This is a genomic window from Paraburkholderia fynbosensis, assembly GCF_902859935.1.
Taxonomy (GTDB): domain Bacteria; phylum Pseudomonadota; class Gammaproteobacteria; order Burkholderiales; family Burkholderiaceae; genus Paraburkholderia; species Paraburkholderia fynbosensis.
Window position 1 is genome coordinate 110,534 of record NZ_CADIKI010000019.1, and the last position, 55,987, is coordinate 166,520.

General features: G+C 63.8%; 54 protein-coding genes. 18 read left to right on the forward strand and 36 right to left on the reverse strand.

Annotation, left to right across the window (positions count from 1 at the left end; all coding sequences use genetic code 11):
* Positions 1-437 precede the first annotated feature (437 nt).
* The gene (locus tag HV770_RS27605) at positions 438-866 is read left to right on the forward strand and encodes a hypothetical protein (protein ID WP_175164731.1); all 429 of its coding nucleotides are present in this window, start codon (positions 438-440) and stop codon (positions 864-866) included.
* On the forward strand, positions 863-1,987 hold the full coding sequence (locus HV770_RS27610; protein ID WP_175164732.1) for a methyltransferase: 1,125 nt from the start codon (positions 863-865) through the stop codon (positions 1,985-1,987). Before HV770_RS27605 ends, HV770_RS27610 begins: the two co-directional genes overlap by 4 nt.
* 359 nt (positions 1,988-2,346) lie before the next feature.
* On the opposite strand, the gene HV770_RS27615 is transcribed toward HV770_RS27610, so the two are convergent.
* The gene (locus HV770_RS27615) at positions 2,347-3,627 is read right to left on the reverse strand and encodes a TIGR03862 family flavoprotein (RefSeq protein WP_175164733.1); all 1,281 of its coding nucleotides are present in this window, start codon (positions 3,625-3,627) and stop codon (positions 2,347-2,349) included.
* A gap of 427 nt (positions 3,628-4,054) precedes the next feature.
* Between HV770_RS27615 and HV770_RS27620 the strand changes: the two genes are divergently transcribed.
* The gene (locus tag HV770_RS27620; RefSeq protein ID WP_175164734.1) at positions 4,055-4,264 is read left to right on the forward strand and encodes a DUF1059 domain-containing protein; all 210 of its coding nucleotides are present in this window, start codon (positions 4,055-4,057) and stop codon (positions 4,262-4,264) included.
* Between the two features lie 108 nt (positions 4,265-4,372).
* Here HV770_RS27620 and HV770_RS27625 read toward each other — a convergent pair whose 3' ends face one another.
* Positions 4,373-4,693 carry a type II toxin-antitoxin system HicA family toxin gene (locus HV770_RS27625; protein WP_012434486.1) on the reverse strand — a complete coding sequence of 107 codons (321 nt, stop codon included), beginning with the start codon at positions 4,691-4,693 and terminating at the stop codon, positions 4,373-4,375.
* 383 nt (positions 4,694-5,076) lie between these two features.
* Here HV770_RS27625 and HV770_RS27630 point away from each other — a divergent pair, with 383 nt between their 5' ends.
* Complete coding sequence (locus HV770_RS27630) at positions 5,077-5,919, forward strand: class I SAM-dependent methyltransferase (protein WP_175164735.1); 843 nt, start codon at positions 5,077-5,079, stop codon at positions 5,917-5,919.
* Between the two features lie 117 nt (positions 5,920-6,036).
* Here HV770_RS27630 and HV770_RS27635 read toward each other — a convergent pair whose 3' ends face one another.
* Together HV770_RS27635 and HV770_RS27640 are read right to left on the reverse strand one after the other, a co-directional pair.
* Positions 6,037-6,591, reverse strand: a complete 555-nt coding sequence (locus HV770_RS27635) for a DUF1415 domain-containing protein (RefSeq protein ID WP_175164736.1) — start codon at positions 6,589-6,591, stop codon at positions 6,037-6,039.
* Positions 6,592-6,733: 142 nt separating this feature from the next.
* Positions 6,734-7,375: a TetR/AcrR family transcriptional regulator gene (locus tag HV770_RS27640; RefSeq protein ID WP_175164737.1), complete on the reverse strand. Its 642-nt coding sequence runs from the start codon at positions 7,373-7,375 to the stop codon at positions 6,734-6,736.
* 160 nt (positions 7,376-7,535) lie between these two features.
* Between HV770_RS27640 and HV770_RS27645 the strand changes: the two genes are divergently transcribed.
* Positions 7,536-8,819: an MFS transporter gene (locus HV770_RS27645; RefSeq protein ID WP_175164738.1), complete on the forward strand. Its 1,284-nt coding sequence runs from the start codon at positions 7,536-7,538 to the stop codon at positions 8,817-8,819.
* Between the two features lie 189 nt (positions 8,820-9,008).
* Positions 9,009-9,602: a nitroreductase family protein gene (locus HV770_RS27650; protein WP_175164739.1), complete on the forward strand. Its 594-nt coding sequence runs from the start codon at positions 9,009-9,011 to the stop codon at positions 9,600-9,602.
* Positions 9,603-9,655: 53 nt separating this feature from the next.
* Here HV770_RS27650 and HV770_RS27655 read toward each other — a convergent pair whose 3' ends face one another.
* Positions 9,656-11,131, reverse strand: a complete 1,476-nt coding sequence (locus HV770_RS27655; RefSeq protein WP_175164740.1) for an MFS transporter — start codon at positions 11,129-11,131, stop codon at positions 9,656-9,658.
* A 186-nt stretch (positions 11,132-11,317) separates the two neighbouring features.
* Here HV770_RS27655 and HV770_RS27660 point away from each other — a divergent pair, with 186 nt between their 5' ends.
* Entirely contained in the window at positions 11,318-12,568 is a 1,251-nt protein-coding gene (locus HV770_RS27660) for an Hsp70 family protein (RefSeq protein WP_175164778.1), read from the forward strand.
* Between the two features lie 113 nt (positions 12,569-12,681).
* Here HV770_RS27660 and HV770_RS27665 read toward each other — a convergent pair whose 3' ends face one another.
* A complete protein-coding gene (locus HV770_RS27665; RefSeq protein WP_007180251.1) occupies positions 12,682-12,885 on the reverse strand; it encodes a cold-shock protein in 204 nt (67 codons plus the stop codon).
* A 431-nt stretch (positions 12,886-13,316) separates the two neighbouring features.
* Between HV770_RS27665 and HV770_RS27670 the strand changes: the two genes are divergently transcribed.
* Positions 13,317-14,912: an APC family permease gene (locus HV770_RS27670; protein ID WP_175164741.1), complete on the forward strand. Its 1,596-nt coding sequence runs from the start codon at positions 13,317-13,319 to the stop codon at positions 14,910-14,912.
* A gap of 128 nt (positions 14,913-15,040) precedes the next feature.
* On the opposite strand, the gene HV770_RS27675 is transcribed toward HV770_RS27670, so the two are convergent.
* The 7 genes from HV770_RS27675 to HV770_RS27705 form a co-directional block, all read right to left on the reverse strand.
* Positions 15,041-15,826 (reverse strand): DODA-type extradiol aromatic ring-opening family dioxygenase, encoded by a 786-nt coding sequence (locus HV770_RS27675; RefSeq protein ID WP_175164742.1) that lies wholly within the window; start codon positions 15,824-15,826, stop codon positions 15,041-15,043.
* Between the two features lie 162 nt (positions 15,827-15,988).
* On the reverse strand, positions 15,989-16,588 hold the full coding sequence (locus HV770_RS27680) for a UbiX family flavin prenyltransferase (protein WP_175164743.1): 600 nt from the start codon (positions 16,586-16,588) through the stop codon (positions 15,989-15,991).
* A 44-nt stretch (positions 16,589-16,632) separates the two neighbouring features.
* Positions 16,633-16,944 carry a Grx4 family monothiol glutaredoxin gene (gene grxD, locus HV770_RS27685; RefSeq protein WP_175164744.1) on the reverse strand — a complete coding sequence of 104 codons (312 nt, stop codon included), beginning with the start codon at positions 16,942-16,944 and terminating at the stop codon, positions 16,633-16,635.
* Between the two features lie 92 nt (positions 16,945-17,036).
* Positions 17,037-17,966 (reverse strand): peptide chain release factor N(5)-glutamine methyltransferase, encoded by a 930-nt coding sequence (prmC, locus tag HV770_RS27690; RefSeq protein WP_246291215.1) that lies wholly within the window; start codon positions 17,964-17,966, stop codon positions 17,037-17,039.
* A gap of 7 nt (positions 17,967-17,973) precedes the next feature.
* Positions 17,974-19,056: a peptide chain release factor 1 gene (gene prfA, locus HV770_RS27695; RefSeq protein ID WP_175164745.1), complete on the reverse strand. Its 1,083-nt coding sequence runs from the start codon at positions 19,054-19,056 to the stop codon at positions 17,974-17,976.
* Positions 19,057-19,178: 122 nt separating this feature from the next.
* Positions 19,179-20,465, reverse strand: a complete 1,287-nt coding sequence (hemA, locus tag HV770_RS27700) for a glutamyl-tRNA reductase (RefSeq protein WP_175164746.1) — start codon at positions 20,463-20,465, stop codon at positions 19,179-19,181.
* A 74-nt stretch (positions 20,466-20,539) separates the two neighbouring features.
* Positions 20,540-21,250 (reverse strand): response regulator transcription factor, encoded by a 711-nt coding sequence (locus HV770_RS27705; RefSeq protein ID WP_175164747.1) that lies wholly within the window; start codon positions 21,248-21,250, stop codon positions 20,540-20,542.
* Positions 21,251-21,454: 204 nt separating this feature from the next.
* Here HV770_RS27705 and HV770_RS27710 point away from each other — a divergent pair, with 204 nt between their 5' ends.
* Genes HV770_RS27710 through HV770_RS27720 form a run of 3 tightly spaced genes read left to right on the forward strand, consistent with a single transcriptional unit; the run spans position 21,455 to position 24,200 of the window.
* Complete coding sequence (locus tag HV770_RS27710; RefSeq protein WP_175164748.1) at positions 21,455-21,709, forward strand: hypothetical protein; 255 nt, start codon at positions 21,455-21,457, stop codon at positions 21,707-21,709.
* Between the two features lie 19 nt (positions 21,710-21,728).
* Positions 21,729-23,543, forward strand: coding sequence for an aminopeptidase P family protein (locus HV770_RS27715; protein WP_175164749.1), 1,815 nt, complete (start codon positions 21,729-21,731; stop codon positions 23,541-23,543).
* Positions 23,544-23,576: 33 nt separating this feature from the next.
* Complete coding sequence (locus HV770_RS27720; RefSeq protein WP_175164750.1) at positions 23,577-24,200, forward strand: HAD family hydrolase; 624 nt, start codon at positions 23,577-23,579, stop codon at positions 24,198-24,200.
* A 168-nt stretch (positions 24,201-24,368) separates the two neighbouring features.
* Here the strand turns inward: HV770_RS27720 and HV770_RS27725 are convergent, their stop codons facing one another.
* The 8 genes from HV770_RS27725 to ychF all read right to left on the reverse strand — a co-directional run bounded on the left by HV770_RS27725 (position 24,369) and on the right by ychF (position 33,958).
* The gene (locus HV770_RS27725) at positions 24,369-25,490 is read right to left on the reverse strand and encodes a DUF748 domain-containing protein (protein ID WP_175164780.1); all 1,122 of its coding nucleotides are present in this window, start codon (positions 25,488-25,490) and stop codon (positions 24,369-24,371) included.
* 377 nt (positions 25,491-25,867) lie between these two features.
* Positions 25,868-27,535: an energy-dependent translational throttle protein EttA gene (gene ettA / locus HV770_RS27730; protein ID WP_175164751.1), complete on the reverse strand. Its 1,668-nt coding sequence runs from the start codon at positions 27,533-27,535 to the stop codon at positions 25,868-25,870.
* Positions 27,536-27,804: 269 nt separating this feature from the next.
* Positions 27,805-28,110 carry a DUF3761 domain-containing protein gene (locus HV770_RS27735; RefSeq protein ID WP_175164781.1) on the reverse strand — a complete coding sequence of 102 codons (306 nt, stop codon included), beginning with the start codon at positions 28,108-28,110 and terminating at the stop codon, positions 27,805-27,807.
* A 60-nt stretch (positions 28,111-28,170) separates the two neighbouring features.
* The gene (locus HV770_RS27740; protein ID WP_175164752.1) at positions 28,171-29,259 is read right to left on the reverse strand and encodes a sn-glycerol-3-phosphate import ATP-binding protein UgpC; all 1,089 of its coding nucleotides are present in this window, start codon (positions 29,257-29,259) and stop codon (positions 28,171-28,173) included.
* 96 nt (positions 29,260-29,355) lie between these two features.
* On the reverse strand, positions 29,356-30,201 hold the full coding sequence (gene ugpE, locus HV770_RS27745) for a sn-glycerol-3-phosphate ABC transporter permease UgpE (protein ID WP_175164753.1): 846 nt from the start codon (positions 30,199-30,201) through the stop codon (positions 29,356-29,358).
* Entirely contained in the window at positions 30,198-31,082 is an 885-nt protein-coding gene (gene ugpA / locus HV770_RS27750; RefSeq protein WP_175164754.1) for a sn-glycerol-3-phosphate ABC transporter permease UgpA, read from the reverse strand. The genes ugpE and ugpA overlap by 4 nt, the downstream gene beginning before the upstream one ends.
* An 82-nt stretch (positions 31,083-31,164) precedes the next feature.
* Complete coding sequence (ugpB, locus tag HV770_RS27755) at positions 31,165-32,490, reverse strand: sn-glycerol-3-phosphate ABC transporter substrate-binding protein UgpB (RefSeq protein WP_175164755.1); 1,326 nt, start codon at positions 32,488-32,490, stop codon at positions 31,165-31,167.
* A 373-nt stretch (positions 32,491-32,863) separates the two neighbouring features.
* Positions 32,864-33,958, reverse strand: coding sequence for a redox-regulated ATPase YchF (gene ychF, locus HV770_RS27760; protein ID WP_175164756.1), 1,095 nt, complete (start codon positions 33,956-33,958; stop codon positions 32,864-32,866).
* A 679-nt stretch (positions 33,959-34,637) separates the two neighbouring features.
* On the opposite strand from ychF, the gene HV770_RS27765 reads away from it, so the two are divergent.
* The 4 genes from HV770_RS27765 to HV770_RS27780 all read left to right on the forward strand — a co-directional run bounded on the left by HV770_RS27765 (position 34,638) and on the right by HV770_RS27780 (position 39,354).
* Positions 34,638-35,810 carry a UbiH/UbiF family hydroxylase gene (locus HV770_RS27765; protein ID WP_175164757.1) on the forward strand — a complete coding sequence of 391 codons (1,173 nt, stop codon included), beginning with the start codon at positions 34,638-34,640 and terminating at the stop codon, positions 35,808-35,810.
* A gap of 118 nt (positions 35,811-35,928) precedes the next feature.
* Positions 35,929-36,654, forward strand: coding sequence for a DsbC family protein (locus tag HV770_RS27770; RefSeq protein WP_175164758.1), 726 nt, complete (start codon positions 35,929-35,931; stop codon positions 36,652-36,654).
* Positions 36,655-36,812: 158 nt separating this feature from the next.
* The gene (locus HV770_RS27775; RefSeq protein ID WP_175164759.1) at positions 36,813-38,603 is read left to right on the forward strand and encodes a M61 family metallopeptidase; all 1,791 of its coding nucleotides are present in this window, start codon (positions 36,813-36,815) and stop codon (positions 38,601-38,603) included.
* A 154-nt stretch (positions 38,604-38,757) separates the two neighbouring features.
* Positions 38,758-39,354: an FMN-dependent NADH-azoreductase gene (locus tag HV770_RS27780; protein WP_175164760.1), complete on the forward strand. Its 597-nt coding sequence runs from the start codon at positions 38,758-38,760 to the stop codon at positions 39,352-39,354.
* 121 nt (positions 39,355-39,475) lie between these two features.
* Here the strand turns inward: HV770_RS27780 and HV770_RS27785 are convergent, their stop codons facing one another.
* The 8 genes from HV770_RS27785 to rpe all read right to left on the reverse strand — a co-directional run bounded on the left by HV770_RS27785 (position 39,476) and on the right by rpe (position 46,797).
* On the reverse strand, positions 39,476-40,306 hold the full coding sequence (locus tag HV770_RS27785) for a uracil-DNA glycosylase (protein WP_121315799.1): 831 nt from the start codon (positions 40,304-40,306) through the stop codon (positions 39,476-39,478).
* Positions 40,307-40,380: 74 nt separating this feature from the next.
* The gene (locus tag HV770_RS27790; RefSeq protein WP_175164761.1) at positions 40,381-41,007 is read right to left on the reverse strand and encodes a CYTH domain-containing protein; all 627 of its coding nucleotides are present in this window, start codon (positions 41,005-41,007) and stop codon (positions 40,381-40,383) included.
* Between the two features lie 32 nt (positions 41,008-41,039).
* Entirely contained in the window at positions 41,040-41,825 is a 786-nt protein-coding gene (trpC, locus tag HV770_RS27795) for an indole-3-glycerol phosphate synthase TrpC (RefSeq protein WP_175164762.1), read from the reverse strand.
* A 30-nt stretch (positions 41,826-41,855) separates the two neighbouring features.
* Positions 41,856-42,887, reverse strand: coding sequence for an anthranilate phosphoribosyltransferase (trpD, locus tag HV770_RS27800; RefSeq protein ID WP_121319094.1), 1,032 nt, complete (start codon positions 42,885-42,887; stop codon positions 41,856-41,858).
* A 17-nt stretch (positions 42,888-42,904) separates the two neighbouring features.
* A complete protein-coding gene (locus HV770_RS27805; RefSeq protein ID WP_175164763.1) occupies positions 42,905-43,492 on the reverse strand; it encodes an aminodeoxychorismate/anthranilate synthase component II in 588 nt (195 codons plus the stop codon).
* A 13-nt stretch (positions 43,493-43,505) separates the two neighbouring features.
* Entirely contained in the window at positions 43,506-44,999 is a 1,494-nt protein-coding gene (gene trpE, locus HV770_RS27810; protein ID WP_175164764.1) for an anthranilate synthase component I, read from the reverse strand.
* A 370-nt stretch (positions 45,000-45,369) separates the two neighbouring features.
* Positions 45,370-46,086: a phosphoglycolate phosphatase gene (locus tag HV770_RS27815; RefSeq protein WP_175164765.1), complete on the reverse strand. Its 717-nt coding sequence runs from the start codon at positions 46,084-46,086 to the stop codon at positions 45,370-45,372.
* Positions 46,087-46,113: 27 nt separating this feature from the next.
* Positions 46,114-46,797: a ribulose-phosphate 3-epimerase gene (gene rpe, locus HV770_RS27820; RefSeq protein WP_175164766.1), complete on the reverse strand. Its 684-nt coding sequence runs from the start codon at positions 46,795-46,797 to the stop codon at positions 46,114-46,116.
* Between the two features lie 280 nt (positions 46,798-47,077).
* On the opposite strand from rpe, the gene apaG reads away from it, so the two are divergent.
* On the forward strand, positions 47,078-47,452 hold the full coding sequence (gene apaG, locus HV770_RS27825) for a Co2+/Mg2+ efflux protein ApaG (RefSeq protein WP_094778239.1): 375 nt from the start codon (positions 47,078-47,080) through the stop codon (positions 47,450-47,452).
* A 72-nt stretch (positions 47,453-47,524) separates the two neighbouring features.
* Here apaG and HV770_RS27830 read toward each other — a convergent pair whose 3' ends face one another.
* Positions 47,525-47,686 (reverse strand): hypothetical protein, encoded by a 162-nt coding sequence (locus tag HV770_RS27830; protein WP_168662161.1) that lies wholly within the window; start codon positions 47,684-47,686, stop codon positions 47,525-47,527.
* A gap of 28 nt (positions 47,687-47,714) precedes the next feature.
* Between HV770_RS27830 and mltA the strand changes: the two genes are divergently transcribed.
* Entirely contained in the window at positions 47,715-48,839 is a 1,125-nt protein-coding gene (gene mltA / locus HV770_RS27835) for a murein transglycosylase A (RefSeq protein ID WP_246291217.1), read from the forward strand.
* A gap of 195 nt (positions 48,840-49,034) precedes the next feature.
* On the opposite strand, the gene paaK is transcribed toward mltA, so the two are convergent.
* The 5 genes from paaK to paaN all read right to left on the reverse strand — a co-directional run bounded on the left by paaK (position 49,035) and on the right by paaN (position 54,874).
* Positions 49,035-50,339 (reverse strand): phenylacetate--CoA ligase PaaK, encoded by a 1,305-nt coding sequence (gene paaK / locus HV770_RS27840; protein WP_175164768.1) that lies wholly within the window; start codon positions 50,337-50,339, stop codon positions 49,035-49,037.
* Positions 50,340-50,520: 181 nt separating this feature from the next.
* Complete coding sequence (paaI, locus tag HV770_RS27845; RefSeq protein WP_175164769.1) at positions 50,521-50,982, reverse strand: hydroxyphenylacetyl-CoA thioesterase PaaI; 462 nt, start codon at positions 50,980-50,982, stop codon at positions 50,521-50,523.
* A 1-nt stretch (position 50,983) separates the two neighbouring features.
* Entirely contained in the window at positions 50,984-51,775 is a 792-nt protein-coding gene (gene paaG / locus HV770_RS27850) for a 2-(1,2-epoxy-1,2-dihydrophenyl)acetyl-CoA isomerase PaaG (protein ID WP_175164770.1), read from the reverse strand.
* A gap of 50 nt (positions 51,776-51,825) precedes the next feature.
* Positions 51,826-53,028 carry a 3-oxoadipyl-CoA thiolase gene (gene pcaF / locus HV770_RS27855; protein ID WP_175164771.1) on the reverse strand — a complete coding sequence of 401 codons (1,203 nt, stop codon included), beginning with the start codon at positions 53,026-53,028 and terminating at the stop codon, positions 51,826-51,828.
* A gap of 145 nt (positions 53,029-53,173) precedes the next feature.
* A complete protein-coding gene (paaN, locus tag HV770_RS27860; protein WP_175164772.1) occupies positions 53,174-54,874 on the reverse strand; it encodes a phenylacetic acid degradation protein PaaN in 1,701 nt (566 codons plus the stop codon).
* 134 nt (positions 54,875-55,008) lie between these two features.
* Here paaN and HV770_RS27865 point away from each other — a divergent pair, with 134 nt between their 5' ends.
* Positions 55,009-55,785: an enoyl-CoA hydratase gene (locus HV770_RS27865; protein ID WP_175164773.1), complete on the forward strand. Its 777-nt coding sequence runs from the start codon at positions 55,009-55,011 to the stop codon at positions 55,783-55,785.
* Here HV770_RS27865 and HV770_RS38255 read toward each other — a convergent pair.
* On the reverse strand, positions 55,772-55,987 hold a 216-nt coding region (locus tag HV770_RS38255), incomplete at its 5' end, for a hypothetical protein (RefSeq protein ID WP_217468652.1). The genes HV770_RS27865 and HV770_RS38255 overlap by 14 nt on opposite strands.

Consider the following 55,987-nt stretch of genomic DNA (forward strand, 5'->3'; position numbering starts at 1 on the left):
TCAGAAACCCCGTTTTTTTATTTGCGGGTCCGCAATTCAAATTCATTGGGCGTGCGATTAACCTGGTCATGCCGGGATGCATAAATGGTCGTATTGCGGATGGAAACGAGCTTGAATGCGTTGAACGCCAAAAGATGACTAATGGCCATTAAACGTTAAAAAGACAAGTTGCGGACCGCGACGGGTCCGCAACTGAAGGACGCCCTATTTGTCTGACTGCGGACGCTAGGCGATTACCACGCCACGCCACTTTTTGATCTCTCAGGTTCTTTTTTTCAGCCATATGGCTACTAGTGAGAACTATACCGAGAGGATAGGCGTCTGTCTATTTTGCTCATTGAAATCGATGTTAAAACCTCACGCTACGCAATAGGCCGTCGATTCTCTATTTATGCATTTTGCATATTTTCGGCATTAAAGCCTTTCTGTCCCACCAAATGAATATTGGATCGGCGTCGAGAAAACAACGTGTATCGCAATTGTCGTTGCAGGCCGGCTTGGTGATTGAAGTGCCTTTGCCGTGCGATGGTGCCGACAGCACGCTGGGATCGCTCATGCCTTTCGCCATCAAGGCCGCCGGCTGGACCTATCGAGCCTTTGCGTACAGCATCGGTGAGACCGGCAACGGCTCAAAATCACCATATCTCTTTCACCTTGTCGATTGTGGATTTTGTTGTCCACATTTCCTGCGCCGACGCCCGCTCCAATTCCGTCCGTCCGCGAATAGCGCACCGCGAAACCGCGCGACAGCGGTACTATTCGGGCGTCAGTCGGCATCGCTAACAAGTACTCCGGCGGGCAGCGCCCCCAACGACGCAACGTTTTCCGCACGTCCCTTCCGCAACACCGATCCCACCTCACCATGACCAGCCCCGCAACCATTACCTGGCCCGAAGCCGACGGCCCCCGCACCGCACGCTGGCGTTCCGAAGCCGCCGTGCCGCCGCCCAAACGTGTCATCGTCGCTGACGACCGTACCACCGCCGATTCGGCCTACCGCCTCGCCTGCGAAGGCACCGCGCTGCTGTGGAACGGCGACTTCCAGAACGCTCGTCAGTTGCTCCAGGCGGTCACGCGCCGGCTCGAGCGCAAACCGCGCAAGCAGGGCGAAACGCCGGTCGACGCGTTCAACCTGCATCGTCAGGCGCAGTCGCAACGCGCGCGCACGCTCGGCATGATCCTGATTCCGCTCGACGCCGCTTACGGCATTCCACTGCGCCGCGCACCCGACGTGCAGCAGGCCTGTACGGAAACCTACGGCCCGCCCAACGACGAGGCGTCGGTCGTGTCGCTGCGCGAACTGCTCGGTCTGATTGGCGCGTTCGAGTGGCGCAAGAAGGGTGTCGAGATTCCCGCGCTCGGCGAGCGCATCCATCCCCACTACGGCGTGTTTTCGCCGGTGCGTGGTGAGTACGTCGAGCTCGTCGCGCGCACGCCGCTGCCGTCGCTGAACAAGGCGTTCGACATCGGCACCGGGACCGGTGTGTTGGCCGCGCTGCTCGCCAAACGCGGCGTGAAGAAAATCGTCGCGACCGATCAGGACCCGCGAGCGCTCGCCTGTGCGCGCGAGAACCTCACGCGCCTCGGCTGCGACCAGCAGGTCGAGGTCGTGCAGGCGGATCTGTTTCCCGAAGGCCGGGCGCCGCTCGTCGTGTGCAACCCTCCATGGGTGCCGGCACGACCCGCCTCGCCGATCGAATATGCGGTCTACGATCCGGAAAGCCGCATGCTGCTCGGCTTCCTGAACGGCCTCGCGGAGCATTTGTCGCCGGGCGGAGAGGGCTGGCTGATCCTGTCGGATTTCGCTGAGCATCTCGGCTTGCGGTCGCGCGAATGGCTGCTTGCTGCAATCGAAAAGGCCGCGCTGACGGTGGTGGGACGCGAGGATATTCGCCCGCTCCATCCGAAGTCGACCGATGAGACCGATGCGCTACACGCGGCGCGGGCGGCCGAGGTGACGTCGTTGTGGCGACTCAAGGCGCGTTAAGCGGATGAGGCGGGCGAGGCGGGGCGCGATGCGTTGGCGCGGCTGAGAGGCGGCGCGTCGCACATCACGCTGACGCGCCTCGCGTCTCGGGAAACCTCGTGATACGCCACACGGCAGCGCCGTCGTTGTGGTCCCAAAAGCGTATTGGCGGTCAAAAAGTCGGCAAGCGGTGCGTGTGCCGCGAAACGAGAACGCTGCGTCGCTGCGCATCACGCCGGTGTGTCTCGCGTCTTAACGCTTGCGATACGCCACATGTCAGCCGTGCCGCTATCGCGCCCAAAGCACCTCAGTTGATTGCACGCGAAAGAAATGGTGAGGCGTGCTGCCGCGAGATTAGAAAGCGGCGACCCGCGGCGGCATCACGCCAGCGCGCCGCGCGCCTTAAGCGCCTTTAGATACGCCGCAGCCCCCGTGCCGGCCACCAATCCACTGGCAAAACAGGCCGTAAGCAGATAACCGCCAGTGGGTGCCTCCCAATCGAGCATCTCCCCGGCACAAAACACGCCGGGCAGCCGCGCGATCATCAGATGCGCGTCGAGCGCCTCGAACGGGATCCCGCCAGCAGTGCTGATCGCTTCCGCGATAGGCCGGGCGCGCGTGAACCGCACCGGGAGCGCCTTGATCGCATGCGCGAGGCCGTGTACGTCAGCAAACGCCTCCTTCGACAAAATCTCGTGCAGCAAAGCCAGCTTTACGCCGCCAATCCCGATTCTTCCGTGCAGGTGACTTGCCATCGAGCGCGAGCCGCGCGGCCGCGTCACTTCAGCGACGACTCGCTCGAGCGTCAAGCCCGGCGCCAGATCCAGCTCGATCGTCGCCTCGCCGTCGGCCAGAATCCGCTCGCGGATCGTCGCCGACATCGCGTAAATCAGGCTCCCTTCGAGGCCCGTTTCGGTCAGAAGTATTTCACCTTGTCGACTGTGGACTTTATTGTCTACGTCGGTGAGCGTGATGACGACCGGCTTGATCGGCTGACCGGCAAAACGCTCGCGCAGATATGGACTCCAGTCGGCGTCGAAGCCGCAGTTCGCGGGCCGCAGCGGCGTCACCGGCACCTGATGGGCGGCCATCGGCGGCACCCACGCACCGTCCGATCCGAGGCGCGGCCAGCTTGCGCCGCCGAGCGCGAACACGACGGCATCGCAAGTCACGGTGTGCTCGCCGTCGGGCGTCTCGAACCGCAGCGTGTGCGCGGTGGCGTCGTCCGCGTCGGGACCCCAGCCGCGCCACTTGTGCCGCATATGAAACCGCACGCCCGTCTCACGCAGCCGATGCAGCCACGCGCGCAGCATCGGCGCGGCTTTCATATCGGTGGGAAACACGCGCCCGGAACTGCCGACGAAAGTGTCGACCCCCAGATCCCGCAACCACGCCCGCAGCGCGTCGGGTCCGAAGACGTCCAGCAGCGGCGCGATTCGTTCGCGGCGCGCGCCGTAGCGGTCGAGAAACGGCTCGCGCGACTCCGAATGCGTGATGTTCATGCCGCCTTTGCCCGCCATCAGGAACTTGCGGCCGACCGACGGCATCGCGTCGTAGACGTCGACTTGCACGCCCTGCCGGGCGAGTGCCTCGGCCGCCATCAGGCCGGCGGGGCCGCCGCCGATCACGGCGACAAGGGCGGAATCCAAGGAAGAGCGCATGCGGTCCTGCGGATAAGCGGAAGGAAGAAGCGGCGCGCCTGCCGGAACGATCCCGAGCGGCGCGAAGGGCGCTATTTTCACACCGCGCACGGCACAGGGCAAACGTACGGCCAACACCGAAGGCCGGAAAAAGCTGCGTTCAGGGGCTTGCGCAGCCGTCCGGCGCACGTTCGCATCTGTGTTCCAGACCCGCGCGACCTATACTTTCAAATACCTTCCCTCGGACGCCGCGCGCGTCTTTCTCGCATCAAAACCAAGCCACCGACTGCCTAGCGCCCCGACGCGGCCACCGCTGCGATCAATGCTGCACGCAAGGCCGGGAAATATCGGCATCGCGGCGATCGCCGCCGCGCGACGGCCGGCGTCATGGCTCGCGCGTGCGCCGCTCGCGCGGAGGGTCGATTGTTGAAAAATCAAGGAGCCAGCCATGAGCCGCAAATACATCGATTGCCGCGAATTCCCGAGCGAAATGAACTGCACCGTCGCGCTATCCGCCGACAGCGACAGCGAATTGCTCGAAGCCGCCGTGCAGCACGCCGTTGCGGTCCACAAGCACTCGGATTCGCCGGAACTGCGTTCGCAACTCAAGACGCTGTTTCATGAAGGCACACCGCCGGTTGAGGCGCCGCGTGCGTGAGGGAATCGTCCTTGCGAACGAAAGATGTCTCGTGCGACCCGGGCGCGCGGCTTGCAGCCGTCGCCCGCGCGGATCGCTGCGTTCTCGCGTAAGGGGTTCTCCTGAGCGCTAGCCGGGGTACGCCTCGTCCACCTTCAGCCCGGCGAGCTTGAAGATGACCCGCAGCGTTTGCGGTTTGATGTCGCGTCGCGACGCGAGCGTGGTCATCACGAAGTCGAGCACTTTGGCGTACTTGAGCATCGTCAGACACGTTTCCATGTCGACGCTGCCATCGCGCATGACTTCGGCGAGGCGCAGCATTTCGGTGGAGATGTCGCGCGCCATCTCCAGTTCGAGTTGCTGCTTCTCCGACCAGGCGGGCGTCGCGATGAGCTTCGCCAGCATTTCCTGAAATTTTTGTTCCACGTTTCCGTTGGGTACCGTATCCATTGCCGCCTCTTCTATCATCCGAGCACGCGTCCGGTTGAAGTCTCGGCGCGCTGCTGGTTACGTAACGTTCGGCCCGCTTTCTGAGGCCGTCCTCCCCACATGCATTCGGTTCGCGTGATCGGTGCCACGGCCGGCAGCTTCTTGTTATCGGCGACACGGCTTGCGGGATCGGCCGAAGCCGGGGCGCAAGCTGTTTTCAGTCACTTTCGGCACGTTTCCCATGATGCTTTTCGAGCAGGAAGCGTTCCAGGTTGATGCATTTCTCGCATGGGCTCCGCGGCTCGCTGGGTGAGCGAGTCGCAGTTTGGGTAAACTGGCAGCAACTTTTCCCTTTTTCCGTCATCTGTCGCACGTTCGCGTTGCAATTGTTGGCGGTACCTACGATGTCCAGCAAAACCCACGAAATCCGTCCGAACCAATCCGTCGAGTTGCTGAAGGAACTCCATATCCTCACGCGCGACGGCAAAATGAACCAGGACAGCCGCCGCAAGCTGAAGCAGGTCTATCACCTGTTCCAGTTCATCGAGCCGCTGCTCAAAGACCTCAAGGACAAGCAAGGCGCCTTGACGCTCGTCGACCACGGCGCGGGCAAGTCATACCTAGGTTTTATTCTTTACGATCTTTTCTTCAAGGAGTTTCAGAGTGCGGCGGGTGGGGCTTCACACATTTACGGCATTGAAACCCGCGAAGATCTCGTTACGAAGTCCGAAGAATTGGCCGCGCGGCTGGGTTTCACGGGGATGTCGTTTCTGAACCTGTCGGTCGCGGAGTCGATTTCGTCGACGCGATTGCCGGCGCAGATCGACATCGTGACGGCGCTGCACGCGTGCAATACCGCTACCGACGACGCGATCCGGTTCGCGCTCGACAAGCGGGCCAAGTACATCGTAGTGGTGCCATGCTGTCAGGCCGAGGTGGCCGGCGTGCTACGGCAGAACAAGGGCAAGTCGCTCGGCAACGCGTTGACGGAGATCTGGCGGCACCCGTTGCACACGCGGGAATTTGGCAGCCAGATCACGAATGTGCTGCGCTGTCTGCAGCTCGAGGCGCATGGGTATCAGGTCAGCGTGACCGAACTGGTCGGCTGGGAGCATTCGATGAAAAACGAGTTGATCATCGCGCAGTACAAGGATCTGCCGCGGCGCCGGCCGGCCGAACGCCTCAACGAAGTGATGGACACGCTCGGTATTCAGGAGTTGAAAGAGCGGTTTTTTGTCGAGGCCTGATGTGATGTGTTCCGGCCGATGAGGTGAGGCTTCTTCAGTGAGAAAGGCGGCTTTTACGGGCGAGCGCCATGCGCGCCGCCGGGATTGCATTGCCGCTCTCTGTCCCCGCGCTTACGTTCAGCGCTTCATCAATTCGTTCCAGCCTGCAAGACCGATTCGCCGCAACGTCGCCTGATTGCGCTCGTAAATATCTTCGGCATCGGGGAACGCCTGAACCGCTCTCTCGATGCTGTCTTCGCGCAGCAGATGCAGAATCGGACAGGGCGCCCGATTCGTGTAGTTCTCGATATCGTCCGGGGCGCTGCCTTCGAACTGGTAAGAGGGGTGAAAGCTCGCGATCTGAACGACACCTTCGAGCCGAAGCTGCTTGATGAGCCGGTCGGCGAAAAACAGGCAATCGTTGAAGTCGAGAAAATCTCCGAGCGCGTGCGGCAGGATCAGCAGCGTGGTGTCGACGGCCTCCGGATCGGCGGCCACCAGCGTCTGCAACTCCGCTTCGAGATCGGTCAAGACGGCTTCCATCTCCACGGCCTCGCTCACGGCGTAGCGAATTTGCCCCTTCGCGTGCACGGCTTTCGCGAAAGGACACAAATTGAGTCCGATCACGGCCTCGGTCAGCCAGTGACGGGTGGCGGCAACGACGGCATCGTGGGATTCGGCGGGCAACGGCATGGCAGGCGACACGGCGGATAAAAGGCGGGTGGGGAAAAGCACCATTCTAACGGCCCGAGCCGGCGCCGCTCTGCTCACGGCGCGATCCCCGGCGCGCAAAAGGCGCAACCTCGGCTCGACCCCGGCTCGACCCCGCGTCAGATCAAACCGCCCGCGTCCCACCGCATGCGGCGGCGATCAACTGCGCGGCCACTTTCGGTGCGGCCAGGATAGGCCCGCATCCCGGGCCGTAAGTCTGGCTGGCCGCATAGACGCCCTCGATCACCAGGCCGAGTGCATTCGCGAGCGCCTCTGGATCGTTAGCGGCGGCCGCCGTCGACAGTTCGATGAGCCGTGCCATCAAACGCTGCTTGTTGCGAAAGACGAACTGCCGGGCCGGATGCGTGGGGTCCGAAAATTCCACCGACACGTTCACGAACGGACAGCCGCGATAGTCGTCCACCGACGCGCGCACCGAGAGGTCGTCGAAATACTGCTGAAGCTGCTTCGCCGGCTCGCCCGGATACTTGGCGAAACTCCTCTCCACGTAGCCGAAGAACCGCTCGTCCTGCTGTTCCAGATAGGCCATTACCAATTCGTCTTTCGACGAGAACTGGCGGTACAAACTCATCTTGTTCACGCCTGCACGCTCGACCACCGCGTCGACGCCGACCGTGCGCACGCCTTCGCGGTAGAACAGCTCGCTCGCGGCGTGCAGCAGATTGCGCTGGGCCTGCGGCCCGGCCGTCTGCGCACCGCGCGCACGGGCTTTCCCGGTCGGCTTGGGAGTGTTGCTCTCGGACATGATGGACCGCCTGTTTGGAACTGAATTGACGCCTTGACATGTTACCGACCAGTAACTAACATCGCAACACCATTGTGACTGATCTGTCACAAATCATTTACGGAACCCGTAATAATACGAACGACGCAGCCTGCGAGGCGAAGCGTCGATTGGAGAACCAATGAACTGGGCAGCGAGACTGATTGGCGGGCGGTTCCACTACGGTTGGTTGACAGTCGCGGTGGTGTTTCTGGTATTGCTGGCGGCGGCGGGCACGCGCGCCACGCCGAGCGTGATGATGTTGCCGCTCGAGCACCAGTTCGGCTGGAGCCGCGCGACGATCTCGCTGGCGATTTCCGTGAACATCGCACTCTACGGCCTGATGGGGCCGTTCGCGGCGGCGGCCATGCAACGCTTCGGCGTGCGTCCCACGCTGCTCGTCGCGCTCGGCACGATGGCGTTGGGCGTAGCGCTGTCGTCGCTGATGACGCATCCGTGGCAGATGGTGCTGATCTGGGGCGTGATGGTGGGCGGTTCGACCGGCGTCGCCGCACTATCGCTGTCCGCGACGGTGGTGACGCGCTGGTTCACCACGCGCCGCGGCCTCGTCATGGGCATTCTCACGGCCAGTTCGGCCACCGGCCAACTGGTGTTCCTGCCGATGCTCGCGGCCATCGCCGAGCATTACGGCTGGCGTCAGGTTGTGTGGGTCGTCGCACTCGCGGCGGCGGTGGTGATTCCGCTGGTCGCGTTTCTGCTGCCCGAGCGCCCGGCCGACATGAAACTGCGTCCGTATGGCGAACCGCACGACGCGCCGGTCGCGAGCACCGTCACCAAACAGAACCCGCTCGCCATCGCGTTCGGCACGCTGGCCATGGCGAGCAAAACCCGTGATTTCTGGCTGCTGTTTTTCAGCTTTTTTATCTGCGGCGCGAGCACCAACGGCTATGTCGGCACCCACTTGATCGCGATGTGCGGCGACTACGGCATGACCGAGGTGCAGGGTGCGTCGCTGCTCGCCGCGATGGGCATCTTCGATCTGTTCGGTACGACGCTCTCGGGCTGGTTGTCGGACCGCTTCAATAGCCGTGTGTTGCTGTTCTGGTATTACGGCTTGCGGGGCTTGTCGCTGATGTATTTGCCGCACGCGTTCGGTATCGACTTCTTCGGTCTGCCGTTGTTCGCCGTGTTCTACGGACTCGACTGGATCGCCACCGTTCCGCCGACCGTGCGTCTTGCAACCGATGTGTACGGCAAGGAAGCGGCGCCCGTGGTGTTCGGCTGGGTGGTCGCGGGCCACCAGCTCGGCGCGGCATTCGCGGCGCTGGGCGCGGGCATGCTGCGCGCGAGCCTCGGCACCTATACGGTGGCGTCGATGATTTCGGGTGGGCTGTGTCTGGTCGCCGCGGTGATCGTGTTGCGGATCAATCGGCCCGCGAAAGTGCCGCAGCCGCAGGCGGTGTAAGGCTGCGCTGCGTAACGAAGCAACGAAGCAACATGGGACGGCCACCGGGTGAATCCGGTGGCCGTTTCCTTTGGCAAGCCACGCGGAAACAAACTGACCGCTTGTTGGAGCGCGCGCGCCGAACCCCGGTTATGCTATGTGACCCCGGGCGACCGCCCGGCGATCATGAATTTCGACCGAGAGAAGCGCATGACCAACAAACCCGCCCCTACCGAAGTTGCCATTCACGAGCTGATTGCGGGCCGCTGGAGCCCGCGCGCGTATTCGAGCGAGCCGGTGAGTCGCGAGCATTTGCGCTCCGTGCTCGAAGCGGCGCGCTGGGCGCCGTCTGCCTACAACGCGCAACCGTGGCGTTTTCTCGTCTTCGATCGCAGTGTCGATGAAGTTTCGTTCAAGCAGGCTTTCGCGACGCTGGTGCCGTTCAATCAGGGCTGGAATTCGCGCGCGCCGGTGCTGATCGCCGTGACCACGCACACGCTGACCAACAAGGGTGAAGTGAACCGCTGCGCCGCGTACGATGCCGGTTCCGCCGCCATGGCGCTGGTGTTGCAGGCACATGCGCTCGGGCTGGCCGCGCATCAGATGAGCGGCTTCGATCCTAACGCGTTCCGCACGACATTCGCGTTGCCGAACGACGTCGACGTGATCGCGATCATTTCGCTCGGCCATTACGGCGAAGTCGACAAGCTCGATCCGGTGCTGCGCGAGCGCGAGAAATCGGTGCGTCAGCGTCTGCCGCTGGCCGACGTCGCCTACGGCGGCGGCTGGAAGAAGGCTCTGTGAGCGGTTCACCGCGCTAGATGCGAAAAAAGCGCGCGGCACCGTTCGCGCGTTGTTTATTCCACTTCGTCCGGGACGCTCGAGAGCGGCGTCGCCACATGTTCGAGCGATTTCCGCTCCGCGTCTACGCCCCAGATCGCCGCCGCCACGGCCGCCACGAGCATCAGCCCCGATCCCACCAGGTAGCCCGAGAATACTGCGCTGCGCTGATGCGTGTCGATCAGTCTCCCGAAGAACGCCGGGCCGATGATGCCGCCGAGCGCCGTGCCGAACGCGTAGAAGACTGCAATCGCCAGCGCGCGGATTTCTAGCGGGAACGATTCGCTGACCGTCAAATACGCCGAACTCGCCGCTGCCGACGCGAAGAAGAAAATCACCATCCAGGCAATCGTCTGCGTGACGACGGTGAGCAACTGCTGCTCGAACAGATACCCGCTCAGCGTCAGCAGAATTGCGGACATGCCGTAAGTCGCCGCGATCATCTTGCGCCGCCCGATCACGTCGAAAAGCCGTCCGAGCAGCAACGGTCCGAGAAAGTTGCCGAGCGCGAAGGGCAGCAGATACCAGCCGATGTGGTCGCCCGGCACCTGGTAAAAGTCGGTGAGCACGAGCGCGTAAGTGAAGAAAATCGCGTTGTAGAAGAACGCCTGCGCGGTCATCAACGTGAGGCCGACCAGCGCGCGGCGGCGGTGCACGTTGAAGAGCGTATGGAACACCTCGCGCAACGGCGTATGCGCACGGGCGCGCAGCCGCAGACGGGTGAGCTGCTCGTCGGAGAGCGCGTGACCTTCGTCGCGAAAACGCCCTTCGATGCCTTCGACGATCGAGCGCGCGTCGGGCTCGTCGCCGTGCGTCAACAGCCAGCGCGGGCTTTCGGGCACCCAGATGCGCATTGGCAGGATCACCAGGGCGAGCACGGCGCCGATGAAGAAGCAGGCGCGCCAGCCCCAGTCGGCCGGCAGCAGGTGAGGATCGAGCAGCACCAGCGAGCCGGCCGCGCCGAGCCCGGCGCCGACCCAGAACGTGCCGTTGATGCCCAGATCGGTCCAGCCTCGCACCCGCGCCGGGGTGAATTCCTGGATCGTCGAGTTGATCGCCGTGTATTCGCCGCCGATCCCCGCGCCGGTCAGGAAGCGAAACAGCATGAAGCTGGCCAGATTCCACGAAAGCGCGGTCGCCGCCGTCGCGGCCAGATAGACGGCGAGCGTGATGAAAAACAGCTTGCGGCGGCCGAGCCGGTCGGTCAGCCAGCCGAAACCCAGCGCCCCGAGCACTGCGCCGGCGATATATGCGCTGCCTGCCAGGCCCACGTCGGCGTTGGAAAAGCGCAGTGACGGACTGGACTTCAGCGCGCTCGCGACGGCGCCCGCCAAGGTCACTTCGAGGCCGTCGAGCAGCCACGTGACACCCAGCGCCACCACGATCAGTGAATGAAAGCGGCCCCACGGCAGCCGGTCCAGCCGCGAGGGCAGGTCCGTTTCGATCAGCGTGGCGTTTTTCTCGTGAACAGCGGCAGTCGGCGGCGCGCTCATTGCTTGACGTCTCCTCAATCCGAAAATTTGGCGGCGTATCCTGTCGAAAAGAGCAATATTCGTTCCGTCGAACGATCTTTTGCCTTATAGCGGCCGGTTCGAAAGCGTTAGTTGATGCTAGCCGAGTTTTCGTGTTACAAAGCCGCTCCCCTTTCTGTCCGCGCCAGCTGAGCGGCGATGCCTGCCATGAACTATTGCGCGATTGACTTCGGTACTTCCAACTCGGCCGTGGCCGTGCCTGACGGCGCTTTGCTCAAGCTCGCGCCGGTCGAAGACGCCTACACGACGCTGCCCACTGCCGTCTTTTTCAACACCGACGAAGACACGCGCGAATTCGGGCGGGCGGCGCTGGCGGCATACATCGACGGCTTCGATGGTCGGCTGATGCGCTCGATGAAAAGCATTCTCGGCTCGCCGCTCGCCGAAAACTCGACGGATCTGGGCGACGGCTCCGCGATCAAGTACACGGACGTGATCGCGATTTTCGTCGATCACCTCAAGCGCTCGGCCGAAAAGAGCACCGGCGGCGCGATCGATCGCGCGGTGCTGGGCCGCCCGGTGTTTTTCGTCGACGACGATCCACGCGCCGACCAGATGGCGCAGCAGCAGCTCGAAGCCGCCGCGCGCTCGGTCGGCTTGCGGGAAATTCACTTTCAGTATGAGCCGATCGCGGCCGCATTCGACTACGAATCGCATCTGACGGAGGAGGGGCTCGTGCTGGTGGCCGACATCGGCGGCGGCACGTCGGACTTTTCGCTGGTGCGGGTCGGACCGGAACGGATGAAGCGCGTCGAGCGCAAGGGCGACGTGCTGGCGCACCACGGCGTACACGTTGCGGGCACGGACTTCGACCGCCGCGTCGAACTGGCGACGATCCTCCGCGAACTCGGCTATCAGTCGCTCGATCCGGAAGGGCGCGAGATCCCAAACCGTATCTACTTCGATCTGGCGACCTGGCACTTGATCAACACGGTCTACGCGCCGAAGCGGGTCAGCGAACTCGCGCTGATGCGGCACCTGTTTACCCAAACCAAGCACCACGACCGCCTGATGCGCGTCGTTGAGCGCCGCCTGGGGCACGCGCTGGCGGCCCATGCGGAAGAGGCGAAGATCGGCGTGGCGGCGGGCGGCGAGACCGTCATCGATCTCGACGAAGTGGAAGACGACCTGCGCCTCGCCTTCGACGAAGCCCAACTCATCAAAGCCGGCCAGGATGAGACGCAACGCATCGTGCAGGCGGCGCGCGATACGGTCCAGGCGGCCGGCGTCGCGCCGCGCGACGTCAGCGCAGTGTATTTCACGGGCGGCTCGACCGGGCTCGCATTTCTATCGGGCGCATTGGCGGCCGCATTTCCGGATGCGAAAGCGGTATTCGGCGATCGACTCGCCAGCGTTGCAACGGGACTCGGTATTCATGCCCGGCGTCTGTTCGGATAACCAACAAACTAATCCCTCGCATACTGCGAAGATAATCAGCGCATTCAGTTGCGATGGATATAAAAAAACCCCGCCGAGGCGGGGTTTTTTGCGTCCAGAAGGAAGCGTGTCGCTTACACCGGCTTGATGTTAGCGGCTTGCTTGCCCTTCGGGCCCGTCTTCACTTCAAACGTAACCTTTTGGTTTTCTTGCAGCGTCTTGAAGCCTTCCGTGCGGATTTCCGAGAAATGCGCGAACAGATCTTCGCCACCGCCGTCCGGCGTGATGAAGCCAAAGCCCTTTGCGTCATTGAACCACTTGACGGTACCGGTTTCCATATTACTTGTTCCTAAAGATGGTGAATAAGGCCGAAGCCCAGAGGGTGCATGAAAATCAAGGAAGGGGGTAATGGGACCAACCGGAGTACCGTTGATGGGCGAACTACGAAAGACCAATTCACTCGCCGCTTGAAATCCTGCCCGAACGTTATACGGGCATTTCCAGATAAGGTCAACAGTGTCGTCGAATCTTTTGCAGTATTTAGCGAGTAGGCGCAGTTTGTGCTTACAAAGCTTTCTGCCGCCTCGATCTTTTTGCCAGGGAGAACCCTTAGTTTCGCTGCATCAGGTCGGTGCAACCGTTAAACTACGCGCCGCGCGTCGGTTGCACCTGTCAGGACGGGTCCGCCGCGCATGCATGCGCGTCACCCGTCTCCAGCGCCACAAGCGATGTCACGCGGTGCCGACATGGTTCTGATACAGGAGAAGACGTGAAAAGTTCTATACAACGGAACATCGGGCCGTTCGCACTACTGCTGACCGGCTTGGGCTCGATCATCGGATCGGGCTGGCTGTTCGGCGCATGGAAAGCCGCCAAAATTGCCGGTCCCGCTGCCATTTGTGCCTGGGTCATCGGCGCAGTCGTGATTCTCGCGATTGCCCTGACTTACGCGGAACTCGGTGCGATGTTTCCGGAATCCGGCGGTATGGTGCGCTACGCGCGCTATTCGCACGGTGCGCTGGTCGGTTTTATCAGCGCGTGGGCCAACTGGATTGCGATCGTTTCGGTGATTCCGATCGAAGCCGAGGCATCCATTCAATATATGAGCACGTGGCCCTATGCGTGGGCGCATGCGCTCTTCGTCGACGGCTCGTTAACCACTAACGGGTTATTGCTGTCCGCCGGCCTCGTGATCATCTACTTCCTGCTGAACTACTGGGGCGTCAAACTGTTCGCGCGCGCCAATTCGGCGATCACGATCTTCAAGTTCCTGATTCCCGGCGCGACGATCCTTGGCTTGATGCTGACCGGCTTTCACAAGGAAAACTTCGGCGAAACAAGCACGTTCGCGCCGTACGGCTGGTCGTCGGTGCTGACGGCGGTCGCGACGAGCGGCATCGTGTTCGCGTTCAACGGTTTCCAGAGCCCGATCAACCTCGCTGGCGAAGCACGCAATCCGGCCAAGAGCGTGCCGTTCGCGGTGATCGGCTCGATCCTGCTGGCGCTGGTGATCTACGTGCTGTTGCAGATCGCGTATATCGGCGCGGTGAACCCGAGCGACGTCATGAAGGGCTGGAGCCACTTCAACTTCGCGTCGCCGTTCGCCGAACTCGCGATCGCGCTGAACCTGAACTGGCTGGCGATCCTGCTGTACGTGGATGCTTTCGTCAGCCCGAGCGGCACCGGTACCACCTATATGGCGACCACCACCCGCATGATTTACGCGATGGAGCGCAACAACACGATGCCGAAGATGTTCGGCAACGTGCACCCGTTCTATGGCGTGCCGCGTCAGGCGATGTGGTTCAACCTGTTCGTGTCGTTCATTTTCCTGTTCTTCTTCCGCGGCTGGAGCTCGCTGGCGGCGGTGATTTCGGTCGCCACGGTAATCTCGTACCTGACGGGCCCGATCAGCCTGATGGCGCTGCGCCGCGCGGCGACGGACCTCGAGCGTCCGCTGCACATCGCCGGCATGAAGGTGATCGCGCCGTTCGCGTTCGTGTGTGCGTCGCTGATCCTTTACTGGGCCAAATGGCCGCTCACCGGCGAAATCATTCTGCTGATGGTCGTCGCGTTGCCGGTGTACTTCTACTTCCAGGCGAAGTCGGGTTTTGCCGGCTGGGGCCGCGATCTGAAGGCGGCATGGTGGCTGGTCGCCTACCTGCCGATCATGGCGGTTCTGTCGCTGATCGGCAGCAAGGAGTTCGGCGGTTTCGGCATCCTGCCGTACGGCTGGGACATGCTGGTGGTGATCGCGTTCTCGCTGGTGTTCTACTACTGGGGCGTGAATAGCGGCTACCGGTCGGAGTATCTGGAAGAGCGTCAGACTCACGACGAAGTGCTCGAAGGCATGGGCGCGCACTAAGCGCCGCGCTGAGCCTGTCGGCCGGGCCGCGGTTGAGTCCGGGACGAGAAAAAGCCCGCCTGAGTTGCTCAGGCGGGCTTTTTTGTTGGCTGTCGCGTGGGGGCGTTGGCTGCCTACCGGCGCCAGGCTCAGGCGCTGCCGAACACGTAGTTCGTCATCGCGAGCGAGCGCTGATATGTGCCGAGCGACTGGATGGCCAGCGAATAATCGTCGTCCGCCGCGCCCAATGCGGCGAATACGGGCAGCAGATGCTCGTCGGTCGGATGCATCAGCACTGCGTGCGGCGCCTGGCGGCGGTAGTCGAGCAGCGCACCGACATCGTGCGCGGCGAGTTTCGTTTCGAACCAGTCCGTGAACTCGGCCACGCGCGGATCGGCATCTTCCGGGCGCGCGGAGAAATCGGCGGCGCGCAGATTGTGCGTGATCTGGCCGGAGCCGATCACCATCACACCATCGTCTTTCAACGCGCGCAGCGCACGACCTACTTGGAAATGATGTGCGGCGTCCATGTGCGGCTGGATCGACAACTGCGCGACCGGCACGTCCGCGTGCGGGAACATCAGCAGCATCGGCACCCACGCGCCGTGGTCGAGCCCGTGCGGCTGGGTGTCCGCGAGGATACCGTTTTCGCCAAGCAGCGCGGCGGCACGGTGCGCGACATCGGGCGCGCCCGGCGCCGGGTACTGGATTTCGTACAACTGACGCGGAAAGCCGTAGAAATCGTGGATGGTTTCCGGCGTCGTCGCCGTGCTCGCCAGCGGATGTGCGGTGCCCCAGTGGGCCGACAGCATCAGTACAGCTTGCGGACGCGGCAGCTGCGCGCCTAATACGCCGAACTGCGCGGACGGCATCGAGGGATCGATCGGCAGCGTGGGCGCGCCGTGGGACAGGAAAAGCGAGGGTAGGCGGTTCATGGCAGCAACGCAGTCGCAGGGACACGGCGCAGAAGTGGGGTTGCTATCAATATAGGCCCGCACCATCGTTTGATAAACGGGCGAAAAGAGAATTGATTGTGTCGCCCTTGTTATCAATTCGGGCGCGCAGCGCACCGGGCAGAAGCGGTAGGGCAGCGTCTGCTACTGCTGAGCGTCGCGCAATCCGGTCCACGAGGGCGACAAAGCCGGTCCGAGCGCGAACAGGTCCAGCACGCGCGCCACGGTGTGATCGACCATTTCGTCGATCGAGGCCGGTTGGTTGTAGAACGCAGGCAGCGGCGGGAAGATCACGCCGCCCATTTCGGTAACGGCCGTCATATTGCGCAGATGCGCGAGATTGAACGGCGTCTCGCGAACGAGCAACACGAGGCGGCGACGCTCCTTGAGCGTGACGTCGGCGGCGCGGGTGATCAGGTTGTCGGAAAAGCCGTGCGCGACGCTTGCGAGCGTCTTCATCGAGCAGGGGGCGACCACCATGCCGTCGGTGGCGAACGAGCCGGACGCGATGGTCGCGCCGACATCGCGCACCGAATGGACGACATCCGCGAGAGGATGCACGTCTTCCTTGCTCAACTGGAGTTCGTGCTGGATATTGAGCCAGCCTGCGCTCGAAATCAGCAGATGGCTCTCGACGCCGCCGAGCCTGCGCAGCGTCTCGAGCAACCGGATACCGTAGATGGCGCCGGTCGCGCCGGTGATCGCGACGATCAGCCGGCGCGGCGCCGCAGCGCGTGTTTCCATGACTCGCGGCGCCTTATCGGGATAAACGGAACGGCAGGGGCCGCTCAGGCCGCGGCGAACAGTTGCTGCAGTTCGCCCGATTCGTACATTTCCATCATGATGTCCGAGCCGCCGATGAACTCGCCCTTCACGTAGAGCTGCGGAATGGTCGGCCAGTTCGAGAACGACTTGATGCCCTGGCGGACTTCGTCGTCTTCGAGGACGTTGACGGTCTTGAGCTCACCGACGCCGCACGCTTTCAGAATCTGGATGGCGCGACCGGAGAAGCCGCACATCGGGAACTGGGCGGTGCCCTTCATGAAGAGGACGACGTTGTTTTCGTCGACGATTTGCTTGATGCGTTGTTGCGTATCCATGACTGACCTTGCGGTTCCGTGATGTGTAGGGAATAGGCTGAAATGATAGCGGATTTCGGTACGGCCGGCCGAGGGCCGATTTGTCGGTGCGTCTATTGTGAGCGTTCAGCGGGGTATTCGGGGCATGCAGGCGCCTCGCCGCCCAGCCGGCCGCCAGTAATCCGCTCGATACCGGCAAGATCCCGCTCCGAGCGCACCTGCGTGAAACCTTGCGCGCTTAGCAGCGCGCGCACGGCTTGCGCCTGATCGTAGCCGTGCTCGATCCACAAGGCGCCATGAGCGGCGAGGCGAGCGGGCGCGCCGGCGACGATGGCGCGGATCGCGCTGAGCCCGTCGGCTTCATCGGTGAGCGCGCCGCGCGGCTCGAAACGCAAATCGCCCTCCGACAAATGTGGATCGCCGCTCGCGATATACGGCGGATTGCTGACGATCAAGTCGAAGCACAGTGCTGGCTCGAGCGAGTCGTACCAGTCGCTTTGCCCGAGCGATACGGTGCCGCCCGGGCGTTTCGCCTCCAGCAGGCGAGCGGCGTTGCGCGTGGCCACCGCCAGCGCTTCGGCTGAACGGTCGAGCGCCCAGACCCGCGCGTCGGGCCGCGTCGACGCAAGCGCCACGGCAATCGCGCCGGTGCCGGTGCCGAGATCGAGCACGCGCGGCCGCGCGATGTTTTCCATCGCCGCCAGCGCGGTTTCGACCAGCAATTCGGTCTCGGGACGCGGAATCAGCACATCCGGCGTGACTTCGAAATCCAGCCCGAAAAATTCCCGCGCGCCGACCAGTTGCGCGACCGGCTCGCCGGCCACGCGCCGCGCTTGAAGTGTCAGGTAACGCTCGACGCTCGCGCTGTCGAGCGCTTCATCGCTGCGCGTGATCAATTGCGTGTGCCGCCAGCCGAGCACGTGCGTGAGCAGAATCCGCGCTTCGAGCGGCGGCAGCGGCGAGGCGCGCAGCAGTGCGGCGGGCGTGCTCGCCGTGGCCGGGGGCGCCCGGTCGGCGGGGTTGTCTGGCGTGGCGGGCATCATCGGCGTGTCAGTCCGCGTCGCCTAGCGAGGCCAGCAACTCTGCCTGATGCTCGCTGACGAGCGCCGCGATCAGTTCGTCGAGATCGCCATCCATGATCGCGTCGAGCCGATACAGCGTCAGGTTGATCCGGTGATCGGTCAGCCGCCCCTGCGGGAAGTTGTACGTGCGAATCCGCTCCGAGCGGTCGCCTGAGCCGATCAGGCTCTTGCGTGTGGCGGCTTCCTTCGCCTGCTGTTCATGCGACTGCTTGTCCTTGATACGCGCGGCGAGCACCTTCAGCGCGCGGTCCTTGTTCTTGTGCTGCGAGCGGTCGTCCTGACACTCGACGACGATGCCGGTCGGCAAGTGCGTGACGCGCACCGCGGAGTCGGTCTTGTTGATGTGCTGGCCGCCCGCGCCGGACGCGCGGAACGTGTCGATGCGAAGATCGGCGGGATTGATCTCGACTTCGCCGATTTCGTCAGCCTCGGGCATCACCGCGACCGTGCAGGCGGACGTGTGAATGCGGCCCTGCGTTTCGGTAGCCGGCACGCGCTGCACGCGATGGCCGCCGGACTCGAACTTCAGCTTCGAATACACGGCTTCACCGGCGATCCGCACGATCACTTCCTTGTAGCCGCCGAGATCCGATTCGCTCGCCGACATCAGCTCGACCTGCCAGCGATTGCGCTCGGCAAAGCGCAGATACATGCGCAGCAGATCGCCCGCGAACAGCGCGGACTCGTCGCCGCCCGTACCCGCACGGATTTCGACGAAGATATTGCGGTCGTCGTTCGGATCTTTCGGCAGCAGCATTTTCTGCAGCTCCGCGCCGAGCTGCTCCATGCGGTCGCGCGCAGCGCGAATTTCATCTTCCGCGAAGTCGCGCATCGACGTGTCCGCCAGCAGTTCCTGCGCGGTTTCCTCGTCACTGCGCGCCTCGCGCCATAGCGCGTAATGCTCGACCACCGGCCCGAGCTCGGCGTGCTCGCGCGTGAGCTTGCGGTATTGATCGAGATTCGAGGTGACGTCCTCGCGGCTCAACAGGTCGTTCAGTTCGGCCAGCCGTGTAGTGAGCTGGTCGAGCTTGCGTTGCATGCTCGTTTTCATCGGACGGGTTTCGGAGCGGGCTCCGGCAAGGACGGCGACTAGGGAATGGGCGGATGCCCTGAACGGAAGCACGTCGCGCGCCACTGGCGGGCGGCGCGGACAGCGCGGCGCTGGCTGCGCCGCTAACGCTCGGTGGAACCGGAGTGCTTGTAGAAACCGCTCATCAGTTCGATGAGCGTGTCGCGGTTATCGCTGCTCGCGCGATTGAGCGCGTGCGTCGGGCCGTGGATCAGCTTGTTGGTGAGCGCTTGCGACAGCGCTTCGAGTACTGCGGCCGGGTCGTCGCCGCGTGCGAGCATCTTCTGCGCACGCTCGACTTCGGCGCGGCGCAGCACGTCGGCCTGTGTATGCATGTGGCGGATCACCGGCACGATGCTGCGTGCGTCGAGCCACTGCATGAAATTCTGCACACGCGTTTCGATGATCGCTTCGGCCTGCGCGACCGCGGCTTGCCGCGACGCATTGCCTTCGCGGACGATCGCGCCGAGGTCGTCGACGGTGTACAGGAAGACGTCTTCGAGCTGGCCGGCTTCGGGCTCGATATCGCGCGGCACGGCGAGGTCGACCATGAAAATCGGCCGGTGACGACGCGCTTTGACTGCCCGCTCGACCGCGCCGAGCCCGATGATCGGCAACGTGGACGCCGTGCACGACACGATGATGTCGAACTCGTGCATGCGCGCCGGCAGCTCCGACAGCGGAATAGCCCGGCCGTTGAAGCGCTCGGCGAGCCGCGAACCGCGTTCGGCCGTACGATTGGCGACCACCAGCTCACGCGGATGTTGCGCGGCGAAGTGCGTCGCGCACAATTCGATCATTTCGCCCGCGCCGATGAACAGTACGCGCTGGTTCGAGACCTTGTCGAAAATCCGCTGGGCGAGTCGCACAGCGGCTGCCGCCATGGAAACCGACTGCGCGCCGATTTCGGTGGTGCTGCGCACTTCCTTCGCGACGGCGAAGGTGCGCTGGAACAACTGGTTCAGATAGGTGCCGAGCGCGCCGGCTTCGGACGCGGTGCGCACTGCGTCCTTCATTTGTCCGACGATCTGCGTCTCACCCAGCACCATGGAGTCGAGCCCCGACGCGACGCGGAACGCGTGGCGCACGGCTTCCGACTGCGGCAGCGCGTAGACGTGGGGCGCGAGTTCATCGATGGGCAGGTTGTGGTACTTCGAAAACCACTGGATCGCGGCTTCTCGCGCGGCTTGGTCGTCGGTGGCGCAGTAGAGTTCGGTGCGGTTGCAGGTGGACAGAATCGCCGCTTCCGGCGCCGTGCGGGCCGTGCGGCCGAGCCAGACGCCCTTGAACGTGTCCAGTGCAGGCTTGATCTGTTCGAGCGGAAACGCCACGCGTTCGCGCAGGGCGACAGGCGCAGTGTGGTGATTGATTCCGATCGTGAGAAGCTGCATTTTGAGGGGCTATGGTTTAGCCCAATATTATAGCGTTTTCACGATTCTTACATCCTGCACCCGTCAACCGGCCTTCAATCTGCGTCGACAACGGCTTCTGGCGGGATCGCGTCGAGCTGATAGCCGTAGCCGTACACCGGCGTGAGGGCATAGCCGAGTTCGGGGCGCAACTGCAATTTGTTGCGTACCCGTGAGGCGTGTGTGTCGATCGTGCGTGACTTTTCGTCGCGGCGGCGCGCCCAGACGGTTTCGAGGATGTGCGCGCGCGACACTGGGCGCGCCAGATTGTTGAACAGCAGCAACGCGAGGCGGAATTCCTTGGGAGTCAGGATGACCGTCAGGCCGCGGTAGGTGACGGCGAAATGCGCGGTGTCGAATGCATAGCCGCCGATCGTGTCCCGCCGCCGGTTGGCCGGCCGCCGCAGGCTGGCACGGCGCAGCAGCGCGTCCACCCGGGCCAGCATTTCCGGGCCGCGGACCGGTTTGTTGAGGCAATCGTCGGCGCCGGCGTGCAATGCGGCGACGATCTGGCTTTCGCGCGGCGCCGACATCAGCACGATGACCGGCAGGCTCGGCAGGATGGAGCGGGCGCGCGCGATCACGTCTTCGGCGCAATGGTCGCGGGCCCAGCTCGCGGTGATCAGAAGATCGAAGAACTCGTCAGTGGCACGCTGCAGGAAGGGCGCGCTGGCGATGAAATGCTGGCACACATGGCCGCCCGCGAAGATCAGCCGCTCGATCAGTTTGGCGTGTTGCACATCCGGTTCGATGAGGGCGATTCGCATGGCGCGGGTTCAGCTGGCAACGGCCGGGAATTGGATTTTTCCGCACAGTTTGCGGCTTGCCTAACCTCATCCCGACCCCTAAACTCAACCGCTATGCGGAAAGCGCCGTGCTGAACTTCCTATAGTTAATGAGACAAAAATGCTAGCTGTCGTGTCCCCTTGCGAATATCAGACAAATCGGAAAATGCGCGAGCTTGGCCGCTGATGGGTTGGCCCGGCATCATCGTGTTGGGGGTGGCGATCGGACTGGCTGGCTGGTGGCTGCATCCGTTGCGCCGCGCGAGCCGCGCCCGTTGGTGGGTGGCGCTGCTGGCCGGTGTGCTCGGCACGAGCGTCGCGCGCATGGGCGGCAATGTGACCGGTCTCTTTCATGACGGCGATACACTGGAATGGCCGGTATGCACCGCCATCGCGGTAATCGCCGTTGCCGCGACGCTTGGCTTGCGTTCCCGTCGATGAATCTTTGCAGGTGACTTCCATGAATGCCCGACTCCCCGAAACTTCCTCCATCCCCGAACGGCTCGCGAGCCTGCGTAGCGCGATGGCGCGCGAAGGCGTCGCCGCCTATCTGGTGCCGTCCGCGGACCCGCACTTGTCCGAGTATCTGCCTGAGCGCTGGCAAGGCCGTCAGTGGCTGTCAGGCTTCACCGGCTCGGCCGGTACGCTGGTCGTCACCGCCGACTTCGCGGGCGTCTGGACGGACAGCCGTTATTGGGAACAGGCGAGTGCGCAACTGGCCGGCACCGGCGTGCAATTGATGAAGATGACCGGCGGTCAGCAGACTTCGCCGCATTTCGAATGGCTTGCGCAGAACGTGGCGAGGGGCGGCACGGTCGGCGTGGACGGGGCGGTGCTCGGCGTGGCGGCGGCGCGGGCGTTGGGCCAGGCGTTGAGCGCGCGCGGCGTGCAACTGCGCACCGACGTCGATCTGTTCGATGCGATCTGGCCGCAGCGTCCGTCGCTGCCGAGCGCTGCGGTGTTCGAGCACGCCGCGCCGCATGCGAGCGTCGAACGCGCGGAAAAGCTTGCGCGGATTCGTCGCGCGATGGCAGACCAGGGCGCGCAATGGCACTTCGTCTCGACGCTCGACGACCTCGCGTGGCTGCTGAATCTGCGCGGCGCCGACGTCAGCTATAACCCGGTATTCGTCGCGCATGCACTGATCGGCGTCGATCGGGTGGCGCTGTTCGTCGCCGACGGCAAAGTGTCGCCGGAACTGGCCGCCGCGCTGGCAGGCGACGGCATCCGCGTCGAGCCGTACGCGAACGCGGCGGATGCGCTCGCGGCACTGCCCGCCGGCAGCACGCTGCTGATCGATCCGCGCCGCATCACGTACGGTTCGTTGCAAGCGGTGCCGTCGACGGTCAAGGTGGTCGAGTCCGTCAACCCCTCCACCTTCTTCAAGTCGTGCAAGACGGCGGCGGAAGCCGGGCATGTGCGCGCGACGATGGAGCAGGACGGCGCAGCGCTGGCCGAATTCTTCGCGTGGTTCGAAAGCGCCCAAGGTCGCGAGACGATCACCGAGCTGACCATCGACGAACGCCTGACGGCCGCGCGCGCGCGCCGTCCGGGCTTCGTGTCGTTGAGCTTCGCGACGATCGCGGGCTTCAATGCGAACGGCGCGATGCCGCACTACCGCGCGACCGAGCAAGCGCATTCGGTGATCGAGGGCGACGGCCTGCTGCTGATCGACTCTGGCGCGCAGTATCTGAGCGGCACGACGGACATCACGCGCGTGGTGCCGATCGGCACGCCCACCGACGCGCAGCGGCGCGATTTCACGATCGTGCTCAAGGGCACGATGGCGCTGTCGCGCGCGCAGTTCCCGCGCGGCATTCGTTCGCCGATGCTCGACGCGATCGCTCGCGCGCCGATCTGGGAAGCGGGCGCCGATTACGGCCACGGCACCGGCCACGGGGTGGGCTACTTCCTGAACGTGCACGAAGGCCCGCAGGTGATTTCGCACTATGCGCCCCCCGAGCCGTGGACTGCGATGGAGGAAGGCATGATCACGTCGGTCGAACCGGGCATTTACCGGCCCGGCAAGTGGGGCGTGCGGATCGAAAACCTCGTGCTCAACGTGCCCGCCGGTAAAACCGAATTCGGCGACTTCCTCAAGTTCGAGACGTTGACGCTGTGCCCGATCGACACTCGCTGCCTCGAACTGTCGCTGCTGCGCGAGGACGAGCGCGCGTGGCTCAACGCGTATCACGAAACGGTGCGCACGCGCCTGTCGCCGCACGTGTCGGGCGACGCGAAGGCGTGGCTGGAACTGCGTACGCAACCCATCTGAGCGCCGCTACCAGAGTCGGCTAACGGAGAACGCATGGCGATCAAGGCAGTGGTGTTCGATTTCGGCGGCGTGCTGATCGACTGGAGTCCGGAGTATCTGTATCGCGAGCTGATTCCTGACGACACCGAGCGTCGCTGGTTTCTGACGCACGTCTGCTCGATGGATTGGGTGGTCCGTCAGGACGGCGGCCAGCCAATCGTCGAGGCTACCGACGAACTGATTGCGAAGTTCCCCGATCACGAAGTGTTGATCCGTGCGTTCTACGAGCGCTGGCACGAGATGGTGGCCGGCGTGCTGGAGGACGGCGTCGCGATCATGGAAAAGCTCGAAGCCGCCGATGTGCCGCTGTTCGGCCTCACCAACTGGTCGGCTGAGACTTTTCCCTACGCATGGGAGCATTACCCGGTGCTGCGGCGGTTTCGCGACATCGTCGTGTCGGGGCGGGTCGGGCTCGTGAAGCCGGATCCGGCGATCTTCGCGGCCATGCGCGAGCGGATCGACGTGCAGATGCCAGGCGTTCAGCCCGGCGAACTTGTTTTCATCGACGACAATCTGAAGAACGCGCAAGCCGCGAGCGCGCTCGGCTGGCAAGGTGTGCATCACACCAGCGCCGCGCAGACCGAAGCGAAGCTGCGCGAATTGGGACTGCCGGTTTGAGCCGCGCGAAGCTCGTTTGAACGGCGTCACGAGGGGAAAGGGCGCGTGCGCTTTATTCGCAGCGCCGCCTTCGTTTCACTATTGCGCCGCGGCTCGCCTGCTTTCACCGTCCTTCGCCTGCCACGGTCTGCAAGCGAGCGGCCCTCGCACTCCACACCGCCTTCCGAACTACTGACCCAGCAGGTTCTTCAACGCGTTCTCCAACCCTTTCACCGTCTCCCCCGCGCCTTTTGCCACGCCTTCGACGCTGACGCCCAACGCCTTCGCAAAGCCCGCGCCGAGCCGCTTCATGAGGCCTTCCCGCACCGAAAATTTCGGGTCGCGCAAATCTCCGTCCAGCACGAAATGCAGCGTGATATCGCCGTTGTGCGCCTTGAGCGCGGCCACGGCCGCCTTGGTCGGGATCGACAGGAAGGTGTCGAACGGATTGTCGCTGTCGGCGAGTTGCAGATTGTGGACCGTCACGGTGCCGGGTGCATGCAACCGATAGTTGCGCACCGTCGATTCAACCGTCAGGTCGACCGTGCCGCCCGTCACTTGCGCCCGCGCGCCGGCCTTCTTCAGCAAATACGGATCGAGCATCACGATGTCGATGCCGCGTAGCTGGCTGGTTGTCTGCGAATCCCTACTGGCGATCTTGACCCAGCCGCCGAACGACACGGTGCCCGTATGCGCCGGGCCTTTGATCGAGCCGCTGACGCTGACGTTGGTCGGCTCGCTGAGCGCGGGCAGTTTCAGATTGTCGACGCTCGCGTTGGCGTTGCTGACCGTCACCTTGAACGGCGGCGGCCCGACCGTCATGTCGTAGAAATGGAAGTTGCCCTGCTCGAAGCGGATGTGATCGACCTGTTTCTCGTGCGAGGCGGGCGTCACCACACCGCCAGTGTCGCCATCGGAGCGGTTCACTGCTTCCCGCAGGTTCGGCAGCAGGTTGATCGATCCGTCCTTCGTGCGCAGCACGGCCATGTCGAAGCCGCGCACCACCACGCTGCGGATATGCATGCGCCGCGCGAGCAGATCGCGGATGTCGGGGGTGAGGGTGATCTCGTCGGCTCTGAGCGGGTCGCCGGCCGGCCAGCCGGGCGGCGCCTTGATGAGCACACGCGTGAGATGAATCGAGGTCAGGCCGACGTCGATGCTTTCGGCGCTGCCGAGCGGGCCGAGCGCCGCGACCAGGCGATTCTTGACCTCCTGCTGCGCGAACCGCAGCGCGCCGACCGCGAGGACGATCAGCACCAGCAACACGCCGCCGATGGCGACCAACCAGCGCTTGCCCTTCGACATCGCCATGCTTGCCTCCTCGTCACCACGCGGCGTGGTGCGGCTGTGACTGGTTCTGGTTTGCATGCGCCGCTCGGGCGCATGTCTATTCCGGCGGCACGGCTGCGTCTGCCGGAACGACGACATGTATCACGCCGCGACACGCAATGCGTGTGCCTTGCCGTCCATTTCGTCCGACGTGCCGCGCGAGTGGCGCGGGCATCGTGTGCCGCGCATGGCCATGCGCCTGTGCAGAGAGGAGCCGCGGGGAGCGAAACAGTCGCCGGAATGATCCGAAACACCGCAGCCGGAATGGACCGACAAAGCGAACCAGTCAGGCAAACCCATGAAGCGAAACAGCAAAGCGACCCGCCCCACACCCACGAGGCGGGCCACCGAACGCCACGTTACCGGGTGATCGGCTTGTAACGCAGACGCTTCGGACGCGCAGCTTCTTCACCGAGACGGGCGCGCTTGTCCGCTTCGTATTCCTGGTAGTTGCCGTCGAAGAACGTGACTTGCGAATCGCCTTCGAACGCAAGGATGTGCGTCGCGATCCGGTCGAGGAACCAGCGATCGTGCGAGATCACCATCACCGAGCCTGCGAACTCGAGCAATGCGTCTTCGAGCGCGCGCAGCGTTTCGACGTCGAGGTCGTTCGACGGTTCGTCGAGCAGCAGCACGTTGCCGCCCGCGATCAGCGTCTTGGCCAGATGCAGCCGGCCGCGCTCACCGCCCGACAGATTGCCGACGACCTTCTGCTGATCGCCGCCCTTGAAGTTGAAGCGGCCGATGTACGCGCGCGACGGCGTTTCGTACTTGCCGACCGTCAGCACGTCCGCCCCGCCGGAGATTTCCTCGAACACGGTCTTCGAGCCGTCGAGCGCGTCGCGGCTCTGGTCCACGTAAGCGAGCTTGACGGTCGGGCCTTGCACGATCTCGCCCGAATCCGGCTGTTCACGGCCGGTCAGCATGCGGAACAGCGTCGACTTACCCGCGCCGTTCGGCCCGATGATGCCGACGATCGCGCCCGCCGGAATCTTGAAGCTGACGTCGTCGAGCAGCAAACGATCGCCATACGACTTCCTGACGTTCTTGAACTCGATCACTTCATTGCCGAGACGATCGCCGACCGGAATGAAGATTTCCTGCGTTTCGTTGCGCTTCTGGTAGTCCTGGCTGTTCAGTTCCTCGAAGCGGGCGATACGCGCCTTCGACTTCGCCTGACGGCCCTTCGGGTTCTGGCGCACCCACTCCAGCTCCTTCTTGATCGCCTTCTGACGCGCCGATTCCGACGACTCTTCCTGCTTCAGGCGCTCTTCCTTCTGATCGAGCCAGCTGCTGTAGTTGCCCTTCCACGGAATGCCGTGGCCGCGGTCGAGTTCGAGAATCCACTCGGCGGCGTTATCGAGGAAGTAGCGGTCGTGGGTCACTGCGACGACGGTGCCCGGGAAGCGCGTCAGGAACTGTTCGAGCCAGTCGACCGATTCCGCGTCCAGGTGGTTGGTCGGCTCGTCGAGCAGCAGCATGTCGGGCTTTTCGAGCAGCAGCTTGCACAACGCCACGCGGCGCTTTTCGCCGCCCGACAGATGCTCGATCTTCGCGTCCCAGGCCGGCAGGCGCAGCGCGTCGGCGGCGATTTCGATCTGCTGTTCGGCGCTGCCGCCATCCGACGTGGCGAGGATCGCTTCGTACTTCGCCTGCTCGGCGGCGAGCGCGTCGAAGTCGGCGTCCGGCTCGGCGTAGGCCGCGTAGATTTCGTCGAGCTTCTTCTGCGCGTTGAGCACGTCGCCGAGACCTTCCTCGACCGCTTCACGCACCGTCTTGGTCGGGTCGAGCTGCGGTTCCTGCGGCAGATAGCCGATGTTCAGGTTTGGCATCGGCGTGGCCTCGCCTTCGATGTCCTTGTCCACACCGGCCATGATGCGGATCAGCGTCGACTTGCCCGAGCCGTTCAGGCCGAGCAGGCCGATCTTCGCGCCGGGGAAAAACGACAGCGAGATGTCTTTCAGGATTTGACGCTTGGGCGGCACGATCTTGCCGACCCGGTTCATGGTGAAGACGTATTGGGCCATTTGCTTGCAATAGACGTTGACGACGCCGGCCGCGTGGGGGCGGGCAGTCGTTGGGTGGATGGGTAATCGGTGTTAGCGGTGTTGAGGCCAGGCGGCATGCCCGGCGCCGGCCGGCGCGGCATCGAGCGCGGCGTCGAACTTCGCGACGCCCCGCGCGCGGGCGTGTGGTTCAGGTGGCATTGTACTTCGCGCGGCGGGTGGGGCGGCAGGGGGCGGCGCGTGGTGTCGGAGGTCGGCTCGTGTGTCGATGCGCGCGGCGGCGTGGATGCTCAGAGCCAGTCGGCAACGCCGCCGTGTCGCGAACAGGTGCCGCCATGATGTCGGCTGAAGCTGTAGGTGCCGTCGCGGCAGCGCGCGCTCGCGCCTTGCGGCGCTTTGCCGGACAGCGCACGGGCCGGCGCGTGGACGGTGTTGCCGTCGCGATTGCTGTAGGTGTCGTGATTGCTGAGGTCAGCTTCGTCGGGTGTCGTGCCGGGGGCGACGTATGCGAGCGCCGGCGCTGCCGCCACGCCGAACAACAGCGCGACGGCCGCCGTCGCATGGCGGCCGAGGCGCGTGAGGGCGATGCCTGTCATGCTGTTCAGGGTGATTGTCATTCTGGTCGCGCGTGAATGTGCGTGCGCGTCGGGCAGGTCTCAGTTGGCGCGCCGTCCCGTCGACGGATCGAAGAAATGCAGATGCGCCGCCGGCAACGCCACTTGCAGCGCTTCGCCCGCCGCGGGCCGATGCGCATGCGGCAAGCGCACCGTCACATCGTGCTTGCCCCAGCGGCCGTGCGCGAGATTGTCCGCGCCGAGTAATTCACAAGAATCGACGCCGAGCGTCGCGTGCCGAGCGTCCGCGTGGCCAGGGTCCATGTGCTCCGGGCGAATGCCGAGCGTCCACTCGCGGCCTTTGGCGACCTCCCGGCCGATCGACGCCACACCCGCCAACGGCAGTTTCGGACCGTTGCCCGCGACGTCGAACGTCGCGCCGTCATCGGACACGCGGCCTTCCAGCAGATTCATCCCCGGCGAGCCGATGAAGCTCGCGACGAACACGGTAGCCGGCCGCTCGTAGACCTCGGTCGGCGCGCCGATCTGCTCGGCGTGGCCCTTGTTCATCACGATCACACGCTGCGCGAGTGTCATCGCTTCGATCTGATCGTGCGTCACGTACAGGCTCGTGGTGGCGAGGCGCGCATGCAGCCGCTGGATTTCGAGGCGCATCTGCACGCGCAAACGCGCGTCGAGATTCGACAACGGTTCGTCGAACAGAAACACCGCCGGCTCGCGCACGATCGCGCGGCCCATTGCGACGCGCTGCCGTTGTCCTCCGGACAGCTCGCGCGGCTTGCGTTGCAACAGCGCTTCGAGTTCGAGAATCTGCGCGGCGGCCTGCACGCGCTTCGCGATCTGCGCGCGCTCGACACCCGCGATCTTCAGCGCGTAGCCCATGTTCTCGGCTACGCTCATATGCGGATACAGCGCGTAGTTCTGGAACACCATCGCGATGTTGCGATCCTTCGGCTCCAGGTCGTTGACCACTTTGCCGGCGATCGAGATGCGGCCGTCGGAGATGCGTTCGAGTCCCGCGACCATCCGCAGCAACGTCGACTTGCCGCATCCGGACGGCCCGACCATCACGACGAACTCCCCGTCGGCGACGTCGACGTCGATGCCGTGCAGCACGAACTGTTTGCCGTCGTAGGTTTTTTTAACGCCTTGCAGAGTCAGTGCAGCCATGCCGTTTTAGCCTTTCGTTGCTTGCCGCGTGGTGCGCGGTGTTTTCTGTTCAATGCCGTCGTCGTGTCCGGGCGTCGCCATGCCACGCCGGCTCGATTACTTCTCGGAATCCACCAGGCCGCGCACGAACCAGCGCTGCATCGTCAGCACGACGGCGAGCGGCGGCAGCATCGCGAGCAGCGTCGCGGTCATCACGAGGTGCCATTCGGTCGCGGTGTCGCCGGACGCGATCATGCTGCGGATGCCGACCACCGCGGTCATCAGCGATTGCTGGCTCGTGATCAGGATCGGCCACAAGTATTGATTCCAGCCGTAGATGAACGTGATGACGAAGAGCGCGGCCATATTCGTCTTCGACAGCGGCAGCACGACGTCCCAGAAAAAGCGCATCGCGCCCGCACCGTCGATGCGCGCCGCCTCCATCAGCTCGTCGGGCAGCGTCATGAAGAACTGGCGGAACAGGAACGTCGCGGTGGCCGACGCGATCAGCGGCAAGGTCAGACCGCTGTACGTATTGCTCAGATGCATCGACGACACGACCTGCACGGTCGGGAAGATCCGCACTTCGACCGGCAGCATCAGCGTCATGAAGATCAGCCAGAACGAGAGCATGCGAAACGGAAAGCGGAAGAACACGATCGCGTACGCGGAGATCATCGACACGGCGATCTTGCCGATCGAAATTGCCAGGGCCATCACGAGGCTGTTGAACAGCATGCGGCCGAACGGTGCCGCCGCATTGCCGCTGCCGTGCGACCAGATGGTCGCGACGTTCTCGAACAGATGCGTGCTCGGCACGAGCGACAGCGGCACGGTGAAAACCTCGTGCTCGCTCATCGTCGCGGCGCAGAACGCGACGTACACCGGAAACACCACGAGCACGACGCCGAGAATCAGCACCGCGTGGCAGAACAGGTCGAAACCGCGGCGGTTCTCGATCATGAGTATTGAACCCTGCGTTCGATGAAGCGGAATTGCACGACCGTCAACGCGACGACGATCACCATCAGGATCACCGACTGCGCGCCCGAGCTGCCGATGTCGAGCCCCTGGAAGCCTTCGGCGAAGATCTTGTAGATCAGCGTGCGGGTCGCTTGCGCGGGGCCGCCGCCGGTCGCGGCGTCGATCACCGGGAAGGTGTCGAAGAACGCGTACGTGATGTTGATCACCAGCAGGAAGAAACTGGTCGGCGACAGCAACGGCAGCGCGATGCCGAAGAAGCGCCGCACGGGACCCGCGCCATCGATCGCCGCCGCTTCGATCAGCGAGCGTGGAATCGCCTGCAAGCCCGCATAGAAGAACAGGAAGTTGTAGCTGATCTGTTTCCAGACCGACGCGAGCACCACCAGAAACATCGCCTGACCCGCGTTCAGCGCGTGATTCCACACGATGCCGTACTTCGCGAGTGCGAAGGTGATGAGGCCGATGCTCGGATTGAACAGGAACGACCACAGCACCGCGGCGATCGCGGGCGCGACCGCGTACGGCCAGATCAGGAGCGTCTGGTAGGTCTTCGCGGCGCGCGTCACCCGATCGGCGCAGACCGCGAGCAGCAGCGAGATCACGAGCCCCGACACCGTGACGAGCGCGCAGAAGATCAATGTCGTATTGAACGACGACAGATAGAGCGGATCGGCGAGCAGCTGCCTGAAGTTGGCGAGCCCGACGAACTCGCTCGATGTGCCGAACGCATCCTGGCTCTGCGTGGATTGCCAGAGCGCCTCGCCGGCCGGCCACAGGAAGAACAGCAGCGTGATCGCGAGTTGCGGCGCGACGAGCAGATAGGGCAGCAGACTAGTGCCGAAGCTGGAGCGCTTTTCCATCGAAGATTTCCTGGGTTTGCTGCGACCATGGGTTTCGGCGCGAGCGCGCCGAAACCGTGCCGGTGAACGCCGGCTTGCCTGCCTAGTTGCCGGCTTTCGCGAAGCGGCGCAGCAACTCGTCACCGCGCGAAACCGACGAGTCGAGTGCCTGTTGCGGCGTCTTCTTCTCTGCCCAGACCTGTTCGAGTTCTTCGTCGATCACAGTGCGGATCTGCGGCATGTTGCCCAGACGCAAGCCCTTCGTGAACGGCAGCGGCGGCTTGTTGAGCATCTGGCGGATCGCCGTATCGCTGCCGGGGTTCTTCTCGTAGAAGCCTTGCTGGCGCGTCAGGTCATAGGCGGCCGTCGTGACCGGCAAGTAACCCGTGTCCTGATGCCACTTCGCGGCCACCGGCGCCGATGTCAGATACGCGAGGAACTTCGCCACGCCCTTGTAGACGGCCGGGTCCTTGCCCGACAACACCCACAGGCTCGCCCCGCCGATGATCGCGTTCTGCGGCGCGCCCTTCACGCTGGCGTCGTACGGCATCATGCCGGTGCCGAAATTGAACTTCGCATACTTCTTGATCGTGGCAAGCGAGCCCGACGAGTTCGTGATGATCCCGCAGTCGCCGCTATAGAACTTCGACACCGGTTCGTCCTTGCGGCCGACATAGGTGAAGGTGCCGTCCTTCTGCATGTTCTGCAGAAACTGGATGTGCGCGACTTGCAGCGGCTTGTTGAATTCGAGTTGCGCGTCGAGGCCGTTGAAACCGTTGTTCTGCGACGCGAACGGCGCGGCATGCCACGCGCTGTAGTTCTCGAGCTGGATCCAGCTCTGCCAGCCCGACGAATAGCCGCACGACATGCCCGATGCCTTGAGCTTCTGCGCGTCGACCTGTAATTCGGCCCAGGTTTTCGGCGGCTGGTTCGGATCGAGCCCGGCCTTCTTGAAGGCGTCCTTGTTGTAGTAAAGCACCGGCGTCGAACTGTTGAACGGCATCGAGATCAGCTGGCCGGTTTTCGCGTCGCTGTAGTAGCTCGCGATCGTCGGCACGAACGCCTTCTGGTCGAGCGGCACGCCTGCCTGCTTGAACACGTCGGTGACGGGAATCACGGCCTTCTTCGCCTGCATCATCGTGGCGGTGCCGACTTCATAGACCTGCAGGATGGCCGGCGCGTTGCCGCTGCGATACGCGGCGATGCCGGCGGCAAGGGTCTGGTCGTAGGTGCCTTTGAACACCGGCACGATCGTATAGTCGCTTTGGGACTTGTTGAAGTCGTTGGCGATGTCGTTCAGACGTTCGCCCAGAGCGGCTTCCATCGCGTGCCAGAACTGGATTTCGGTCGCGGCGTGGGCCGCCTGGCTAAAGCCGACGCTCAGCGCGGCGGCAATGGACAGCGAACGGAGCAGCGGCTTGCAATTCATCGATTGTGTCTCCTGTGTCGATCGGAGTGGGTGCTTGAGCACGTGATCCGATCCCATGCACGGCAGTGCGGAAGGGGCGCGGAAGTGAATCGCGCGATTCTATTTGTGTTCGATGACAGTCCGGCGTCGCTTCTGGCGTCGGCGGCCGGGCGGCGCAAACCGGGGATGGCGCGCGCCGGAAGCCGCAATTTAACATCGGCTGTCATGAAACGGAAACAATCGAAATGGGCAATGCCGGTGGAGTCGGTACGGTGACCGGCCGCCGCAGCGGAGCTGTGACGAGCCGCGCGAGTGGTTCGCGCTCCTGTGCAATCGGCTGGCAGCAAAAAAAAGCCCGCTTGAAGCGGGCTTTTTCTGGAAGACGGTGCGGCCGTCAGACGTTGAATAGGAAGTTCATCACGTCGCCGTCGTGCACGACGTATTCCTTGCCTTCGGCGCGCATCTTGCCGGCTTCCTTCGCGCCTTGCTCACCCTTGTAGGTGATGAAGTCGTTGAACGCGATCGTCTGCGCGCGAATGAAGCCGCGCTCGAAGTCCGTGTGAATCGCACCCGCCGCTTGCGGCGCGGTATCGCCGATATGGATAGTCCATGCGCGCACTTCCTTCACGCCGGCGGTGAAGTAGGTTTGCAGGCCGAGCAGCTTGAAGCCTGCGCGGATCACGCGGTTCAGGCCCGGCTCTTCCATGCCCATGTCCGCGAGGAACACTTCCATGTCGGCTTCGTCGAGGTCGGCGATTTCCGCTTCGATCGCCGCGCACACGGCCACGACCGGCGCGTTCTCGGCAGCCGCGAACTTCGCCACGGCGTCCAGATGCGGATTGTTTTTGAAACCGTCGTCCTTCACGTTGGCCACGTACATGGTCGGCTTCGCGGTGATCAGGCAGAACGGCTTGAGCGTCGCCTTTTCGTCGTCCGACAGATCGAGCGCGCGGACGGGCCTGGCCTGGTCGAGTTGCGCACGCGCCTTTTCCAGCACGGCGGCGTTCTTCGCGGCTTCCTTGTCGTTACCCGACTTGGCGGCCTTCGAATAGCGCGCGAGCGCCTTTTCGACAGTGGCAAGGTCGGCCAGCGCCAGTTCGGTGTTGATCACTTCGATGTCCGACAGCGGATCGACCTTGTTCGCGACGTGAATCACGTTGTCGTCTTCGAAGCAGCGCACCACGTGCGTGATCGCGTCCGTTTCGCGGATGTTCGCGAGGAACTGATTGCCGAGGCCTTCGCCCTTGCTGGCGCCCGCCACCAGACCGGCGATGTCGACGAATTCCACCACCGCCGGCAGGATGCGCTCCGGCTTGACGATCTCGGCGAGCGCCTTCAGACGCGCGTCCGGCACCTCGACCACGCCGACGTTCGGCTCGATCGTGCAGAACGGATAGTTTTCGGCGGCGATGCCCGCCTTGGTCAGCGCATTGAACAGGGTGGACTTGCCGACGTTAGGCAAGCCGACGATGCCGCATTTGAGGCTCATGGAAATCCTTCAGTGAATCAGTAAGTTGCGTGATGCGCTCGACGCTGGGTGCGGCTTCGGAAAGCCTTCGCGTGTGGCGTGGGGGCAATCGCAGCGGAGCGGGACAGGTCACCGAATCGGGGCGTTGGCTCGACGATCGAGTGCGAGTTTTCACGGAAAACGCAATTGTAACCCGTTCGGGTGGGCGTACCGTTGCGCTGGCGGGAAAGCCGGGCGCGCTGAGGGACGTGCGGCGGACGCGATCTGCGCCCGTTTCTGTGCGGCCACTTAGAATCGACGGCTCAGCGCCGCCAGAGCTCTTTTCCGGGGGATAGATGTGCGAGCAGTGAGATGGCTGGAACCGGCGCGGCGGTGGTGCTGGTCGGCGGGTGGTGGCGACGTCGCATCGCGCAATTCGCCGATAAAAACGACTTCGAATCACTGTGGCGCGTGTACGACCAAGTATTCCCCGATTGCGCCGTGCGTGGGCGACCAGCGCGAGCGCAAAGCGCAACTCGAAGCGAGCGCATGGCGCATTCTCCAGTCCGACCCGCGCTTCATACGTCTGCGCGAAGCGAATGCGGCGATGGCATCGGATTCGCAGCACTAGCTCTCAGGCGTCCGCCAGGCCCGATTTTTCGGGCGCAATGGCTGCACGCGCCGATCCGTCCCCCGCAACCCCCGCGGCTATAATGCGCGGATGAACGCACACCACCAGACCTTTGATGCCGCCGTGATCGGCGGCGGGCTCGTCGGCAAGACCGCGGCGCTCGCGCTCACGCAAGGCGGCCTGCGCGTGGCGCTGCTCGCGCAAGCTTGTGCGGCACTGCCCGCCGGCGCAGCTTTCGATTCGCGGGTCTACGCGTTGTCGTCGAGTTCGCAGGCGCTGCTCGAGCGCTTGCGGGTCTGGCAGGCGCTCGATCTGTCGCGGCTCGGGCCCGTCTACGACATGCGGGTCTACGGCGACGCTCATGCCGAGCTGCATTTCTCCGCATTTCAGGCATCGGTGCCGCAACTGGCGTGGATCGTCGAGTCGTCGGTGATCGAACGCGCCCTGGATGCGGCGCTGCGCTTCCAGCCGAATCTCACCTGGATCGACTCGCGCGCTCAGGCGCTGGACTTCACCGCCGAGAGCGCGAGCGTCGGTCTCGCAAACGGCAATGTCGTCGAGGCCGATCTGGTGGTCGGCGCGGACGGCGCGCATTCGTGGGTGCGCGCGCAGATCGGCTCGAAGATGAACCGCCGCGACTACCGGCAAACCGGCGTGGTCGCCAATTTCAAGGCTGAGAAGCCGCACGGCGAAACCGCCTACCAGTGGTTCCGCGACGGCGAAATCATCGCGTTGCTGCCGATGCCGGACGGCCATGTGTCGCTGGTCTGGTCGGCGCGCGCCGAGCACGCCGAGCAGCTGCTCGCGCTCGATCCGGCGCAGCTCGCCGCCGAAGTGGAGCGCGCGAGCGGCGGCCAGTTCGGCGCGCTCGAATGCGTGACGCCCGCGCAGGGCTTCCCGCTCGCGCTGCAAACGGTGGACCGGCTGGTGGCGTCGCGCGCCGCGCTCGTCGGCGATGCCGCGCATCTGATTCATCCGCTGGCGGGACAAGGCATGAACCTCGGCTTGCGCGACGTCGCGGCGCTCGCCGAGACGGTCGCCGGCAAGGAATCGTTCCGCGATCTCGGCGACATGGTGCTGCTGCGCCGCTACGAGCGCGCCCGCCGCGAAGATATCCGCGCGCTGATGATCGCCACGGACGGCTTGCAGAAGCTTTTCTCCGTACCCGGGCCGTTTGCGAAGGCACTGCGTAACAGCGGTATGGCTTTTGTCGGGGCGCAGCCGTTCATCAAGCGCTGGCTGGTGTCGGCCGCGCTTGGGTAAACGCGTGGCTGGCGGCCACGGCCGGCAACACAGGTATCATGAACGGATTGACGGCCTGCCGGTCCGCCCCGGCACGTGACACAACGCGCGACACGCGCGACCGAAACAGGAATTCAGCATGAAAAAAACCTTCCGCATGGTAGCGGGCGCGCTCGCGATCGCCGCTTTCACGATCGGTTGCTCGGCACAGGCCGATCAGACGACCGACAAGCTCAAAGCCACGCTGCAAACGCGTCTGGCCGACGTGACGATCAAGAGCATCACGAAGTCGCCGATCGCAGGGTTGTACGAAGTGAACCTCGGCAGCCAGATCGTCTATAGCGACGCGAACGGCGATTACCTGATGCTCGGCGATATGGTCGACGCGAAGACCCGCAAGAATCTGACGGAAGCGCGTCTGTCCGACACCAACCGGATCGATTTCGCCAGCCTGCCGTTCGCGAACGCGGTGAAGGTCGTGCGCGGCAATGGCGCACGCAAGATCGCCGTGTTCTCCGATCCGAACTGCCCGTACTGCAAGCAGCTCGAAACGTCGCTGAAGTCGCTCGACAACGTGACGGTCTATACGTTCCTGTACCCGGTACTGTCTCCGGATTCGACGGCCAAGTCGAAGTCGATCTGGTGCTCGACGGATCGCGCGAAAGCGTGGGAAGCGTGGATGCAGAACCACCAGGCGCCCACCGCCGCCGGCACCTGCGACACCGCCGCGATCGACAAGAACCTCACGCTCGGCCACGCGATGAACGTCGAGGGCACGCCCACGGTGTTCCTCGCCGATGGCCGCCGCCTGCCGGGCGCCGTGCCTGCCGACCGGCTGGACCGCGAAATGGCCGCCGCGCACTGAACCACGCGGCACATGCAGGAGCAAGGAGGCGCACAGGGCGCCTCCTTTCGCATCGGGCCTGCCGAAGCAATGCCGACGTGTCGAGTCTCACGCATAGATCCGGCGCCTCGATCGACGCCTCGATCAACTTTTCGTTCCCCACCTCCTAATCGCCGCCGATGAAGCCGATCCGCTACACCATCGTTCCGAAGCAACCCGCCGCCCATCTGTTCGAAGTCACCGTGACCGTCGCCGATCCCGACCCCGCCGGCCAGCGTTTCATGCTGCCGGTGTGGATTCCGGGCAGCTACATGGTGCGCGAGTTCGCGCGCAACATCGTCACGCTGCGCGCCAGCAACGGCGCGGGCCGCAAGGTGCGGGTGGAAAAGACCGACAAGCACACGTGGCAGGCCGCGCCGGTCAAAGGCGCGCTGACGCTGCGCTACGAGGTGTACGCGTGGGACCTGTCGGTGCGCGCGGCGCATCTCGACGACACGACGGGCTTTTTCAACGGCACCAGTGTGTTCTTGTTGCCGCTCGGTCACGAGGAAGCGCAGTGCGTGGTCGACATTCAGAAGCCGCACGGCGCGGCATATCGCAACTGGCGGGTCGCGACCGCACTGCCGGAAGCGCGCGGCACGAAACGCTATGGCTTCGGCGAGTATCGGGCGCAGAACTACGACGAGCTGATCGATCATCCGGTCACGCTCGGCGAATTCGCGCTGGCGACTTTCGACGCGCATGGCGTGCCGCACGACATCGTGATTGCGGGGCGTGTGATTGGGCTGGACATGGCGCGCTTGGGCGCCGACCTGAAGCGCATCTGCGAAGCGCAGATCGCATTGTTCGAACCGAAGACAAAGAAAGCGCCGGTCGACCGCTATGTGTTCATGACGCAAGCCGTCACCGACGGCTACGGCGGCCTCGAACACCGCGCCTCCACGGCGCTGATCTGCAATCGCGGCGATCTGCCCGTGCAAGGCCGCGAAGCGATGAGCGAAGGCTACCGAACCTACCTCGGCCTGTGCAGCCACGAATATTTCCACACATGGAACGTCAAGCGCATCAAGCCGGCCGTGTTCGCGCCTTATGACCTGAGCGTCGAAAACTATACGTCGCTGCTGTGGCTGTTCGAGGGCTTCACGTCTTACTACGACGATCTGATCCTCGTGCGCGGCGGCCTGATCTCGCAGGACGACTATTTCGGCATGCTCGGCAAGGTGATCGGCGGCGTGCAGCGCGGCAGCGGACGACTCAAGCAGACTGTCGCCGAAAGCTCGTTCGACGCGTGGGTCAAGTACTACCGGCAGGACGAGAACGCGCCGAACGCGATCGTCAGCTATTACACCAAGGGCTCGCTCGTCGCGCTCGCGTTCGATCTGACGATTCGCGCGCAGACCGGCGACCGCAAATCGCTCGACGACGTGATGCGTCTGCTGTGGCAGCGTTTTGGCCGCGACTTCTACCGCGGCAAGCCGGTCGGCGTCGACGAAAGCGAGATCGAAGGGATATTCGCGGAAGCGACCGGAGCGGAACTGGGCGAACTGTTCGCCGAAGCCGTGCATGGCACGCGCGATCTGCCGCTCGGCCCGTTGCTCGAGCCGTTCGGCGTCGCGCTCGCGCCTGAACTGGACAAAAACGGCAAGCCTTCGCTCGGCACGCGTCTGCGCGGCGGCGCGGATTGCACGCTGGCGGCAGTCCACGAAGGCAGCGCGGCGCAAAAAGCGGGACTCTCGGCCGGTGACGTGTTGATCGCGCTCGACGGCCTGCGCGTCACCGGTTCGAATCTTGACGGGTTGCTCGCGCGTTATCAGCCGGGTGCGAAGGTCGAAATCCATGCGTTCCGTCGCGACGAGCTGCGCACCACGCAAGTCAAGCTGGACGGGCCGGAGGTGGTGCGCTACAAGCTCGCCGTCAGCGACCGGCGGCCCGCCGCGCGCAAGGCGCGCGAACGGTGGCTGGGCAGCTGATCGTCAGCCTTTGCGGCGTTAATGGGCGGGCGAGGGCGCGGGATTGTTCTACCACTGCAACAATCCTTCGCTGCCGGATGGCTTTTTCCCGGGGCGGTAAAAAAACACAATGCCTTCACTCGCGCAACATTGCGCGCCCCTACTGGAGTCAACCATGGCCACGATCCTGCAAATCAACTCGGCAGCCCGCTCGCAAGGCGCGAACTCGACGCTCCTCGTCAACGAGCTGACCGCAAAACTGCAACAGTCGAATCCGGGCGCGCAAGTCGTCGTCCGCAACCTGCAAGCCGAACCGCTGCCGCACCTGGACGACGCCGTCCTCGGCGCGTTCTTCACGCCGGCCGAGCAACGCACGGCCGAGCAAGCCGCGATTGCCGCACGCAGCGAAGCGTTGATCGCCGAACTGCAAGCCGCCGACATCGTCGTGATCGGTGCGCCGATGTACAACTTCGGGATCTCGTCGCAACTCAAGACGTACTTCGACTTCATCGCCCGCGCTGGCATCACGTTCCGGTACACGGCGAACGGTCCGGAAGGTCTCGTGAAGGGCAAGAAGGTCTATGTCGTGTCGGCACGCGGCGGCAAGTACCTGGGCACGCCGAACGACAGCCAGACGCCGTATCTGACGAGCTTCCTGGGCTTCCTCGGCATGACCGACGTGAACTTCATCTACGCCGAAGGCCTGAACATGGGCCCGGACGCGGCCACCGCCGCGCTGGCTGCCGCGCGTGAAGCGATTGCTGCCGCGTAAGCCTGTTGCTGCTTCGATAACGTTGCTACGAAGCCGCCAATAACTGCGGATAGCAGGGAAATGAAAAACGCCACGGACGCGAGTCCGTGGCGTTTCCTTATTGCGGCGCTGCTTGCGTTTGTCACGCCAGCATTTGCGCTTCGTCGGGCAGACGCCAGTCGATTGGTGCGCGGCCCTGCTTCACGAGGTACTCGTTGGCCTTCACGAAGTGGCCGCAGCCGAGAAAGCCGCGATGCGCCGACAGCGGCGACGGATGCGGCGCCTCCAGCACGTAATGCGACTTGCCGCCGAGCAGCGCGCGCTTCGCTTGCGCATGCGCGCCCCAGAGCATGAACACGAGGCCGTCGTGGCGCATCGCCAGTTCGTGGATGAGCGTGTCGGTGCATTTTTCCCAGCCGCGTTTCGCGTGGCTCGCCGCGCTGTCGCGTTCGACGGTCAGCACCGTGTTCAGCAGCAGCACGCCTTGTCTGGCCCAGGTGTCGAGGCAACCGTGACGAGGCGTTTCGTGGCCGAGACTCGCGGCGATTTCCTTGAAGATATTGCGCAGCGACGGCGGCGTGCGCACGTTCGGCGCGACGGAAAAGGCGAGCCCGTGTGCTTGCGGCGTGCCGCGATCCTCGCCGTGATACGGGTCCTGGCCGAGGATCACCACTTTGACTTCGTCGGGGCTCGTCAGGCGCAAGGCGCGGAACACGTCGGTGGGATAGACGGTTTTGCCGGCGGCGCGCTCACCATCGACGAAACGGCACAGCGGCGCGTACGCGTCGCTGTCGATGAACGGCTTCAGATGTGTGCGCCATGCCGGGGGCAGGGCGGCGAATTGGGCTTCGAGCGTCGGTGGGGCGAAGTCGGTCGGCGATTGCGTGGTCATGTCACTGGCCGATGTGGATGCGGCGTCGCCGAACAGGGAAGCCTGCGACGGATTGGAGCGGGTTCGGGAAGCGGAGGTCATGGCGGGGGAGTGTCGCAGCAAACGGGCTTCGGCTCAAGGTGCCGAGGCGCCACGCGGCCGCCCAGCCCGTCTGTTCAACCCGCCCGCAACTGATACCCGCGCTGCGCCTTGCTGACGTTGTCGGGCGCGAGTCCGCTTATCTGCTTGCCGAGTTCCGCCGCGAGTGCGTGCAGCGCAGCTTCGTCGCCGGATTTCAGCTCAAGCTCAACTTCCGAGATGGGCGCACGGCGGTTCTCGCCGTCGACTTGCGCGAGCACGTCGCCCTGGTCGATCGCCGCTTCGATTTCCGCACCGTCCAATACGACGTGCCACAGCGTACGCGTGAAGTTCGTGCGGAACAGTTCGATCAAGGTGGACGCCGCCTGGCGTAACGCATCCGCCGCAGCGGGTTCATCACAGACATGCAGCAAAGCGTCGATCTCCAGCTTCGCGCCCGCCACCGGCATTTCCCATTCGTGCCGGCTGTGCAAACCCTCCTTCGCATTGCCCACCGTCTTAAAGGTTTGCAGCCAGCCTTCCGGCGTTTGACGCAGACGCAGCGCGCTCTTCGAGCTCGCCAACCCAAGCTGCGGCGTATCGAAGTAAATGTTCACCAGTTTGACCGGGCTGCCTTCCCGACCGGTGCGCGCGACGAACCACTGTTGCGCCGCCGGCACCTGCCCGGCCGGCAGCGCCAGCTTGATTTCGCGTTCCATGCCCATGATGCGTTTCCTTGCGTGTACCGTCGCGGCGTCTAGAAAAACATCCGTGCAAGCTCCACGCCCGGCTCGTCTGCGCGCATGAAAGCCTCGCCGACGAGGAACGTGTGTACGTCCATCGCGCGCAGGCGCTCGACATCGGCACGCGCCAGAATGCCCGATTCGGTGACCACGATGCGGTCATCCGGAATCGCATCGAGCATGCCGATGGTTGTGTCGATCGACGTTTCGAAAGTGCGCAGGTTGCGGTTGTTGATGCCGATCAGCGGCGTCTTCAGCGTCAACGCTTCCTTGAGCTCGTTGCTGTCGTGCACTTCGACCAGCACCGCGAGGCCCAGCGAATGCGCGAGCGCTTCGAGGTCCTGCATCTGCGCGGTGTCGAGCGCGGCGGCGATCAGCAGGATCGCGTCGGCGCCCATCGCGCGCGCTTCGACGATCTGGTACGGATCGACGATAAAGTCCTTGCGCAGCACCGGCAACTGGCACGCAGCGCGCGCCTGCTGCAGATACGCGACGCTGCCCTGGAAGAACTGCACGTCGGTGAGCACGGATAGACAGGCCGCGCCGTGCTTCTCATACGAACGTGCGATTTGGGCAGGATTGAAGTGCTCGCGCAGCACGCCCTTGGACGGGCTCGCTTTCTTCACCTCGGAAATCACCGCGGCCAGCCCCGCCGCGTGCTTGGCGCGCAATGCGCCGACGAAATCGCGGATATCGCGCGACGACGCTTCGAGGCGCAACTCTTCCAGCGGCGCGCTCTGTTCGGCCGCGCGGACTTCTTCGCGTTTGACCGCGATGATGCGGTCGAGGATGTCGCTCATAAGTGTCTCGCTACGTTGATTGCTACCTGATCACTGCTTGAATTGCTGGGTGAAGCGAATCAGCTCGTCGACCTTCGCGCGGGCCTTGCCGCTCGCGATCGCTTCACGGGCCAGTTGAATGCCATCCGCGATCGACGCCGCCACGTTCGCCGAATACAGCGCCGTGCCCGCGTTCAGCGTGACGATTTCGCGCGCGACGCCAGGCTTGTTGTCGAGCGCCTCGAGCAGCATCGCTTTAGATTCGCTCGCGTCCGCCACTTTCAGCGTGCGGTTCGACACCATCTGCATGCCGAAGTCTTCCGGATGAATCTCGTACTCGCGGACTTCGCCGTCGCGCAACTCACCGACTTGCGTGGCCGCGCCGAGCGACACTTCGTCCATGCCGTCCATTCCGTACACGACCAGCACATGCTTTGCGCCGAGGCGCTGCATCACGCGCACCTGAATGCCGACGAGGTCCGCATGGAACACCCCCATCAACTGGTTCGGCGCGCCGGCCGGATTGGTCAGCGGGCCGAGAATGTTGAAGATGGTTCGCACGCCGAGTTCGCGGCGCACGGCGGCGATGTTCTTCATCGCCGGATGATGGTTCGGCGCGAACATGAAGCCCATGCCGGTTTGCGCAATCGACGCCGCCACCTGGTCCGGTTGCAGATCGATATTCACGCCGAGCGCTTCGAGCACGTCCGCGCTGCCCGACTTGCTCGACACGCCGCGATTGCCGTGCTTCGCGACCTTCGCGCCGGCCGCGGCCGACACGAACATGGTGGCGGTGGAAATGTTGAAGGTGTGCGCGCCGTCGCCGCCGGTGCCGACGATATCGACGAAATTCGAGTTGTCCTGCACGTCGACGTGACGGGCGAATTCACGCATCACCGTGGCGGCGGCGGTGATTTCGCCGATGGTCTCTTTCTTGACGCGCAAGCCGGTGATGATCGCGGCCGCCATCACGGGAGAGAGCTCGCCGCGCATGATGAGGCGCATCAGATGCAGCATCTCGTCGTGGAAAATCTCGCGGTGCTCGATGGTCCGTTGCAGCGCTTCCTGGGGCGTAATCGACATGATCTCGTCTCTCTTCATCAAGCGGTGCGGTGGGCGGTTTTCGACTGCTTCACGAAGTTCTCGAGCAGCGCGTGGCCGTGCTCGGACAGGATCGATTCCGGATGGAACTGCACGCCTTCGACGGCCAGTTCCTTGTGACGCACTCCCATGATCTCGCCGTCTTCGGTCCAGGCCGAGACTTCGAGGCACTCGGGCAGCGATTCGCGTTCGATCGCGAGCGAATGGTAGCGGGTCACGACGAAATGCTTCGGCAGATCGGCGAACACGCCTTTGCAGTCGGTTTCGATCGTGCTGACCTTGCCGTGCATGATGGTTTGCGCGCGCACTACACGGCCGCCGAACGCCTCGCCGATTGCCTGATGGCCGAGGCACACGCCGAGAATCGGCGTCTTGCCGGCGAATTCGCGCAGCACGTCGAGAGTGATGCCGGCATGTTGCGGATTGCTGGGGCCGGGCGACAGGCAGATGCGCTCGGGATTGAGCTTCGCGATGTCGTCCAGCGTGATTTCGTCGTTCCGATAGGTGCGCACGTCTTCGCCGAGTTCGCCGAAGTACTGCACCAGGTTGTAGGTGAACGAGTCGTAGTTGTCGATCATGAGCAGCATGGTGTGTCTCCGGTCAGAAGTCGCTATCGAGGCCGTCTTGAACCTGTTCGGCAGCACGCAGCACGGCGCGCGCCTTGTTCTCGGTCTCTTGCCATTCGGATTCCGGCACCGAATCCGCGACCACGCCCGCGGCCGCCTGCACATACAGATTGCCGTTCGCGATCACGCCGGTGCGGATCGTGATGGCGAGATCCATCTCACCGGTGAACGACAGATAGCCGACCGCACCGCCATACAGGCCGCGCTTCACGGGCTCCAGTTCGTCGATCAGTTCCATCGCGCGTACCTTCGGCGCACCCGACAGCGTGCCGGCCGGGAAGGTGGCGCGCAGCACGTCGAAATTGGTCGTGCCGGGCTTCAGCTTGCCTTCGACCGAACTCACGATGTGCTGCACGTGCGAGTACTTTTCAATCACCATCTTGTCGGTCACGATCACCGAGCCGATCTGCGCGATGCGGCCCACGTCGTTGCGCGCGAGGTCGATCAGCATCACGTGTTCGGCGACTTCCTTCGGGTCGTTCAGCAGTTCGGTCGCGAGTTCCGCGTCGCGTTCCGGCGTATTGCCGCGCGGACGCGTGCCGGCGAGCGGGCGAATCGTGACGATGCGATCCTCGCCGCGCTTTTCCTGACGCACCAGAATTTCCGGCGATGCGCCGACCACATGAAACTCGCCGAAGTTGTAGTAGTACATGTAAGGCGACGGATTCAGCGAGCGCAGCGCGCGATACAGCGACAGCGGATTGTCGCGGTACGGCTTGGTCAGACGCTGGCCGACCTGCACCTGCATCAGTTCGCCGGCGGCGATGTATTCCTTCGCCTTGCGCACGGCGTTCAGATAGTCGTCCTTCGCGAATTCACGGTAGGTCTCGGTGCGCACGCTGGCCGAGGTGACAGGGGGCTGCACGGTCGTACGCAAACGCTGGCGCAGTTCGCGCAAACGGTGTTTAGCCTTCGTGTACGCCTCGGGCTGCGTCGAATCGGCGTACACCACCAGATAAAGCTTGCCCGCGAGATTGTCGATTACCGCGACTTCTTCGGTGAGCAGCAACTGGATGTCGGGCAGATTCAGATCGTCTTTCGGCGCGCTGTGCGCGAGCTTTTTCTCGATGTAGCGCACCGCGTCGTAGCCGAAATAGCCGGCGAGGCCGCCCGCGAAACGCGGCAGGCCGGGACGTTGCGCCACTTTGAAGCGGGCCTGGAATTGCTGGATGAACTCGAGCGGATCGCCCTCGTGCGTTTCGACGACCTTGCCGTCGCGCACCACTTCCGACACGCCGTTGCGGGTGCGCAGCAGCGTGCGCGCCGGCAGTCCGATGAACGAATAGCGGCCGAAACGTTCGCCGCCCACCACCGATTCCAGCAGGAACGAGTTGGCGCCGTTGCGTTCGGTCTGCGCGAGCTTCAGATAAAGCGAGAGCGGCGTTTCGAGGTCGGCGAGCGCTTCGGCGATCAGCGGAATGCGGTTGAAGCCCTCGTTGGCGAGGGACTGGAATTCGAGTTCGGTCATGTTCCGATCCTGTACGGTGGTCCGGCGGCAGCGTGCGTCGGGCAAAGCGGGGCGTTGCGCGGCCGGTCGGAACGTGCGTCGACATTGCGACGCGATGATACCGAGCGGCGCGAGTTTCCCATCGACGCGAGCAACGGATTTCAGCGCACAGCTGTACTTTGCGGGTACACGCAGGCCGAATCAACCGATGCAGCGAAACTAGATGATGGAAAAAACGCGTGAGCGCAGCGAAGTAAAAAACGGTTGCCGAAGACGAGCTTCAGCGTACCTCAGGCGAGGTTAGCGCGACCAGCGACGCCAGGGCCAGGCTCCCCGGTCGATGCTAATCAGACTCCGTTTTTTATTCAGAAACATGAGGATGAAGGACTTTTCAAGTCGTGGAATGGTGCGCTGCGATCGCCTTGGCGGCGTCGAGCAGCGAGGCAACTATACCATCGGATTTTATTGTTTGTATAGCTTGGCCGTGGTTGTAGCCGTACGGCACGGTGAGCGTCGCCATGCCGGCTGCGCGGCCCGCCAGCGCGTCGTTTTCGGAATCGCCGATCGCCACGGTGGCCTGCGGTTGCACGCCCAGTTGCGCCGCGGCAGTGAGCATCGGCAGCGGGTCCGGCTTCTTTTTCGCGAGGCTGTCGCCGCCGAGCACGACGCTGAAATACTGTGCGAGCCCGTACTGTTGCAGCAACTCGACTGCGAACCGGTGCGGCTTGTTGGTCACGCAAGCGAGCTTCACGCCGGCATCACGCATCGCGATCAGCCCGGCTTCGACATCGGGATAAAGCCGCGTGTGGAGGCCGTTGATCTTCGCGTATTCCGCCTGGTAGATCGCGAGGGCTTCGTCGAAGCGATCCTGCGCATGGTCCGCTTCGAAGCGCGGCGCGAGCACGCTGCGGATCAGATGCTCCGAACCCTTGCCGACATAGCCGACCACTTCCTCGCGCGAGGTTTCCAGCGCGTCGAGTTGCGCGAGCATGCCGTTCAGGCCGGCGGTGAAGTCGTCGGCAGTGTCGATCATCGTGCCGTCGAGGTCGATGATCGCGGCTTGCAGGCGCCGGCTGCTGAAGGTCGGGGCGGGGAGCGGAGCTGTCATAGGGCGTGCGGGTTGTGGTGCTGAACCTTAGTGCTGAACATGCGCGAGCGCGGCGCGCATCCTGTCGATCACGACCTTGTGATCGGGCTGGCCGAAGATCGCCGAACCGGCCACGAATGTGTCCGCACCCGCTGCCGCGATTTCCGCGATGTTGTCGACCTTCACGCCGCCGTCCACTTCCAGATGAATCTCGCGGCCGGTCCGTTCCTGATACGCGTCGATGCGCTTGCGGGCTTCGCGCAGCTTGTTGAGCGCTTCGGGAATGAACGACTGGCCGCCGAAGCCCGGGTTCACCGACATGATCAGCACGAGGTCGAGCTTGTCCATCACGTGATCCAGATAGCTCAGCGAGGTGGCCGGGTTGAACACCAGGCCGGCCTTGCAGCCGTGGTCGCGGATCAGCGAAAGCGTCCGGTCGATATGGTCCGAGCCTTCCGGATGGAAGCTGATCAGGTTTGCGCCGGCCTTGGCGAAGTCCGGCACGATGCGGTCGACGGGGCGCACCATCAGATGCACGTCGATTGGCACGTCGACGTGCGGGCGGATCGCTTCGCACACGAGCGGGCCGATGGTCAGGTTCGGCACGTAGTGGTTATCCATCACGTCGAAGTGAATCCAGTCGGCGCCGGCGGCGACGACGTTGCGGACTTCCTCGCCGAGACGGGCGAAATCGGCGGACAGAATGCTGGGGGCGATGCGAAATTGCGTCATGGCGGGACCGGGTGCAAGCGGGAAAGCGCTATTTTACCGTTTTGTGGCGCTCCGAACCGGCGCGCGGGCGGTTTGAGGTCGCGCGGAGTTCACCGCGGCGGCGGCGACAGTGCTGCGAGCCTTAACGGTCCTTGGCCAAAAGATATGTCCGGTTGCGGGCATGCCGCGCATCAAGCAGAATGCCAATCCATGCATATCGCTTCGCCGATGCACCGCAAACCATTGGCGTTCGGGGTTTCCCGCGATTTTTCACAGCCCGTTTCATCAGACCGGAATCAGGATGAGCCAGTACGAATTCAGCGTCTCGGCGCAGGTGCAATATCTGCCTGAAGAGTCGGACCCGGAGCGCCGCCAGTATGCATTCGCATACACGCTGACTATCCGTAATACCGGCCAGGTGCCCGCCCAGTTGATTGCGCGTCATTGGGTGATCACCGATAGCGACAATACGGTGCAGGAAGTGAAGGGCTTGGGAGTGGTCGGCCATCAGCCGCTGCTCAAACCGGGCGAGCATTTCGAATACACGAGTTGGGCGGTCATTGCCACGCCGGTCGGCACCATGCGGGGCGATTACTTCTGCGTGGCGGAGGACGGCGAGCGTTTCGACGCGCCGGTACCGGAGTTTATTCTGCGCATGCCGCGCACGTTGCATTGAACCGGGGGGCGGCCCCGCGGTCATTAAATGTTCAACTGCGCAGCGCTTCGGCGCGCGGTTTATCGCATAGCGTTACTGCGGTTTTTGCTGCTTCGGTTGTTCGCTTCGGGTTGCGCGCGTGGCTTTCTTCCTGCCGGATGATGTCCATACGACGATGAAGACGAGCAGGAAGAGCGCGAGGAGCGCTTCCAGCGCGAAGATGAGCATCGGGTATTCGTCGAACAGATCAGACATGGCGGTTTCCATCAAGAACGAACATTGTATGCGTTTTGTCCGCACGGCCGGAGCATGGCTCGGCGCGCTTTCGGTTGCGGTGCTGCTGGCGTCCTGCGGCGGCGGCGGGGCGGTCCGGCCGTCGGTTGCGCCGCCCACGGGTGCCGCGATCATACCCGGACAGATTGCCGCGACGCGCCTCACGGCAGTCGCCTGGCGGCAGGTGCCGGGCTGGCAGGACGATTCGCTGATCGGTGCGACGGCTGCGTTACGACAGAACTGCGTGAGGCTCGCGCGCCAACCGAACTGGTCGCGTGCCTGTGCCGCGGCTTTGCAAATCGACGATCTCGACGTCACCAGCGCGCGGGCTTTTTTCGAGGCTTATTTCACGCCGTTCCAGCTGGCCAATAACGACGGCACGCTCGACGGGCTCGTCACCGGTTACTACGAGCCCTTGCTGCGTGGCTCGCGCACGCGGCACGGCGTGTATCAGACGGCGCTGTATCGCTGGCCCGCCACCTATCGTGCGGGCTCGGCGCTGCCGGCGCGTGCGCAGCTCGAGCGCTCGGGCGTGCTCAACGGCAATGAACTCGTGTGGGTCGACGATCCGATCGAAGCGTTCTTCCTGCAGGTGCAGGGGTCCGGGCGGATCGTGATGGAAGACGGCAGCGTGATGCGCGTCGGCTTTGGCGGCACCAACAATCAGCCGTACAAGTCGATTGGGCGGTGGCTGTTGGATCGCGGCGAACTCACGCCGGCACAGGCGACCATGCAGGGCATCAAGGCATGGGCGCGCGCGAACCCGACGCGCGTGGATGGGCTGCTGGACACGAATCCGCGCTTTGTCTTCTTCCGTGAGATGCCGTCCGGTGAAAGCGCGCCGAGCGGCGGCGCGGACGGTCCAGTTGGCGCGCTCGGCGTGCCGTTGACGCCGGAGCGGTCGATCGCGGTCGATCCGACGTCGATCCCACTTGGCACGCCGGTGTTTCTGCAGACCACGCGTCCGTTGACGAACTCGCCGATGAATCGCCTCGTGTTCGCGCAGGACACGGGCTCCGCGATCAAGGGCGGCGTGCGCGCCGACTACTTCTGGGGCCTCGGCGACGACGCCGGCGATCTCGCCGGCAAAATGAAGCAGGGCGGCCGGATGTGGTTGTTGCTGCCGAATTCGTGAGGGTTGGGTGGTCGGTGTGGCTGCGGTTTTCCGATAACGGAGCAGCCGACGCCTGCTTTGGCTTCGCACACCGTATGCCGCAGCACGAGCGTTCGACATGATTCCCGCATGCGGGAGAGCTACGCTGAATTATTGAAAAAGGCGTCACACCCGGTTGGGATTCGGGACGTGACACCTTTTTTTTGTAGGGGCGACTTAAAGCCCTTGCTTGCGCTTGTCCACCACGCGCCGCGCCTTGCCAACCGATCGCTCGATGCCGTTTACCGCCAGCACGTTTACCACCGCGCTCACGCCGATCAGCGCCTTGATGTCATAGGCGAGCGCCTGTTTGGCTGTGTTCAGCGCTGCCGTATCCGGCGCGGTTTCCGGGCACGGTTCGACGTTCAGCGTCAACACGTCGAGCGGGCCTTCCCTGGTCAGCACGATCTGATAATGCGGCGCGAGCGCGTGCTGCTTGAGCAGCAGTTCTTCGATTTGCGTCGGGAATACGTTCACACCGCGCACGATCATCATGTCGTCCGAGCGGCCGGTGATCTTTTCCATTCGGCGCATCGTGCGGGCGCTGCCCGGCAGCAGACGCGTGAGGTCGCGCGTGCGGTAACGGATGATAGGCAATGCTTCCTTGGTCAGCGAAGTGAACACCAGTTCGCCGAGTTCGCCGTCCGGCAGCACCTCGCCGGTTTCGGGATCGATGACCTCGGGATAGAAATGATCTTCCCAGATGGTCGGGCCGTCCTTCGTTTCCACGCACTCCGATGCGACGCCCGGGCCCATCACCTCGGACAGGCCGTAGATGTCGACGGCATCGATGCCCATGCGCTTTTCGATCGCCTGACGCATGTCGTTGGTCCACGGCTCCGCGCCGAAGATGCCGAGGCGCAGCGAGCAAGTGGCCGGGTCGATGCCTTGACGTTCGAGTTCGTCGGCGATCGAGAGCATGTAGCTCGGCGTCACCATGATGATGTCCGGGCGGAAGTCCTGGATCAGTTGCACCTGCTTCTCGGTCTGGCCGCCGCCGAACGGAATCACGGTGAGGCCCGCGCGCTCAGCACCGTAGTGCGCGCCGAGGCCGCCGGTGAACAGGCCGTACCCGTAGCTCACGTGAACCTTGTCGCCGCGCTTCGCGCCGGCGGCGCGAATCGAACGCGCGACGAGATTGGCCCACGTGTCGATGTCGCGCGCGGTGTAGCCGACGACGGTCGGCTTGCCGGTCGTGCCGGACGACGCGTGAATGCGCGAAACCTGCTCCTGCGGGACGGCGAACATCCCGAACGGGTAGCTGTCGCGCAGGTCTTTCTTGGTGGTGAACGGAAAGCGCGCCAGATCCGCCAGCGTCTTGACTTCGCTCGGGTGCACGCCGGCTTCGTCGAATTTGCGCCGATAGACCGGCGAATTCTCATACGCATGATTCAGCGACCATTTGAGTCGTTCAAGTTGAAGCGCGGCAAGTTCGTCGCGGCTGGCGGTCTCGATCGGATCGAGCGGAAGGGCGGTCGTCATTGAATGTCTCCTTGCTGCCTCAATGCCTGAGTCTATGTACGGTGCGCTTGTGCGCAAAAAACCGGGGACCGGCTGTTATTTTGGATGGCGTCGATGCTCCGACGCTGCGTCGCACGTTTGCCGCGGCACCACTGCGGCGTTGGCCGCGGCTTTACCGTGGGGTTCGCCGCGCGCTGGCCTTTCAATCGCCCGTGGGAATCAGGTTGCCTTTGATTTGCGCCGATTTGCCGCGAAACATGGCGACGGTTTCGTCGGCGCGATTGGTGACGCGAATATCGTAGATGCCGGTGCGGCCGCTCAGTGTCTGCTCGACCGCTTCCGCCGTCAGCACGTCGCCGCCGTGCACCGCTTTCAGGAACTCGATCGAACAACCGGCCGCGACCGTGTTGATGTTGTACGTGTTGCAGGCGAACGCGAACGTCGAATCAGCGAGCGTGAAGATCAGGCCGCCGTGGCAAATCTGGTGGCCGTTCAGAAAGTCGTCGCGCACAGCCATGCGCAGGCGCGCATAGCCTGGACGCACTTCCAGGATTTCGAGCCCGAGCGCGCGGCTGCAAGCATCGTTCTCGTACATCGCGGCGGCGGTTGCGCGGGCGAGTTCGTCCGGCATCATCTGTTTGGCGTGACTGGTTTGAGTGGACATATCAGCGGCCCTCGAAGCGTGGTGCGCGTTTTTCAACGAAGGCTTGCACACCTTCTGCGTAATCATGGGATGCACCGAGCGCACGTTGCAGATCGCGCTCGAGATCGAGTTGCTGGTCGAGGGTTTGCGTCGCGCCCGCGCGCATTGCTTGCTTGATTGCGGCGATGGCGCGCGTGGGTTGCTGCGCGAGTTGAGCCGCGAGTTTGGCCGCAGCGGCGGCGAGTTCCGCGTCCTCGTGCGTCTGCCAGATCATGCCCCAGCTTTCGGCTTTTTCCGCGCCGAGTTTGTCGCCGGTGATCGCAAGCCCCAGCGCGCGCGCCATGCCGACGCGCTGCGGCAGCAGCCAGGTGCCGCCCGAGTCCGGCACGAGGCCGATCTTCACGAAAGCCTGAATGAAGCTCGCGGAGCGCGCCGCGAGCACGAGGTCGCAGGCCAGCGCGAGATTCGCGCCGGCGCCGGCAGCCGTGCCGTTGACCGCGGCGATGACCGGCAACGGCAGCGCTTGCAGACGACGGATCAGCGGGTTGAAATGCTCGTCGATCAGATCGCCGAGATCCGTCATTGCGCCGGGCGTGAAATCGAGGTCGGCGAGATCCTGGCCGGCGCAGAAGCCGCGCCCCGCTCCTGTGAGCACGAGTGCGCGCGCGCCCGATTTTTCAACCTGGTCGAGCGCGTCGCTCAATTCCCGATGCATGGCGCGCGTGAAGCTGTTGAGCTTGTCAGGGCGGTTCAGCGTGATGGTAGCGACGTGACTCGATGTGTCGAGATCCAGGCGAATCGCTTCATATGACATTGGGTGTCTCCTCAAAGTCTCTTTAGCTGACAGTCACTACGGCGTTGCTCTTAAAGCCGTTCGATGGCCAGCGCAATGCCTTGGCCCACGCCGATGCACATCGTGCACAGCGCAAAGCGGCCGTTGATCCGTTCCAGTTGATACAGGGCGGTCGTGATCAGACGCGCGCCGGAGGCGCCCAGCGGATGGCCGAGCGCAATGGCACCGCCATTCGGATTGACGCGCGGGTCGTCGTCGCGCAGACCGAGCGTGCGCAGCACGGCCAACCCTTGCGACGCGAATGCTTCGTTCAACTCGATCACGTCGAATTGTTCGAGCGTCATGCCGAGTTGCCTAAGCAGCTTTTGCGTCGCAGGCGCCGGCCCGATACCCATGATGCGCGGCTCGACGCCTGCGGTTGCCATGCCCACCACGCGTGCGCGACGGCGCAGGCCGTACTGGTCGGCTGCATGCTGGTTAGCGAGCAACAGTGCGCAGGCGCCGTCGTTCACGCCGGACGCGTTGCCGGCCGTCACACTGCCGTCCGGCCGGACCACGCCCTTGAGCTTGCCCAGAGTTTCGAGCGACGTTTCCCGCGGATGCTCGTCGAGCATGACGCGCACGGGGTTCCCCTTCTTCTGCGCGACATCGACACCGACGATTTCCTCGGCCAGCGTGCCATCACGTTGCGCGCGGGCTGCTTTTTGCTGGCTCGCGAGCGCGAACGCGTCCTGATCCGCACGGCTCACGGCGAATTCCACGGCGACGTTTTCCGCGGTCTCGGGCATCGAGTCGACACCGTACTGGCGCTTCATCAGCGGATTGACGAAACGCCACCCGATGGTCGTGTCGTGAATGTCGGCTTGGCGTGAGAACGCGCTCGTGGCTTTGCCCATCACGAACGGCGCGCGCGTCATGCTTTCGACGCCGCCGGCAATCATCAGGCGCGCTTCGCCTGCCTTGATCGCGCGCGCGGCGGTGCCGACCGCATCCATGCCGGAGCCGCACAGGCGGTTGACGGTGGCGCCCGGCGCGTCCGTAGGCAGACCCGCCAGCAATGCCGACATGCGAGCGATGTTGCGATTGTCTTCACCGGCCTGATTCGCGCAGCCGTAAATAACGTCGTCGAGGGCGCGCCAGTCGACGCCGGGATTGCGCTCGATCAGCGCCCTGATTGGCACGGCGCCGAGATCGTCGGCACGGACATCTTTCAGGACGCCGCCGTAGCGGCCGATGGGTGTGCGAATCGCATCGCAGATGAAGGCGTCGTTCATTGGAGTTTCCGCTGGACGGAGCGGCGCTCAATGCCGATCCGATGTGTCATGTTAGTTGGGGCGCACGACCCGGTCCATTCGGCCAAACGGCATAGGAAAGGGGCCGTGCTTTTTCTTATGCCGCTGTCTCGGGCTCTTATGCCATTCAGCCAGCTACCGCCGGCGCCGCTTTCGGTTCAACATGAACGCGGCTTTGAACGACGCGGAAGCGGTTGGCGACAAATGCTGCATCGGCCAGCGCGGCATTGGCTGCGGGGTTCGCCCCCGTGCCGTGGAAGTCGGAGAAGGCGGCGGACTGGTTGACGAATACCCCGCCCGTCAGATTGATCGACAGTGCTACGCCGCCGCGAATCGACGCCTCGTGGGCATCGTCGAGCACGGCCGGGTCGGTGCTGTAGACCGACAGTGTCAGCGCGCCATGCTCGGCGGCGATCGCGCCAGCGAGTTCGAGCGACTGCGCGGTCGAGTCTGTCGCGATAACGAACGAGATCGGGCCGAACCACTCTTTGGTGAACTGCGCGTGTTCGGTGGCGGCGTCCAGTTGCAGCACGAGCGGCGTGCGCACGCGGGCGTTTGCAAACGCCGGATGCTCGAGCGCCTGACTCTCAACCAGAACGCGGCCGAATTTTGAGGCTTCACCGATGCGCTGGGTAACGCCTTCGTTCTGAATCGCGCCGAGCAGTTCGACCGCACGGGACGGGTCGGCGACGAGCTTTTGTACCGAGCTGGCAATGGCTTGGGCGACGTCGTCGAAACTCAGCGAGCCGTCGGCGGTGCGGATGCCGGTGCGCGGCACGTAGATATTCTGCGGAGCGGTACACATCTGGCCCGAGTACAGCGCTAGGGAGAATGCGATGTTGCGGGCGGCCGCTTTGATGTCGTCGACGGAGTCGATCACGATCTGGTTGACGCCGGCTTTCTCGGTGTAAACCTGCGCCTGGTGCGCGTGGCGCTCGAGCCACGTGCCGTTCTCGGTGCTACCGGTGAAGTCGATGAGCTTGATTTCCGGGCGCAAGGCCAGCTCTTGGACGAGTGCGCCGTCGTTCGGCTCGGTGGCCAGCAAGGTGACGACGTTCGGATCGAAGCCTGCTTCGCGCAGAACGTCGCGCGCGATTCGCACGGTCAGCGCAAGCGGCAGAATCGCGCCCGGGTGCGGCTTGACGATGACCGTGTTGCCGGTGGCGAGATCGGCGAAGAGGCCTGGATAGCCGTTCCATGTCGGGAACGTGCAGCAGCCGAGTACAAGGCCGGTGCCGCGTGGCACGACGGTATAGCGCTTGTGCATTGCGAGAGGCGGATTCTTGCCTTGCGGTTTTTCCCAATGCGCGTCGACGGGGATGCGACGCAACTGGTCCCATGCATACACGACTGCTTCGAGCGCACGGTCTTGTGCGTGCGGGCCGCCGGCCTGAAAAGCCATCATGAACGCCTGGCCGGTCGTGTGCATCACGCTGTAGCCAATTTCGAAGCTGGCACGATTCACGCGCGCGAGGATTTCGAGGCTCACGCCGATCCACGCCTGCGGGCCTGCCGCGCGCCAGTCACGCTGCGCGGCGGCGGCGGCTTCGATCAGTGCGTCAGGGTCCGCTTTCGGATAGCGCACGCCGAGCGGGAAGCCGAACGGCGAAACTTCGGCGCCGACCGTTTCTCCCGTTGACGGTTGATCCAGTTCGAACGTCGTATTGAGCAGCGCCTTGAAAGCGGCTTCGCCGTCCGCGTTGGCTGTTTCCCCGTACACTTTCGGACTGGGCATTTCGACGAACGGGCTCCAGTAGCCGCGCGTTTCAACCGCGGTGAGAGCCTTTTGCAGCGTGTCTTCGTGCTTGGTGAATAGCGGATGTGTCATGGCAGAGGGGGCTTGGCTGTGCGTTGGGGAAAAGCCTGTCTAATAATTGACCGACCGGTTGGTTGGTGAATGGTAGCATCATTAAGAGAGCCGCGCGAAGCGTTTTCGCGTGTGATTAACCATTAGGAGGCGGCATGGCTTACGAGAACATTTTGGTTGAGACGCGGGGGCGGGTTGGTCTGATCACGTTGAATCGTCCGAAGGCGTTGAACGCTTTGAACGACGCATTGATGGACGAGTTGGGGGTCGCGCTGCGCGAGTTCGATGCCGACGACGCGATCGGTGCGATTGTGGTGACGGGGAGTGAGAAGGCGTTTGCCGCCGGCGCCGACATCGGCATGATGTCGACCTACACCTATATGGATGTCTACAAGGGCGACTACATCACCCGCAACTGGGAAACGGTTCGCTCGGTGCGCAAACCGATCATTGCCGCGGTAGCAGGGTTCGCTCTTGGCGGCGGCTGCGAGCTGGCGATGATGTGCGACATCATTTTTGCCGCCGATACCGCGAAGTTTGGTCAGCCGGAAATCAAGCTCGGCATCATGCCGGGGGCCGGTGGCACGCAGCGATTGCCGCGCGCCGTGTCGAAAGCGAAGGCGATGGATCTCTGTCTGACCGCCCGTTTCATGGATGCGGCTGAGGGTGAGCGCGCCGGATTGGTTTCGCGTGTTGTTCCGGCCGCCTCCCTGCTTGACGAGTCGATAGCCGCGGCCGCGACCATCGCGGAATTCCCGCTTCCGGCGGTGATGATGGTGAAGGAGTCGGTCAACCGCGCATATGAGACGACGCTCGCAGAAGGCGTGCATTTCGAGCGCCGGCTGTTCCATTCGCTCTTCGCCACCGAAGACCAGAAAGAGGGCATGGCGGCGTTTGTGGAGAAGCGCAAACCGGTTTTCAAGCATCGTTAATACGCTTGTCAAAATAACGCTTGCAAGTCCTCCTGGGGCTCGCTAGAATTCCGCTCTTTCGTGCTCCGGATGCCGGGGCACGGAGAAGCGCGAAAGCCAGCAGTGGCAAGGCTTCCAGCGCGGTGGGCAGGTTGGGCAAGTGATAAAAACCTGTTGACGCTGCTGCGAAAGTTCTCCATAATCTCGTTTCTCTGCTGCTGAT

Bases quoted from the DNA above. Each gene is read 5' to 3' on its own strand.
- prmC (WP_246291215.1), bottom strand. From the start codon at position 17,966: ATGATGCCCGCCACGCCAGACAACCCCGCCGACCGGGCGCCCCCGGCC.
- HV770_RS27710 (WP_175164748.1), top strand. From the start codon at position 21,455: ATGGGTTGGCCCGGCATCATCGTGTTGGGGGTGGCGATCGGACTGGCT.
- paaI (WP_175164769.1), bottom strand. From the start codon at position 50,982: ATGTCCACTCAAACCAGTCACGCCAAACAGATGATGCCGGACGAACTC.
- pcaF (WP_175164771.1), bottom strand. From the start codon at position 53,028: ATGAACGACGCCTTCATCTGCGATGCGATTCGCACACCCATCGGCCGC.
- HV770_RS27765 (WP_175164757.1), top strand. From the start codon at position 34,638: ATGAACGCACACCACCAGACCTTTGATGCCGCCGTGATCGGCGGCGGG.
- hemA (WP_175164746.1), bottom strand. From the start codon at position 20,465: ATGCAGCTTCTCACGATCGGAATCAATCACCACACTGCGCCTGTCGCC.
- HV770_RS27740 (WP_175164752.1), bottom strand. From the start codon at position 29,259: ATGGCTGCACTGACTCTGCAAGGCGTTAAAAAAACCTACGACGGCAAA.
- ugpA (WP_175164754.1), bottom strand. From the start codon at position 31,082: ATGGAAAAGCGCTCCAGCTTCGGCACTAGTCTGCTGCCCTATCTGCTC.
- HV770_RS27605 (WP_175164731.1), top strand. From the start codon at position 438: ATGAATATTGGATCGGCGTCGAGAAAACAACGTGTATCGCAATTGTCG.
- HV770_RS27785 (WP_121315799.1), bottom strand. From the start codon at position 40,306: ATGACCTCCGCTTCCCGAACCCGCTCCAATCCGTCGCAGGCTTCCCTG.
- mltA (WP_246291217.1), top strand. From the start codon at position 47,715: ATGCGTTTTGTCCGCACGGCCGGAGCATGGCTCGGCGCGCTTTCGGTT.
- trpC (WP_175164762.1), bottom strand. From the start codon at position 41,825: ATGAGCGACATCCTCGACCGCATCATCGCGGTCAAACGCGAAGAAGTC.
- HV770_RS27805 (WP_175164763.1), bottom strand. From the start codon at position 43,492: ATGCTGCTCATGATCGACAACTACGACTCGTTCACCTACAACCTGGTG.
- apaG (WP_094778239.1), top strand. From the start codon at position 47,078: ATGAGCCAGTACGAATTCAGCGTCTCGGCGCAGGTGCAATATCTGCCT.
- HV770_RS27830 (WP_168662161.1), bottom strand. From the start codon at position 47,686: ATGTCTGATCTGTTCGACGAATACCCGATGCTCATCTTCGCGCTGGAA.
- HV770_RS27675 (WP_175164742.1), bottom strand. From the start codon at position 15,826: ATGAACCGCCTACCCTCGCTTTTCCTGTCCCACGGCGCGCCCACGCTG.
- grxD (WP_175164744.1), bottom strand. From the start codon at position 16,944: ATGGATACGCAACAACGCATCAAGCAAATCGTCGACGAAAACAACGTC.
- rpe (WP_175164766.1), bottom strand. From the start codon at position 46,797: ATGACGCAATTTCGCATCGCCCCCAGCATTCTGTCCGCCGATTTCGCC.
- HV770_RS27815 (WP_175164765.1), bottom strand. From the start codon at position 46,086: ATGACAGCTCCGCTCCCCGCCCCGACCTTCAGCAGCCGGCGCCTGCAA.
- HV770_RS27780 (WP_175164760.1), top strand. From the start codon at position 38,758: ATGGCCACGATCCTGCAAATCAACTCGGCAGCCCGCTCGCAAGGCGCG.
- ychF (WP_175164756.1), bottom strand. From the start codon at position 33,958: ATGAGCCTCAAATGCGGCATCGTCGGCTTGCCTAACGTCGGCAAGTCC.
- HV770_RS27650 (WP_175164739.1), top strand. From the start codon at position 9,009: ATGACCAACAAACCCGCCCCTACCGAAGTTGCCATTCACGAGCTGATT.
- ettA (WP_175164751.1), bottom strand. From the start codon at position 27,535: ATGGCCCAATACGTCTTCACCATGAACCGGGTCGGCAAGATCGTGCCG.
- HV770_RS27725 (WP_175164780.1), bottom strand. From the start codon at position 25,490: ATGGCGATGTCGAAGGGCAAGCGCTGGTTGGTCGCCATCGGCGGCGTG.
- HV770_RS27775 (WP_175164759.1), top strand. From the start codon at position 36,813: ATGAAGCCGATCCGCTACACCATCGTTCCGAAGCAACCCGCCGCCCAT.
- HV770_RS27865 (WP_175164773.1), top strand. From the start codon at position 55,009: ATGGCTTACGAGAACATTTTGGTTGAGACGCGGGGGCGGGTTGGTCTG.
- HV770_RS27625 (WP_012434486.1), bottom strand. From the start codon at position 4,693: ATGGATACGGTACCCAACGGAAACGTGGAACAAAAATTTCAGGAAATG.
- HV770_RS27715 (WP_175164749.1), top strand. From the start codon at position 21,729: ATGAATGCCCGACTCCCCGAAACTTCCTCCATCCCCGAACGGCTCGCG.
- ugpE (WP_175164753.1), bottom strand. From the start codon at position 30,201: ATGATCGAGAACCGCCGCGGTTTCGACCTGTTCTGCCACGCGGTGCTG.
- HV770_RS27770 (WP_175164758.1), top strand. From the start codon at position 35,929: ATGAAAAAAACCTTCCGCATGGTAGCGGGCGCGCTCGCGATCGCCGCT.
- HV770_RS27615 (WP_175164733.1), bottom strand. From the start codon at position 3,627: ATGCGCTCTTCCTTGGATTCCGCCCTTGTCGCCGTGATCGGCGGCGGC.
- trpE (WP_175164764.1), bottom strand. From the start codon at position 44,999: ATGACCGAACTCGAATTCCAGTCCCTCGCCAACGAGGGCTTCAACCGC.
- HV770_RS27655 (WP_175164740.1), bottom strand. From the start codon at position 11,131: ATGAGCGCGCCGCCGACTGCCGCTGTTCACGAGAAAAACGCCACGCTG.
- HV770_RS27635 (WP_175164736.1), bottom strand. From the start codon at position 6,591: ATGCCGTTGCCCGCCGAATCCCACGATGCCGTCGTTGCCGCCACCCGT.
- HV770_RS27720 (WP_175164750.1), top strand. From the start codon at position 23,577: ATGGCGATCAAGGCAGTGGTGTTCGATTTCGGCGGCGTGCTGATCGAC.
- HV770_RS27790 (WP_175164761.1), bottom strand. From the start codon at position 41,007: ATGGGCATGGAACGCGAAATCAAGCTGGCGCTGCCGGCCGGGCAGGTG.
- HV770_RS27645 (WP_175164738.1), top strand. From the start codon at position 7,536: ATGAACTGGGCAGCGAGACTGATTGGCGGGCGGTTCCACTACGGTTGG.
- HV770_RS27640 (WP_175164737.1), bottom strand. From the start codon at position 7,375: ATGTCCGAGAGCAACACTCCCAAGCCGACCGGGAAAGCCCGTGCGCGC.
- HV770_RS27620 (WP_175164734.1), top strand. From the start codon at position 4,055: ATGAGCCGCAAATACATCGATTGCCGCGAATTCCCGAGCGAAATGAAC.
- prfA (WP_175164745.1), bottom strand. From the start codon at position 19,056: ATGAAAACGAGCATGCAACGCAAGCTCGACCAGCTCACTACACGGCTG.
- trpD (WP_121319094.1), bottom strand. From the start codon at position 42,887: ATGTCGATTACGCCCCAGGAAGCGCTGCAACGGACCATCGAGCACCGC.
- paaK (WP_175164768.1), bottom strand. From the start codon at position 50,339: ATGACGACCGCCCTTCCGCTCGATCCGATCGAGACCGCCAGCCGCGAC.
- HV770_RS27630 (WP_175164735.1), top strand. From the start codon at position 5,077: ATGTCCAGCAAAACCCACGAAATCCGTCCGAACCAATCCGTCGAGTTG.
- HV770_RS27665 (WP_007180251.1), bottom strand. From the start codon at position 12,885: ATGGAAACCGGTACCGTCAAGTGGTTCAATGACGCAAAGGGCTTTGGC.
- HV770_RS27660 (WP_175164778.1), top strand. From the start codon at position 11,318: ATGAACTATTGCGCGATTGACTTCGGTACTTCCAACTCGGCCGTGGCC.
- HV770_RS27735 (WP_175164781.1), bottom strand. From the start codon at position 28,110: ATGACAGGCATCGCCCTCACGCGCCTCGGCCGCCATGCGACGGCGGCC.
- paaG (WP_175164770.1), bottom strand. From the start codon at position 51,775: ATGTCATATGAAGCGATTCGCCTGGATCTCGACACATCGAGTCACGTC.
- HV770_RS27705 (WP_175164747.1), bottom strand. From the start codon at position 21,250: ATGCGAATCGCCCTCATCGAACCGGATGTGCAACACGCCAAACTGATC.
- paaN (WP_175164772.1), bottom strand. From the start codon at position 54,874: ATGACACATCCGCTATTCACCAAGCACGAAGACACGCTGCAAAAGGCT.
- HV770_RS27680 (WP_175164743.1), bottom strand. From the start codon at position 16,588: ATGGAAACACGCGCTGCGGCGCCGCGCCGGCTGATCGTCGCGATCACC.
- ugpB (WP_175164755.1), bottom strand. From the start codon at position 32,490: ATGAATTGCAAGCCGCTGCTCCGTTCGCTGTCCATTGCCGCCGCGCTG.
- HV770_RS27610 (WP_175164732.1), top strand. From the start codon at position 863: ATGACCAGCCCCGCAACCATTACCTGGCCCGAAGCCGACGGCCCCCGC.